General features: G+C 50.2%; 43 protein-coding genes and 1 tRNA gene (2 of these 44 only partly in view). 14 read left to right on the forward strand and 30 right to left on the reverse strand.

What is annotated here, in order from left to right; all coding sequences use genetic code 11:
* From ABFZ84_RS11975 to ABFZ84_RS11990, 4 genes are all read right to left on the reverse strand, one after another.
* Positions 1 to 2184: the 5' portion of a CHASE2 domain-containing protein gene (locus ABFZ84_RS11975; RefSeq protein WP_369314250.1), read on the reverse strand. The gene continues 57 nt to the left of window position 1, outside the view; the window shows 2184 of its 2241 coding nt (coding positions 1–2184); it begins with the start codon at positions 2182 to 2184; its stop codon lies off the left edge, out of view.
* 2 nt (positions 2185 to 2186) lie between these two features.
* Positions 2187 to 4616, reverse strand: coding sequence for a FecR domain-containing protein (locus ABFZ84_RS11980; RefSeq protein WP_369314251.1), 2430 nt, complete (start codon positions 4614 to 4616; stop codon positions 2187 to 2189).
* An 8-nt stretch (positions 4617 to 4624) separates the two neighbouring features.
* Positions 4625 to 6022 (reverse strand): surface lipoprotein assembly modifier, encoded by a 1398-nt coding sequence (locus ABFZ84_RS11985; RefSeq protein ID WP_369314252.1) that lies wholly within the window; start codon positions 6020 to 6022, stop codon positions 4625 to 4627.
* 253 nt (positions 6023 to 6275) lie between these two features.
* On the reverse strand, positions 6276 to 6668 hold the full coding sequence (locus ABFZ84_RS11990) for a DUF3307 domain-containing protein (RefSeq protein WP_369314253.1): 393 nt from the start codon (positions 6666 to 6668) through the stop codon (positions 6276 to 6278).
* A gap of 360 nt (positions 6669 to 7028) precedes the next feature.
* Between ABFZ84_RS11990 and ABFZ84_RS11995 the strand changes: the two genes are divergently transcribed.
* The 8 genes from ABFZ84_RS11995 (at position 7029) to ABFZ84_RS12030 (ending at position 22852) form a co-directional block, all read left to right on the forward strand.
* Complete coding sequence (locus ABFZ84_RS11995; RefSeq protein ID WP_369314581.1) at positions 7029 to 9494, forward strand: cyclic nucleotide-binding domain-containing protein; 2466 nt, start codon at positions 7029 to 7031, stop codon at positions 9492 to 9494.
* A 4-nt stretch (positions 9495 to 9498) separates the two neighbouring features.
* Positions 9499 to 10371 (forward strand): ATP synthase subunit B family protein, encoded by an 873-nt coding sequence (locus ABFZ84_RS12000; protein ID WP_369314254.1) that lies wholly within the window; start codon positions 9499 to 9501, stop codon positions 10369 to 10371.
* 6 nt (positions 10372 to 10377) lie between these two features.
* Complete coding sequence (locus ABFZ84_RS12005) at positions 10378 to 12216, forward strand: cytochrome c3 family protein (RefSeq protein ID WP_369314255.1); 1839 nt, start codon at positions 10378 to 10380, stop codon at positions 12214 to 12216.
* Positions 12213 to 13562: a multiheme c-type cytochrome gene (locus tag ABFZ84_RS12010; RefSeq protein WP_369314256.1), complete on the forward strand. Its 1350-nt coding sequence runs from the start codon at positions 12213 to 12215 to the stop codon at positions 13560 to 13562. Before ABFZ84_RS12005 ends, ABFZ84_RS12010 begins: the two co-directional genes overlap by 4 nt.
* Before the next feature lie 80 nt (positions 13563 to 13642).
* The gene (gene gdhA / locus ABFZ84_RS12015; protein WP_369314257.1) at positions 13643 to 15145 is read left to right on the forward strand and encodes an NADP-specific glutamate dehydrogenase; all 1503 of its coding nucleotides are present in this window, start codon (positions 13643 to 13645) and stop codon (positions 15143 to 15145) included.
* Between the two features lie 73 nt (positions 15146 to 15218).
* Positions 15219 to 17231 carry a heme-binding protein gene (locus ABFZ84_RS12020; protein WP_369314258.1) on the forward strand — a complete coding sequence of 671 codons (2013 nt, stop codon included), beginning with the start codon at positions 15219 to 15221 and terminating at the stop codon, positions 17229 to 17231.
* 3 nt (positions 17232 to 17234) lie between these two features.
* On the forward strand, positions 17235 to 18959 hold the full coding sequence (locus ABFZ84_RS12025) for a hypothetical protein (RefSeq protein ID WP_369314259.1): 1725 nt from the start codon (positions 17235 to 17237) through the stop codon (positions 18957 to 18959).
* Positions 18959 to 22852, forward strand: coding sequence for a hypothetical protein (locus ABFZ84_RS12030; protein WP_369314260.1), 3894 nt, complete (start codon positions 18959 to 18961; stop codon positions 22850 to 22852). The genes ABFZ84_RS12025 and ABFZ84_RS12030 overlap by 1 nt, the downstream gene beginning before the upstream one ends.
* Before the next feature lie 14 nt (positions 22853 to 22866).
* Here ABFZ84_RS12030 and ccmI read toward each other — a convergent pair whose 3' ends face one another.
* The 6 genes from ccmI to aspS form a co-directional block, all read right to left on the reverse strand.
* Positions 22867 to 24438, reverse strand: coding sequence for a c-type cytochrome biogenesis protein CcmI (gene ccmI, locus ABFZ84_RS12035; protein WP_369314261.1), 1572 nt, complete (start codon positions 24436 to 24438; stop codon positions 22867 to 22869).
* Positions 24438 to 24893 (reverse strand): cytochrome c-type biogenesis protein, encoded by a 456-nt coding sequence (locus ABFZ84_RS12040; RefSeq protein ID WP_407067091.1) that lies wholly within the window; start codon positions 24891 to 24893, stop codon positions 24438 to 24440. Before ABFZ84_RS12040 ends, ccmI begins: the two co-directional genes overlap by 1 nt.
* Positions 24890 to 25423, reverse strand: coding sequence for a DsbE family thiol:disulfide interchange protein (locus ABFZ84_RS12045; RefSeq protein ID WP_369314262.1), 534 nt, complete (start codon positions 25421 to 25423; stop codon positions 24890 to 24892). Before ABFZ84_RS12045 ends, ABFZ84_RS12040 begins: the two co-directional genes overlap by 4 nt.
* Positions 25420 to 27411: a heme lyase CcmF/NrfE family subunit gene (locus ABFZ84_RS12050; protein WP_369314263.1), complete on the reverse strand. Its 1992-nt coding sequence runs from the start codon at positions 27409 to 27411 to the stop codon at positions 25420 to 25422. The genes ABFZ84_RS12045 and ABFZ84_RS12050 overlap by 4 nt, the downstream gene beginning before the upstream one ends.
* A 111-nt stretch (positions 27412 to 27522) precedes the next feature.
* Positions 27523 to 28644 (reverse strand): M14 family metallopeptidase, encoded by a 1122-nt coding sequence (locus ABFZ84_RS12055; protein WP_369314264.1) that lies wholly within the window; start codon positions 28642 to 28644, stop codon positions 27523 to 27525.
* A gap of 14 nt (positions 28645 to 28658) precedes the next feature.
* A complete protein-coding gene (aspS, locus tag ABFZ84_RS12060; protein ID WP_369314265.1) occupies positions 28659 to 30458 on the reverse strand; it encodes an aspartate--tRNA ligase in 1800 nt (599 codons plus the stop codon).
* 265 nt (positions 30459 to 30723) lie between these two features.
* Between aspS and rnd the strand changes: the two genes are divergently transcribed.
* Together rnd and ABFZ84_RS12070 are read left to right on the forward strand one after the other, a co-directional pair.
* Positions 30724 to 31869, forward strand: a complete 1146-nt coding sequence (gene rnd, locus ABFZ84_RS12065; RefSeq protein WP_369314266.1) for a ribonuclease D — start codon at positions 30724 to 30726, stop codon at positions 31867 to 31869.
* A gap of 170 nt (positions 31870 to 32039) precedes the next feature.
* Positions 32040 to 32116 (forward strand) — tRNA-Met (locus tag ABFZ84_RS12070).
* Between the two features lie 689 nt (positions 32117 to 32805).
* Here the strand turns inward: ABFZ84_RS12070 and ABFZ84_RS12075 are convergent.
* The 13 genes from ABFZ84_RS12075 to pspA all read right to left on the reverse strand — a co-directional run bounded on the left by ABFZ84_RS12075 (position 32806) and on the right by pspA (position 44401).
* Positions 32806 to 33375, reverse strand: coding sequence for a hypothetical protein (locus ABFZ84_RS12075; RefSeq protein ID WP_369314267.1), 570 nt, complete (start codon positions 33373 to 33375; stop codon positions 32806 to 32808).
* A gap of 340 nt (positions 33376 to 33715) precedes the next feature.
* Complete coding sequence (locus ABFZ84_RS12080; RefSeq protein WP_369314268.1) at positions 33716 to 34183, reverse strand: transcriptional repressor; 468 nt, start codon at positions 34181 to 34183, stop codon at positions 33716 to 33718.
* 39 nt (positions 34184 to 34222) lie between these two features.
* Positions 34223 to 34540 carry a hypothetical protein gene (locus ABFZ84_RS12085; RefSeq protein WP_369314269.1) on the reverse strand — a complete coding sequence of 106 codons (318 nt, stop codon included), beginning with the start codon at positions 34538 to 34540 and terminating at the stop codon, positions 34223 to 34225.
* 200 nt (positions 34541 to 34740) lie between these two features.
* The gene (locus tag ABFZ84_RS12090; protein ID WP_369314270.1) at positions 34741 to 36162 is read right to left on the reverse strand and encodes a DUF3526 domain-containing protein; all 1422 of its coding nucleotides are present in this window, start codon (positions 36160 to 36162) and stop codon (positions 34741 to 34743) included.
* Positions 36159 to 37577: a DUF3526 domain-containing protein gene (locus tag ABFZ84_RS12095; RefSeq protein ID WP_369314271.1), complete on the reverse strand. Its 1419-nt coding sequence runs from the start codon at positions 37575 to 37577 to the stop codon at positions 36159 to 36161. The genes ABFZ84_RS12090 and ABFZ84_RS12095 overlap by 4 nt, the downstream gene beginning before the upstream one ends.
* The gene (locus ABFZ84_RS12100; RefSeq protein ID WP_369314272.1) at positions 37574 to 38311 is read right to left on the reverse strand and encodes an ABC transporter ATP-binding protein; all 738 of its coding nucleotides are present in this window, start codon (positions 38309 to 38311) and stop codon (positions 37574 to 37576) included. The genes ABFZ84_RS12095 and ABFZ84_RS12100 overlap by 4 nt, the downstream gene beginning before the upstream one ends.
* Positions 38312 to 38357: 46 nt before the next feature.
* Positions 38358 to 38792 carry a MerC domain-containing protein gene (locus ABFZ84_RS12105; RefSeq protein WP_369314273.1) on the reverse strand — a complete coding sequence of 145 codons (435 nt, stop codon included), beginning with the start codon at positions 38790 to 38792 and terminating at the stop codon, positions 38358 to 38360.
* A 1-nt stretch (position 38793) separates the two neighbouring features.
* Positions 38794 to 40989 (reverse strand): TonB-dependent receptor, encoded by a 2196-nt coding sequence (locus tag ABFZ84_RS12110; protein WP_369314274.1) that lies wholly within the window; start codon positions 40987 to 40989, stop codon positions 38794 to 38796.
* Positions 40990 to 41526: 537 nt separating this feature from the next.
* A complete protein-coding gene (locus tag ABFZ84_RS12115; RefSeq protein ID WP_369314275.1) occupies positions 41527 to 42657 on the reverse strand; it encodes a Ppx/GppA phosphatase family protein in 1131 nt (376 codons plus the stop codon).
* 81 nt (positions 42658 to 42738) lie between these two features.
* The gene (locus tag ABFZ84_RS12120) at positions 42739 to 42903 is read right to left on the reverse strand and encodes a hypothetical protein (protein ID WP_369314276.1); all 165 of its coding nucleotides are present in this window, start codon (positions 42901 to 42903) and stop codon (positions 42739 to 42741) included.
* Positions 42904 to 42990: 87 nt separating this feature from the next.
* Positions 42991 to 43461 (reverse strand): PspC domain-containing protein, encoded by a 471-nt coding sequence (locus ABFZ84_RS12125; RefSeq protein ID WP_369314277.1) that lies wholly within the window; start codon positions 43459 to 43461, stop codon positions 42991 to 42993.
* Complete coding sequence (gene pspB / locus ABFZ84_RS12130; protein WP_369314278.1) at positions 43454 to 43702, reverse strand: envelope stress response membrane protein PspB; 249 nt, start codon at positions 43700 to 43702, stop codon at positions 43454 to 43456. Before pspB ends, ABFZ84_RS12125 begins: the two co-directional genes overlap by 8 nt.
* A 15-nt stretch (positions 43703 to 43717) precedes the next feature.
* Positions 43718 to 44401: a phage shock protein PspA gene (pspA, locus tag ABFZ84_RS12135; protein ID WP_369314279.1), complete on the reverse strand. Its 684-nt coding sequence runs from the start codon at positions 44399 to 44401 to the stop codon at positions 43718 to 43720.
* A gap of 336 nt (positions 44402 to 44737) precedes the next feature.
* On the opposite strand from pspA, the gene pspF reads away from it, so the two are divergent.
* Positions 44738 to 45754: a phage shock protein operon transcriptional activator gene (gene pspF, locus ABFZ84_RS12140; RefSeq protein ID WP_369314280.1), complete on the forward strand. Its 1017-nt coding sequence runs from the start codon at positions 44738 to 44740 to the stop codon at positions 45752 to 45754.
* Here the strand turns inward: pspF and phhA are convergent.
* Positions 45751 to 46629, reverse strand: coding sequence for a phenylalanine 4-monooxygenase (gene phhA, locus ABFZ84_RS12145; protein WP_369314281.1), 879 nt, complete (start codon positions 46627 to 46629; stop codon positions 45751 to 45753). The two genes, pspF and phhA, sit on opposite strands and share 4 nt — an antisense overlap.
* 107 nt (positions 46630 to 46736) lie before the next feature.
* On the opposite strand from phhA, the gene ABFZ84_RS12150 reads away from it, so the two are divergent.
* Entirely contained in the window at positions 46737 to 47198 is a 462-nt protein-coding gene (locus ABFZ84_RS12150; protein ID WP_369314282.1) for an Lrp/AsnC family transcriptional regulator, read from the forward strand.
* A gap of 23 nt (positions 47199 to 47221) precedes the next feature.
* Here ABFZ84_RS12150 and ABFZ84_RS12155 read toward each other — a convergent pair whose 3' ends face one another.
* The 6 genes from ABFZ84_RS12155 to ABFZ84_RS12180 form a co-directional block, all read right to left on the reverse strand.
* Positions 47222 to 47758: a CREC-EF hand family protein gene (locus ABFZ84_RS12155; protein WP_369314283.1), complete on the reverse strand. Its 537-nt coding sequence runs from the start codon at positions 47756 to 47758 to the stop codon at positions 47222 to 47224.
* Between the two features lie 167 nt (positions 47759 to 47925).
* Positions 47926 to 48861: a sterol desaturase family protein gene (locus tag ABFZ84_RS12160; protein ID WP_369314284.1), complete on the reverse strand. Its 936-nt coding sequence runs from the start codon at positions 48859 to 48861 to the stop codon at positions 47926 to 47928.
* A gap of 7 nt (positions 48862 to 48868) precedes the next feature.
* Positions 48869 to 49276, reverse strand: coding sequence for a hypothetical protein (locus ABFZ84_RS12165; RefSeq protein ID WP_369314285.1), 408 nt, complete (start codon positions 49274 to 49276; stop codon positions 48869 to 48871).
* A 90-nt stretch (positions 49277 to 49366) separates the two neighbouring features.
* The gene (gene ndk / locus ABFZ84_RS12170) at positions 49367 to 49789 is read right to left on the reverse strand and encodes a nucleoside-diphosphate kinase (RefSeq protein ID WP_369314286.1); all 423 of its coding nucleotides are present in this window, start codon (positions 49787 to 49789) and stop codon (positions 49367 to 49369) included.
* Positions 49790 to 49950: 161 nt separating this feature from the next.
* Positions 49951 to 52161, reverse strand: coding sequence for a 3-hydroxyacyl-CoA dehydrogenase NAD-binding domain-containing protein (locus tag ABFZ84_RS12175; protein ID WP_369314287.1), 2211 nt, complete (start codon positions 52159 to 52161; stop codon positions 49951 to 49953).
* A 28-nt stretch (positions 52162 to 52189) separates the two neighbouring features.
* Positions 52190 to 53398, reverse strand: coding sequence for an acetyl-CoA C-acetyltransferase (locus ABFZ84_RS12180; RefSeq protein WP_369314288.1), 1209 nt, complete (start codon positions 53396 to 53398; stop codon positions 52190 to 52192).
* A 249-nt stretch (positions 53399 to 53647) separates the two neighbouring features.
* Between ABFZ84_RS12180 and putA the strand changes: the two genes are divergently transcribed.
* Positions 53648 to 57304 (forward strand): bifunctional proline dehydrogenase/L-glutamate gamma-semialdehyde dehydrogenase PutA, encoded by a 3657-nt coding sequence (gene putA, locus ABFZ84_RS12185; RefSeq protein WP_369314289.1) that lies wholly within the window; start codon positions 53648 to 53650, stop codon positions 57302 to 57304.
* A 105-nt stretch (positions 57305 to 57409) separates the two neighbouring features.
* A protein-coding gene (locus ABFZ84_RS12190) for a sensor histidine kinase (protein WP_369314290.1) crosses the window boundary here: on the forward strand, positions 57410 to 57671 show its start. Its footprint extends 956 nt past the window's final position; only the first 262 of its 1218 coding nucleotides appear in the window; the start codon lies at positions 57410 to 57412; its stop codon lies off the right edge, out of view.

A 57671-nucleotide genomic window follows, 5' to 3' on the forward strand; every position in this document is an offset into this window, starting at 1 on the left:
AATGCCAAATGTCTCACCAGACCGACAATCCGCAAATTGCTCTAGCGCCAAGGAAAGTTCACCTTCGTCTAGGGCAATCACTGCCGTTTCAAACGATTGCTTGAAAGCATGAAAACTCGGCTTATCCGCCACAGCTTCATCACCAACCAACGCAAAGATTACTGTTGGGTCTGATCGGCCTTTAACGGTAAATGTGCCTAGTGGAACCGATGCAAATTCGGGAATTCGGTTTTTAGTCTCTTCAGACATAATAATCGGCACGCCATATTCTTTTGTGAGGGCTTCGAGCCGTGATGTCAGATTGACCATGTCACCGAGCATTGAATATTCGAGATGATCTTCAGATCCAAAATTACCCACTCTGGCTTCCGCCGTGTGCAAACCAATTCCAATCTTAATTTCGGGCAACGGTAAATCTTTGTCCTTGCGCCAGCCAGCGTTCAAATTCTCTAGCGACTTTAACATTTGAAGCGCAGCACGCGCGGCTTGGGCCGGGTGGTCATCCACATCAATGGGCGCATTCCACATTGCCGCTAACCCATCACCCATATATTTATCGACCAGCCCTCTATGCTCCACCACAATTCGCGTCATCGGTGTGAAATATTGGTTGAGCATAGCGGTCACTTGTGGCGGGGTCAGTGACTCCGAAATCGTCGTGAAGCCGCGAATATCCGAGAAGAATGCCGTTATCTCGCGCTGCTCGCCTTCCAATTTCAAAAGAGTCGGATCTCGCTCTAATCGCTCAAGAATGAGGGGCGACAAAAACTTACCAAATGCACCACGGATAAATTTCCGCGCGATTTGTTCTTGTTGGAACATAACAACAAAGGCCGCAAGAAATGAGGTTCCCAAAACGAGGCCCGGCGTAACCGGATCAATCAAGAGCCCCGACGCAGAAAATGCGAGATACGCACCGCCAAAAATTCCGACGCTCAGAACCAGCCAAATAACAAAACCAGTCGCCGCCGGAATACGCGGTAAAAACGCCAACAAAAGAAAAGACACGAATACGGCCAGAATAATTTCAAGAGGCCGCATTAGCCCCCATGCACGGAATAAAGTTTCCCCGGCAAGCGCCTGTTCGATAACTTCGGCGTGAATATGCACACCGGGCCTGTCATCACCCAATGGCGTCACGAGAACATCTCGTAAACCCTCTGCCGATGCGCCGATCATAACGATGCGCCCTTTGACCGCATCAGCAATTTCATCTGGCGAGCCATCAATAATATCAACCACCGAAAGCCGCCGCTTCAACAAACTATCAACCGGCGAATAATGGATCCATAGCTGACCATCATCCGTAGTCGGAAAGCGTAAGCGACAGAGGATAACTTCAGAGACAGACTCTTGTGCGACGCCGGTTACATGAATCCGGCATGGTCCCTTTTCTGCGGCTTTAACAAAAGCACTTGGCGCGAATTTAGGATCGAGACGCGGTGCCGCCACACGTAATGCCTCTAATGCTAAACTGGGAAAAACCTCGGCACCGTCACAAGCGAGCGCAATCAACGGAACCGAGCGTACAATGGCATCATCTGCTAGTGCCGCACGCGCAAACCCCTCACCGCTCGCGGCTTCGCGGAAAATGGGTAATGGCGGCACAACATTGCGAAAGCTTGGTGCGACTCGCGCTAGGTCATTTGCTGACATCCCTTGCACTTTCGCAAGTGCTGGTGGGCAGTCAGCGTCAGACGCGCCTGAACGTGCCGTGAGATGAAGCACTGTTGGTGCTGCCTCCAGCGCCGCCGCAAAACGTCGATCATGATCAACCTGAGAAAGATTAGTTGCACCCAGTTCACTAACGATAGGTGATAATTCCGGCGCGTTTAGCCAACTCGTCGCAACATTACTGGGGCTCGTCCGGTCAGGTTCAGCAAAGATGACATCAAAAACAATTGCCGCTGCACCGGCCTCATTGAGCTTATCAACGATTGTTGCGAACCGGTGGCGCGGCCAAGGCCATTGGCCGTAACGCTCCAATGCAGCGTCATCAATCTCCACCACACGCACAGGGCTTTGATTATAGTCCCGTGGCGAAAACCTCTGGAACTGATCAAAAACACGATCACGCGCAACATTTATCAAGGTCGGCTGTTGAAGTATCAAGCCGAGCGCTAACAAGGCACCAATAAATCCGGCGAGCCGTGGACCAAGTATTTTTTTCTGCCAGTCTGCCATATTTAACCAGCCGGCGTTTCGCCCGGCTGAATCGGAACATTCTCCATTGCTCCTTCACCGCTGCCACCTGCGCCATCTGAAAAGTCGATATAGATATCTGCATTTTCACCCGCACCAACCGATTGACCATCGTGGAGCAAGAGCAACATTGAATTTATATCACTGCCGGTGAAATCATCCGTATCTAAACCGAAAACGCCAACGCTGTCGGTCGCATCATCAAAACTAATCGTGTTTACACCCTCGCTGATCGTCAGGGAATAATTGGCGAATGAATCTTGAATATCGACATAAACATACGAACCGCCGCCACCAATGGTACGGTTTGCAAAGTTGATATCGATTGATGCTTCGGCCGATCCAAAATAATCGACGCCGCCCACAGTCGTGACAAATGCTGAACCAGCACTGTTATTGAATTGGCTGGCTTCGTAACGGAAGGATGAACCCGGCGCGACATTGAAAAAGGTTTCTATCGTACCCGACTGCGCATCTAGACCCGCAATCGTCGACACCGCATTGTCACCAAATATTCCAAAATCCTCGTATAGCTCTAGTTCCCGATAAAAGTGATTTCCATTCCCATCACTCAGGATCGCTGCAAGATCAGCAACTAATCCATCGCCTGCGCCAATCAGCACTTGGCCCTGAAGAACGTCAGGGTCGCTAGAAAATCCACCCAGTGCAAAAAATGCTAAATTAAACAAACCAGTATCGTATGATACGGCTTGATCGAGTGCGATGTAATTGGTGGAAATACCAGAACCGCCCGCCGGAGTAGTCATGGCAATATAAGATGCACCCCCACCGACAGTACGATTCCCAAAATCTAATTCTATCTGACCCGCCATAATGCCATCAACAATAGTTGGCACACCGACAGTTGACATCAAATTGGCGACACTGCCGCGTAAAATTGCGGAGCTGCCACGTTGCCCGCCCAATGCGTCGAGTTCTGCAATCGTTTGCACCGAAGAAAGTGGAAAATCAAAATAGGCGAGATCGCCGGTGCCCGGCATGATTTCAAGGTCACCTATTGTTGCAACAGCATTATATACAACCGACTGTTGATCTGTTGCACTTCCGTCAATAGCCACGTCCACCGTCGCGGTGTCATTAGCACCCTGGCGAATGGTGAAGGTAAAAAATTGCCCCGGATACACGGCGACATCGTTTTCGCCGATCTCAAACGGTATGTTCCCGCTTGCAAGCATTGCATCAAGGAAAGCATTCTCGATCTCTTGCGGCACAAAAGTATCATCATCCCGCGTCAATGACGTCGGATCGGTGACAGAAAAATCCAACCGAATAAACGACGCAATCGCCTCCGGCGCGATCGTCCGCGACGCCCAGTCGATTGTAAGTTGAATTAGGGCAACACCCTCGTCCTCCAATACAGAACCCGCACCGCTATCGACAAACAACTCAGCGCTCGCGATCGCGAAAACATGGCCGTCGATGCCTGTTTGCGCCGCCGCAAAGTCTTCGAGCGCGTCAAGCGGCAATATATCGCCGACTTCAATCACCACCGGCGGCGGATCGGTTGGCCCCTCAGATTCACCCGGTGTTTCCGTCGGGTATTGATCAGTGCCGTCATCCTCAATGTTGGCTAGATCTTGCGAGGTATTGCTGGTCGGCTCGCCCTCTTGCGCCCCTTGCCCTGATTGATCGACTGGGTTGCCCGCATATTCTGTTGCAAATCCATCACCCTCTGGGACAGCCGGGACAAAAGCCTGATAAATTCGGCGGAGCAATTCAACATCCGCACGGAACGGCGCAGAAACACCATTCTCGTCGATACGAACCGCGAAACCTGGCCGTTTCAACGATGCCGAAATTGCGGCTTGATTATCGCCAGTCCAGAAATCAACGAGACCACGTGGGCTAAGCCCGCTATTGTCACGTACTGGCCCTTCGAGCAGTGCATAAATCGCACCATCGAGTTCGACCAAAATTACATTTGTTCCGCGCACGCCCATCGTGACGCCGGTGTCTTGAATTTCTACTTCGGTAGAGCCTGGTTCCGTATCGCGACCCGACGCAAATCGGAATCCGCCCCGTAAAAAGTTCACTGCGCGACGGCGACCTGCACCACTCCCGTCATAAAACTCGCTGATTGTCGATTCCGAGTCTGGCGAGAACGTATAGGTACTCCAATCGCAAAGTTTTAGTTGGAGGTGCGAGTCAGAACCAGTCCGCACATGATCGCCAGAGAACAAATCATCGCCATTTTCTGGACGGCTAAAATCGCTTGCACTTTCGCTTCGCACATCAACGGCTGGCCCGACGACCGCCGTTGCGTTCCCCGCTTTTGGGTCATTGGTGTTTTTATCGAAACACTCAGCCGCATGAACTGACATCGGTGCAATCAAAAGCGCAGCAACCGAACTCGCTGTAAGAAAAGCGGATCTTGAAATAATTTTCTTCATCATCACGCCCCTTAAAATGCAAAACGTTTGGACAGCAAGACCGAAACTTTATGGGTCTTGTAGTCGTAATTCGCGATATTTGAATCGACATTCTCATATTCGTACTGCGCTATCAGATTGATATCCTTCACGCCTTCTGGCGCGCCCGGAAGGAAAAACGACAGCGGCGCACCGACCGTTGCACGGCCGCGATAGAGCCATTCCTCCCTGACATTCGCCGATACAAATGGATCATTAGCGTCATAATTTGAACGCTCCGCCCACGCACCGATTTGGGAAAACGCGCCACGTCCCAATAGCCAGCTATGTTGTGCGTTTACGCCGTATCGGTCATACGCCTCATAGTCGCGCATCGCATCTTTATTGCTGTATAATCCGCCAACCGTAACTGTCTGGGTTGGACTAAGCCGCCATGAAAGACCGCCTCTGGCCGTCCATCGCGTGCCCGAGCGTTCAACCGCTGATGTAAAGCCCGGCGTCGCACGGAAATCTTCGTCTTCAACCCGAACCGATGTGAAAGATTTTAACCGCGGATTAAACCGATAGGCGACTTCGACCTCGCCACCGAACGTGCGCAAATAGTCATCGCCATCAAGCCAGAACAACCCAGCACGTACGCGCGGGGTAACAGACCATTTCCCTGAATACCAAGTCCCGCCAAGAGCAACTGAAAGTGCATCAAGATCGAGGCTATCAAATTCAAACTTGTCGGAGCGATAATATCCGGCGTCTGCGTGGAGTGTATGACCTTCTTGCGAACCGAGATCATGAGCAAGCCTGCCTTGCACGGATAAAACATGCGCTGCGTCACTTACGCGTGGGCTAGCTGGGAACGGTATGTCTTGAAAAAGGATGATGCCGCTCGACGGTGACTGATTGCGGTTTTGATCCCATTCAATCCCGGTAGTCACCGTAATCGCGCCACGTGTGGTGCGTTGTTCATATTTAATACGGTTGAGATAGGTTTCCGCCTCAGCGCGCAATGTCGCCGGTAATTTTCCGCTGGCAATTGCTAACTCAAGTTCATAGCGCGCCCGATCAAAAAGACCGAGGCGATAAAGAACAAAACCATAGAGCACCCGAACATCATGGAGCTGTGGCTCCATAAGCAAAATCCGCTCTAGCGTTGCGCCGCCTTCTTTTAGGTCGCCTGCCGCGATCTGTTCGCGTGCATAAGCAATGTTCAACCGAATATCATGCGGTGCCGCGAGGATTTGTTCGAATGAAATTGTCCCCTCACGATAATTCTGCCTGGCGTCTTCTCGCTCACGCGTTTCAGTAAGGTTTCTATCGGCGGCTTCGCGCGCGGACTCTTCAGGTTCCTGCGCATACGCAGAAATTGGCGCTATCAATGCCGTTCCCGTGAACATTAATAGAAATGCGGATACATTAACGCGTAATGCTGACATTCTTGGTATTCCCCCTACCCGATTTTGGTGGCCGCTCAACCGCTAATCATTTGAATAATCAGCAGGAACACCCGACCGCTATATGTGCGTATAAAGGTTAATGCTTTCTGCACGCCCGCATTAACATTCAGGATACTGCACCGCAACAATTCGTCGTGAATCTCTAATTAACTATGCGCCGACGTCCCTTGTGTCGCAACTCTTTTCTAATTGCCGCTGCGTGCCACACGAATTTGCGGGAATGCTGAGCTAGCTATCGGCTCATCACCAAATTCCAGATGATAAAATAGTGCGTCAGATGGTGAACCATCTGATCTACGCCGAATGGTACCCAAAAGGACTGTTTGTTTACATCCGTATACCGCCCGAAAAACCTAGGGCTGGCTTTAATGCGGTCCATCGAAAAATGGACAAGAAAATCAAATATCGCAAGAAACCATAACGTTGGCGTAAAAACGACCAGAATAGCCAGCGTCATCACCGCATGAACGCTAACGTGAACACTTAAAGGAAAGATAAAACCAAGACCTGACTCTGATTTTCCACGAACCATCCATCCAGTTTGTAAAATATAGTCGCCAATTAGCTGTTTGATCTGAAAGATCACCAACAACACAAAAACGAACTGAATGTCGCTCATTTCCATGGGTTTATCGCTCCCCCGCGATTCTTATCAACCATTTATCAGCCTGTATTATTTATGCCGCAACGCAAAACGCCTGAAGAATTGCGCGCTGAAGAAGTTTAATCGAACGCCGATCACAACAGTAAACTGGATCGTAAATCAATACACGAGAAACAAATCAAAAGGTTACGCCCATCATCGCGGCAAATGCAAGAAGCCATTAACGATACTTGGTTACGCTGTGTTGCAACGCATCCGAATGAGGTTAGACAGCAGAAGCTTAATCATATTGAACGCACCGCCAAACGGGTTTCTCGCGGTCGCCGGTGCTGGATCGCACACTGAAATATAGTATGGTTAATCAAGGGTTGAGTGGGGAAACTGTTGGAAAAGGTCAAAATAGCCATTGTCGGCTCGGGCCCCGCAGGCTTGAGCGCGGCTGGGCGCGCTGCGGCGCGCGGGCTTTCGCATGTGCTGCTAGAAAAAACATCACACCTCTCTGACACGATATTCAAATATCAGCGCGGCAAATATATTATGTCGACGCCGGATCAATTACCCTTGCGGTCTGATATTGCTTTCGAAGCAGGATCACGTGAAAGCATCATCGATCGATGGGATGTTGATGCCGCTGACTTGAAAACCAATGTAAAGCTAAATTCAGACGTCATCGCAATCGAAGGTCACGAAGGTGAGTTTACCCTAACGTTGGCATCGGGCGAGATAATCGCTGCCGAATATGTGATCCTTGCCGTCGGCGTTCAGGGAAATCCGAATAAGTTAAAAAATCCCGGTACAGACCAACCATGGGTCCAATATCAGCTCGATGATCCCAAAGAATATTACGACGAGAATGTAATTGTTATTGGCGGCGGCGACGCCGGCATCGAAAATGCACTTGGACTTGCCAATCCCGAACAAGGCAACGTCGTTACATTGCTACAGAGATCTGATGGGTTTCCGCGCTCTAAAGAAGCCAACGTACAAGCGCTTTATGCGGCGCGCGATGCCGGACAACTCGATTTCATCACCGAAGCCTCGCTTATTAGAATTGAGCAAGGCGGATCTGGTGAAAGTCTTTGGGTTGCGGTCGTTGACACGAAAGACGGCGAAGCTCGGCTCCCTTGTGATCGCATCATCGCGCGTCTGGGTGCTGCACCACCTCGCAAATTTGTCGAGGCCGCAGGCGTGGAATTTACCGGCCCTGACCGAGAAGCATTTCCGGTGCTAACACCGCGCTACGAAAGTACTGTGCCCGGCCTATATATTATTGGTGCGCTCGCAGGCTTCCCTTTGATTAAGCACTGCATGAACCAAGGTCATGATGTGGTCGAGTTTATTTCCGGCAATACTGACCTACAACCGCCCGATACGCCGCTACTCGAAGAGCTGTTTAAAGCTGCACCGCAGAAACGCAGCGTCGAAGAATGGCTGGAACATATTCGCTCGCGCGTCGATGTACTGACCGATGTTTCGCCGCTTCAAATGCGTGAATTTCTATTGGCGTCAACAATCCACTACAAAAAATCAGGCGATTTGGTCGTTAAACGTAATGATATCGGCTCATCCGTTTTTGCAATTGTCGATGGCAGCGTCGCAGTCGAAGTTGACGCAAAAGACAAACGTAAAACGGTGCCAATCGCGGGCGGCAATATTTTCGGCGAGCTTGGTCTGATTTCCGGACGCCGCCGTACAGCAACGGTCCGCGCGGCTGAACCGACAATGCTACTTGAAATTCCGCGCAATGCGACGCTGAAATTGATGGCATCTGTGCCCGGCGTTAAACGGCGCATGGAACGGATTTCGACTGAACGCCAAGTTGGACAAATTTTTGGCCAACTTTTGCCGCGAAAAGCCATTGATGAAATTCTTGACGGTGCGGAACTGTTGCATTTCAAAGCTGGCGAAGCGCTCATCAACGAAGGCGAACGCTCAACCGATATATATATCATTCGATCGGGAAGTGTTGTGGTCGAAAAACACATCGGTGGCAAAGACGTGTTTTTATCCTACGTGCTCGCCGGTAATTATGTCGGCGAGATGGCACTCTTTTATGAGGGTCTAAGGACGGCTACCGTCCGTGCCGCGATTAAATCAGATGTGGTCCGTCTGCCCGGTGCAATATTCGAACGACTGCTATCGGAAAATCCTGACCTATATAAATCTGTTGAGGGGTTGGTTGCAGACCGGCGTAAGCTGAACGATTACATCGAAGCAAAGCGAGAGGGCTTTTCTTCTGTTGTGGACATGCACACATCTGTGGCGCGTTTCCTATTGGAAGAACAGGGTCTATCAGAAGCAACCGACGCGCTCGTGATTGATGAAACGCTTTGTGTGGGTTGTGATAATTGTGAAAAGGCCTGTGCCGATGTGCATGAAGGAATCTCTCGGCTTGATCGCGAAGCCGGAAATTCCTACGCGTTTATTCACGTGCCCACATCATGCCGCCATTGCGAACACCCACATTGCATGACCGACTGTCCGCCCGATGCCATCCATCGTGGTCCAGATGGCGAAGTGTTTATTGACGACAAATGCATCGGTTGCGGAAACTGTCAGCGTTATTGCCCCTATGGCGTTATCCAGATGGAAGCCGTCCCGCCCAAAAAACCGAGCCTCCTATCTTGGCTAGCATTCGGTATTGGCCCCGGCCCCGGCCAACCAGATAAAGACTGGATCGATGATCACAGAAAAGGCAACGAGAAACCGCCCAAACAAGCTGTGAAATGTGACATGTGTTCCGGCATTAAGGGCGGCCCAGCCTGTGTCCGGGCGTGCCCAACCGGTGCCGCCATGCGAATATCGCCGGATGATTACCTTTCTCTCGCTGGCGAGGGGTCGGAATAACGCCATGTCAAAATCATCTCAACGGCGCGGATCAGACATGCCCATCTCCCACGAAGGGTTTTTGGGACACAAAGGATATCGCTATCTGAAACTTGCTATTGGCCTGAGCATATTTGCAATCATTGTTTATGCCCTTGCCGACGTAAATTCGCGGCCAAATGGTGGAACGTGGCTCGGCTATACGCTTGGTACAATCTCGGCGTTGTTGATTGTTTGGTTGATGATGCTTGGCATGCGCAAGCGCGCGATTACGGCGGGGAATTGGAGCCTTAAAGGTTGGACCTCGGCTCATGTGTATCTCGGGTCGTCGCTGTTGGTCCTCGCAACACTACACACAGGATTTCAATTTGGACTGAATGTTCACACGCTCGCCTATGGGTTGATGGTGTTTGTCATTCTTTCGGGCTTTGTCGGCATTTATTACTATGCGACCGTCCCCCGAAAAATGAGCGACAACCGCGCACATCGTACGCAAAGCGATATGTTGGAGGCTATTCGCGCATTAAATCGTGAACTGAACGAAGCCGCTCAACCGCTCGACCAAAAATATCTTGGCGATGTAAAAACGGCGATCAGAAAAACAAAAATTAAGCCAGGCCTTTTCACGTCAATTCATGATATTCAAAAACGATGCGCAACAACACGGGCATCAAAACGTTTACGAAAAGCCATCGCAAATGCAGATGACGGTATGCGCCAACCGCTAGAACACGTGGTATCTATTCTTGAACGAAAAGCCGCGCTATTAATGCGGACACGAAAACATATTCGCAATAAAACACTTTTACAGCTCTGGTTGTACTTTCACGTTCCCATGTCTTTTGCTCTGCTGGCTGCGCTTATGGCGCATATCGTCAGCGTATTTTTCTATTGGTGATTTGAAATGACCATTAGAATTGAATTTATAAAACGACGACCCGGTGGCCGTATCACGGTACGCCCAACAATCTATGACAAACGAGAAATTTCGCTCGGCCGCGCAACTGATTGCGACGTTCATTTGGCCGATCTACGTGTCGGACTACACCATGCGAACTTGACCCAAGTCTCTCCGACGAAAGCGCGGATCGAGGCGAATGATGACCACCGAGTGCGTGTTGATGGTTCACAAATTCGCCGGCGCGATATCACCCTGAACGAACAATCCGTCATTCGCATCGGACCTTATCAGCTAACGCTCGCGGCGACAGAAAAGGCCGGCGAACTATTAATCACTATTGAACTGGTCGAGCCGCCCACCCCAGTCGGCGATAACAGAGACGAAAAAACTGTGTTCGGGATGCGCGGTTATGCACCGAGCAAACGCGCAACGGCGTGGCTTTTGATGGCAACCATCCTCGCTGTCTTTCTCGCGCTACCGATCAGTTTGCATTTCAGGGCGAAAATGCCGGAAAGCGTCAATAGCCAGAAAAACGCACCTCATTCCGTGCCGGAAAAACTAGCGCTCGCGACAAATCAACATTGGATGGCTGGGGCCATGTCTTCGTCCCATGCAAACCTCACCAATGATTGCCGGTCTTGTCATGTAAAGCCGTTTACCCGAGTGATGGATGAGACTTGCCTGTCTTGTCACGAAGAATTGGGCGACCACGCGCATCAGGATAAAATGACATTAGCCACGACCGGTCATGGCGAAGGCGATCAATGGTTAGGAACGCTGCGTGCCGGGTTAGATATCCCTGAGGGGCGTTGCGGATCATGTCATTTCGAACATAACGGACCAGAGGGTGTCATACCCAAAGAAACGAGCTTCTGCGTTGATTGCCATACTGATCTTGACCAACGGATAGAAGACACAAAACTTGTGAATGTATCTAATTTTTCCAAGCGACACCCAGAGTTTAGCCCAACATTGGTGCGCAATCCGCAATCCACACCAGTAAAATTTGAACGCATTTCGCTCGTTAAGCACCCCAAAGAAAATAACGGCCTAAAATTTCCCCATGATTTCCACCTTAAAGATGAGGAAGTCATCCGTAAGATTGCAACGTTGCCGACACCTATTCGGAAAAAATATGGCGACGTGATGGAATGCGCCAATTGTCATGAACCCGATGCGGCCGGTGCATTGATAAAACCTATCGAAATGGAAACCCATTGCGCGGATTGTCATTCCCTCGCCTTTGCCACCGGCGAAACATCAGTGCGCAACCTGCCACATGGTCAACCTGCGGAGGTGCGTCGGGTTTTGGCTGATTTCTATCTTGCGCAGGCAACAACATTATTGCTCGGCGATTCCAGCACCGGCATCCTGGGTCAACAGCTAAGCGCAGAGGCCCGGGCCAGACGCGCACGACTGCGCGAACAAGCTTTAGAGAACGCACGCAGAAACACTGAAGACAAAATCGAGCGTGTCTTTTCAGAGGACGGTGTTTGTCAAAAGTGCCATACCAACCAAGATCCCGGCAGTAACAGTTTGCCGGAAATTCGCCCGGTACATCTTTCCACAAACTATTTTCCGATGGCAAAGTTCAGTCATAAATCGCACGAAACGGGTGATTTAGAGTGCACAACTTGTCATCAAGCAGAAACGTCAAGCGCAGCAGAAGATATTCTGATGCCATCCATTACGGCATGCCGGGATTGCCACGACGATAGCACAACACGCCCAACCATCGCGTCAGATTGTTTAACATGTCACGGCTTCCATAATGACAACAAAGATGCACCACCAATGCAACCTCGTAAAACGCGCGCAGCTATGACCCGGTGGCCACGATGAAACTTGTTCGTACAGATATTGTTCTATTGATCTCAATGTTGGTCGCGGTGTCATTCGCGACCATAGCCACGGCACAACCACACCCAATCCCATTAATGGATGGACTTGCCCACACAGGCGTCCCCAGTTGTGCGACCGCCGGGTGTCACGGCGATCAAGTCACTGGCGATGGTGCCGGACCCATTGTGGGTCAAAACGAATATTTTCAGTGGCGCTCCCCAACGGAAAAGGGCGCACATTCCAGAGCTTATGAAGTTCTTTTAACGCCACACGCCAAGCGCATAGCCAATAACTTAGGTATTGGTGCCGCTCAGAAAGCCGCCGAATGTCTCGATTGCCATGCCGACAATGTTACGCCCGAACAACGTTCTCAGCGTTTTCAGATCAGTGACGGTGTTGGGTGTGAAGCTTGTCATGGTGGCGCACAAAACTGGCTGGCTTTTCACCGCATTGGTGCCGGTCATGAGAAAAATATAGAAGCCGGGCTTTATCCCACTGAAGATCCAGTTGCTCGTGCGCGCTTATGTTTTGGCTGTCATTTAGGATCGAGTTTTGAAAACCAGTTTGTCAATCACCGCATTATGGGCGCTGGCCACCCGAGATTAAAATTTGAGCTTGATCTTTATACGACGGTTCAACAACATCACCGTGTCGATGATGATTACCGCCAACGCAAAACCGTCGCTCCGGGAGCACAGGTTTGGGCCGTTGGTCAGGCATTGGGGTTAGAGCGAACATTAGAGCTATTGCTCGATGATGAAACCGGGCGTTCCGGCGTATTCCCGGAGCTAGTATTCTTCGATTGTCACTCCTGCCATCAACCAATTTCAAATGGCGTTGCGGATCTCGATTGGCGACCAAACCCCGGTCGTTCTATTGGCCCCGGAATGCCAATCCTAAACGATGCCAATTTGATCATGTTACAAGCCGCGATGCGCGTTATTGATCCGGGGTTAGCGGAACGCCTTGAAAGCGAAGGTCGGTCCTTGCATATGGCGTCACTACATGGCGGTTCGCAATTTCGTACATCGGCGGAGACACTTCGTTCTATCGCGACCGATGCCGCCAATAGCATAATGACAGCAGATCTTGCAGATGCCGCGGTTATCCGCGCTCTTCTTCTTGAAATTGTCAGCACTGAACAGTCCAGTCGGTACACGAACTATGCTGCTGCTGAGCAGGCCCTTTTTGCTGTGCAGCGCCTAAGTGCCGCTTTACAACTCCAAGGCCCTCGCCTTACAAATTCCATAGAAAAGGCCAGCCGTGCCGCTCAAAGCCCTTATGCCTATAATCAAAATGCATTCAAAGCGGCGCTTAACGATATTTCCAGGCAAATCGGTCGATAAATTCAAATCCGGCAATAGGAATGTTGCCAACGATATAATAGACTTAAGGTCCAAATTTTGGGGGCCGAGGGGGAACGAAAATGTTTTGGCGTAAAAAACCTGATGTGTCTGCGGCGACTTCACCAACAGTGCCTACCGAAAAAGCACAACAAAATATGGCATCAAGCCTATCCACTTCGCCGCTGTCGCCCGGTAGCAATCTGAGTTTCGCGGTCGGTGGCGGTAGCGGCCCAAATGTTGTTCGTGAGATTGATAATTTCATGGATGGCTTGATCCGACGCAATCCACATGAACCGGAATTTCATCAAGCGGTTTTCGAGTTTGCTGAAACGGTCATGCCGTTTTACATGGACCATCAAAAATATCGTTCCGCACGTATCTTGGAGCGCATGACAGAACCCGACCGGATCGTCAGCTTTCGCATCGTCTGGGAAGATGACCAAGGTGTGCCCCATGCGAACAGAGGTTATCGAGTTCAATTTAACTCATCGATGGGCCCCTATAAGGGCGGATTGCGGTTTGACCCTAGCGTCAATGCCAGCATCTTAAAGTTTCTTGGTTTTGAACAGACCTTTAAAAACGCACTGACGCGCCTTCCAATGGGCGGCGGTAAAGGCGGTGCGAACTTTAACCCCAAAGGTCGTTCCGACGCAGAGATAATGCGGTTTTGCCATGCGATGATGAGCGAGCTGTTCCGGCATATTGGCGAAAGTGTTGATGTCCCCGCCGGTGACATTGGTGTTGGCGCACGGGAAATCGGTTTTCTGTTCGGCAAGTATAAACAGCTTGCCAATCACTACACTGGCGGCGTTCTAACCGGCAAAGGGCTTTCCTTCGGCGGCAGTGAAATCCGCAAAGAGGCAACAGGCTATGGCGTCGTCGTATTCGCCGAAGACATGCTCAACAAGCACGGTAAATCGATGAAGGGCAAAACTGTTGCCATTTCTGGATCGGGCAATGTCGCGATCTATGCGGTGCAACGCGCGATGCGAATGGGCGCAAAGGTCGTCACAGTTTCTGACAGCCGGGGCTTTGCGCATATTCCTGATGGTATCAATGACGACTCGTTTGCAATTCTTCAAGACGTCAAAGAAAACCGGCGCGCGTCGCTTTCAGAATTTGCCAAGGAAGCCCGCGGCGTTACCTATCACGCGGGGAAAAGCCCATGGAGTGTACCTTGCGTTGTCGGCTTGCCCTGCGCCACCCAGAACGAAGTCGATGAGACCATGGCTTCTTTAATGGTCAAAAACGGTATCGAATGTCTCGCGGAAGGTGCAAATATGCCGCTTACCGCACAAGCCATTCATGTATTGAAAGATGCAGGGGTTATTTTCGGCCCTGCCAAAGCCGCAAATGCCGGTGGGGTTGGGTGTTCCGGCCTAGAGCAAGCGCAAAACGCTCAACGCTTGATTTGGAATCGCGAACAGGTCGAACAGGAACTCGAACGGATTATGCGCTCTATTCACGAACAATGCGTTTCTTATGCGCCCGTGAAAAATGGCGTTGTGGACTATCAAGCTGGGGCGAACATTGCCAGTTTCGCACGTGTGGCTGATTCGATGGTTGGTTACGGCTATTTGTAAGCCGACTCGTATTTAGCTGGTTGGGCTTTAGGGGAACGCGCCGCGTGGGGTGGTGCGTTCAGAGGGAGAGAGAATGATCGGCGGGCAGTCGTGCTGGCGACACTTTTTTATCGTGGGCATTTCCACGCTCGCGCTGACCGCGTGTGGCGGCGGCGAAGACACATCCGTCCTGCCCCCTCCGACATCACCGCCCCCACCTGCACCAACGGTCTCGCCATTGTTCAAACCCGAGACTCGCAGCCTTTCGGCCGCTAACGTCGAAACGATCATCGCGCAAGCCGTCGAAGAAGCGCGAATGCGTTCGGTGCCCGCCACCATTGCTGTGGTGGATCGGTTGGGAAATGTTCTCGCCGTTTTTGAAATGACCGGCGCTCGCAGCACCACAAAAGTGCGCGCTTCCACGGGGGGGACCAACACCTCCCTACAAGGCGTCGATGTGCCGGCCAGTCTCGCGGCAATTTCAAAAGCAATTACCGGTGCCTATCTTTCATCGGGCGGCAATGCGTTTTCGACCCGAACTGCGAGCCAGATCGTACAGGAACATTTTCCGCCCGCACCCTCCACAGTTGGCCTCGAAAGTGGACCTTTGTTTGGAGTACAGTTCAGCCAGCTTCCTTGCTCCGATCTTAATACGCGCGCGTTGCCCGGCGGCCCAACCATTGGGCCACATCGCGCCCCATTAGGTCTGGCGGCTGATCCTGGTGGCTTTCCTCTCTATAAGGATGGTTTCGTTGTTGGTGGTGTCGGCATTATAGCTGACGATGATTACGGATTCGATCAAAATACTCTCGACATCGACAGTAGCGACGAAGAAGCAATCGCATGGGCAGCGTCATTTGGCTTCGAAGCGCCCACGGACATTCGTGCAAATCGAATTGCGGTTGATGGCACATTTCTACGTTTCACTGACACCACGGACACGGTTAGCGCTCCGACTAGCGCGCCCAGCTTTGCCGCCATCAATGGCGTTCAAGGCGCTCTAATTGACGTGACGGCTTATTTCGATGGTGCAACTGGCGGCGGTGTTTATGCCGGAGCCGCCTATGGCACAGAGGTCTCCGGCATTCGCGCGGCTTCAACGTCCGAATATACCAATAATGATATTTTCGTTTTGAGCGATGGCACCGGCACAAACCGCTACCCCCCACGCGCGGGAACAGATGCGGCCAGTGTCGCCATGCCGCTTGCGGCAACCGAGGTGACCGCAATTTTGGAAGAGGCCTTCACCATTATGACGGCTGCGCGCGCGCAGATTCGACAACCGCTTAATAGCCGCGCCCAAGTTTCAATCTCCGTTGTTGATACAAACGGACAAGTGTTAGGGATTGTGCGTGGTCCCGACGCGCCAATTTTTGGTACAGACGTTTCGTTGCAAAAAGCACGAACCGCCGCGTTCTTTTCCAACGCTATCGCAAGCTCTGATTTAACATCAACCACCCCGCCCGTCATTCCCGGCTTCAACACCACAAAATCGGTTGCATCCTATGTTCCCGATATAAGGTCGTTCATCCCAGACCCCAGTGCGCTGACCGGCGAATTTGCGTTCTCTGATCGGGCGGGCGGGAACTTGTCTCGACCTTATTTTCCCGATGGCGAAATAGGCACGGCGAATGGCCCGTTTTCTCTTCCCATCTCTCAGTGGAGTGTTTTTGCAACCGGGTTGCAATCATCGTTGATCGTAGAGAACATTCTAGAGCATGTGGTGCATGTTTTAGGCGGCGGCCCAGACACCGCGACGGGGTGCACATTCCTTCCCGACATACCGAGCCTTGCTGGTGTTCAAAACCGTTTACAAAACGGTATGCAAATATTCCCCGGAAGCGTGCCCATTTATCGCGGATCTACACTCGTCGGCGGTATCGGCGTTTCGGGCGATGGCATCGACCAAGACGATATGATTTCTTTTCTGGCCATTGATCGCGCTGGCGCTCGGCTTAACGGTGCAATTGCCAATGCACCCGAGGCAATCCGCGCGGATCAAATCACAATTAGCGTTAACGGCGCGCCAGTCCGTCTTCGATATGTAAATTGTCCGTTTGCGCCCTTTGTCGATTCCGACGAGCAAAATGTCTGTCAGGGGAAATAGGAAATGCCCCTTAGATATACACCGATGCTCTGGCTAGCGATGACCGTAATGGTCAACGCCCAAGAAGAGCCGCTTAACCCGGGTGCTGTCGCGCCGCCGCGCATCGACCAATATGCTGATTGTCGCGATCAAGGGCGAGAATTTGTCGAATGCGCACCAGCCGTCCCCGACCGCTGGCGGCTCGCAGAAAATTTAGGCATATTAAAAACGCGTTGGTGGGACCCATACAACCAGAACACCATCAAGGGTGATCGGCCAGTATTTGGTAAGGATTGGTTTTTCGTTGCTTCAATCGTTTCAGACACCATCGCTGAACCTCGATCTTTTCCAATACCCGTTGGTGTACAGACGACTACCGACCCCGGAGATCTGGATGTATTCGGCGATAGCGATAGTTTTGCCTTTAATCAAAATCTGATCACTAGCTTTTCGCTAATCAAAGGATCGACCGCGTTTAAACCACAAGACCTTGAGTTCAGGCTTACCCCCGTTTTCAACTATAATTACGCGCGGGTCGCCGAAAAACGAATTCTTTATGTAGAACCCAGTGAAGACCTAGACCGTCATGATGGGTTTATTGGCTTACAGGAAGCCTTCGTTGATTATCACCTTCGTAATGTCTCCGAACGATATGACTTCGACTCGGTCCGCGTGGGTATTCAACCATTTTCAAGCGACTTTCGCGGCTTCTTGTTTCAAGATAACCAACTCGGCGTTCGCTTTTTTGGCAACCGCGATAATAACCGCTTTCAATATAACCTCGCGGCCTTCATGCGCCTCGAAAAAGATACGAATTCTGGCCTCAATGATGTTTCTGTTGCGCCACGTGAAGACTACGTCTTTTTTGCCAACCTGTACCGACAGGACCTTCCGTTCCCCGGCATGACCAGTCAGGTCACTTTGGTTTATAATATGAACCGTGAGCGGAACGATATTGAAGTTGATAAAAACGGCTTCCCCGTGCGCCCTGCGCTTCTCGGCAACCTTCGTGGACGCAATTATGATGTCGCTTATCTTGGTTACAACGCCGATGGCCGGATTGGACGCATCAACCTGACGGCGTCGGCCTATTATGCACTGGGCAAGGATCGAAACTCAATTTTCACAGATCAAAGTGCGACCATCAACTCCTACTTTGCCGCGATTGAACCTTCCTATGATCGCGATTGGGCGCGCTTCCGACTTTCGGGACTCATCGCAAGCGGAGATGGTGATCCCTATGACGATACAGAACATGGCTTCGATGCTATCTTTGAAAACCCACAATTCGCCGGTGCTGATACCAGCTATTGGATCAGACAAGGTATCCCGTTTATTGGGGGTGGCCGGGTTATTGGGGTCAATGGGCGCAATGGATTGTTACCGGACCTTCGCTCAACGAAGGAACAAGGCCAATCAAACTTCAACAACCCTGGTTTAATACTCGCAGGTGCGGGGGCTGATTTTGATATCCTTCCTGAACTTCGGCTTTCTTTTAATGCCAACAGGCTTTGGTTCCAAAAAACTGACACGCTAGAAGCCCTCAGAATGCAAGATGATATCGACAATTCGATTGGATGGGATATCTCTAGCGCGGCAATTTATCGACCGACATTCGTTCAAAATGTTGTCCTGCGGCTTTCCGGTGCTGCTCTAAAACCCGGTGATGGATTCAAAGCGCTTTATGATAACAACGAGAACCGAGACCTCTATTATTCGGTTCTCTTTAATGTGGTGCTTAGTTACTGATGCGCGGTTTACTGAGCATATTTTTCGCCTTAGCCGTAATCTGCGGTTTCGCAAACGCTGCCGAAGGCGAAAAACCCGTCAAGCGCGATTATACCCACGTCACAGCCGCACCAGCCCCAGTTTATCAGGACCAATCCGACGCGGATGCTAAGAGCGCCGGTTGCCTGACGTGCCACACTGCCACCGATGCACCCACCATGCATAACCCGATCGCCGACATCCGCCTCGGATGCGCCGATTGCCATGGAGGCGACACCAGTATCAATGCGACAGGCCTCGTAGTAGACAGTGCTGCCTATATCGCGGCTCGCGATAAGGCCCATGTCCTACCTACATATCCAGATAGCTGGCATTACCCCAGCTCGGCCAACCCAAAACACAGCTATTCACTTCTGAACCGGGAATCGCCCGAATTCATCCGCTTCATAAACCCATCCGATTATCGCGTTGCACGCGAGTCATGTGGCTCATGTCATATGCGCGAAATTCTTGCGGCTGAACGCTCGATGATGGCAACAGGGGCAATGTTGTTAGGCGGCGCTGCCTACAATAATGGCATTCTACCGTTCAAAAACTATATCCTGGGCGAGGCTTACACCCGCGACGGCGAAGCCGCCGCTGTATGTTCGCCAGGCGACCCCATTGCGGACGGTGAAGAAAACCCGCTGGGCTGTCCTACAAAACCGTCCGCCGCAGCCATCGCGCGTGGGGCGCTCCCATTTCTCGCGCCCCTTCCGACGTGGCATGTGGTGCCGCCTGCGGATGTCTTCCGGGTTTTTGAACGTGGAGGGCGCAATATTCTGACCCAGTTTGCCGAAATTGGCTTGCCCAATGCAACTGGCCAAATTCAACGCCTGGAAGAACCGGGTCGGCCTGACATTCGCCAATCCAACCGTGGGCCCGGTACGGGTTTGCGTGTCGCAATTCCTGTTCTGAATATTCATAAAACCCGGCTTAATGATCCGTTCACGTGGTTTCTGGGCACCAACGACCAACCGGGTGATTATCGCTCGTCAGGTTGTGCCGCGTGTCATGTTGTATACGCCAATGACCGCGAGCCGCGACATGCCCTCACCTACACTCAATTTGGGCGCGACGGTGCGACGACAACGATCGACCCGACAATAAACAAGAATGAACCGGGTCACCCCTTAAAACATGCCTTTACGCGCGCGATTCCAACATCTCAATGCATGAGCTGTCACATGCATCAACCAAATATGTTTATGAACACATATCTTGGATACACCATGTGGGACTATGAATCTGATGCGCCATCTATGTGGCCCAAGCAACAAAAATATCCCACTATCGAAGAGCAACGTGAGGTTCTAGAACGCAACCCAGAGGCTGCGTCAGTGCGCGGTAATTGGGCCGATCTCGATTTTCTGCGGGACGTCTATGACCTTAACCCGGAGCTGAAAGACACTCAGTTTGCCGACTACCATGGACATGGCTGGAACTTTCGCGCGGTATTGAAACGTGACCGCAAGGGCAATTTGCTTGATGCGGACGGGAATATTATCGACCCTGATGATCCCGAAAAGTGGCGCAAAGACGACGAAGGAAAATTTGTCGAGATTGGAAAAAACCCCGGTAAAACAGTTCACATGATGTCGATCCATGCCGAAGTCGGTATGCAATGCGCTGATTGCCATTATGCCCAAGACAGCCACGGAAATGGTTATATTCATGGCGAGGTCGCTAGCGCCGTAGAAATCGGCTGTAAAGATTGCCACGGTACCGCGAACAACTATCCGAACTTGAAAACGACTGGCCCTGCAGCGGGACCAAATGGCCGTGATCTAAGTGTTTTACGAAACCCCGATGGGCGTTATCGCTTTGAATGGATGACACGCGAGGGGCGAAAAACACTCGTTCAACGGTCCATCATTGACCCAGAACTTGAGTGGGAAGTTTCGCTCGTAAAGGACTCCGTCAATCCGATCTCTCCCGATTACAATGCGAAATCAGCGCGTGCAAAAACCGTATCGCTTGATGACGCTGGTGAAATGCGTTGGGGGAAGGATGCCAACAAATCCGACCTTGCCCACAAAGACGACGAGATGGAATGTTATACATGCCACTTATCATGGACAACGTCATGCGGCGGATGCCATCTGCCAATCGAAGCAAACTGGAAAACCTCGGTAAACCACTTTGAGGGAGAAACCACCCGCAACTTTGCTACCTACAATCCACAAGTCGCCCGCGATCAAATGTTCCAACTTGGCAAGCACCAAGACACCAAAAACAACACTATCGCGCCGGTTCGCTCATCCTCGGCCTTGGTTTTATCATCGACAAACGTAAATCGCGAACGGATTTATGTCCAACAGCCGCCTATCTCTGCAATCGGCTTTTCAAGCCAAGCCTTTGCACCGCACTTCCCGCACACTGTCCGCAAAACTGAAACAAAGATGTGTACGGACTGTCATCTCTCATCCGACAATGATAACAACGCGATCATGTCTCAGCTCATGTTGTTGGGTACGAACTTCGTCAACTTCGTCGGACTACACGCTTGGACCGGTCTAGACGGCGGTATTGAAGCCGTGAGAGTAACCGAGTGGGACGAACCACAAGCGGTATTTGGATCATACCTACAAAAATATGCCTATCCGGACTATTTCAAAGCACATGTCGAGCGTAATAACCGCGAGCTTGTGAATTGGACTCGCGGTAAAACATTTGGTGACGGTATTACGGGTGAGACTGGCGCGCTAGAAGAAATTGCCAACGTGACCCAAGACGCAAGTGGTGCTGTTCGATGTCTTCAACTGCGGGGTGAATACCTGTTCACGGCCGAGGGTAAAGGCGGCTTCCGCGCCTATGACGTCGCGAACATTGCAAACAAATCATTCTCTGAACGGATCGTAAAGGCACCATTTTCACCCCTTGGCCATGACACCCACATCAAGTCTAAGAATGCGACCTGTATGGCGCTCGCGACCAATCAACCAATTGATCCCGCCCGAAACACCGAAGAAATGCGGAAATTAAACCGCGAACAGGCATTCCATCCCATCTATAACTACGCGGTGATTACTGATGCTGAAGAAGGGTTGATCCTTGTTGACGTAAACACCCTTGCAGATGGCGAACCCCGCAACAACTTCTTTGAACGTGCGATCACTTGGAATGGCGAAGGTGTTTTGACGGGTGCCCGCCACGTAACATTGGCGGGACATTACGCCTATATCGCTGCCGATGCCGGGTTGGTTGTTGTTGACCTTGACGATCCTCTCAATCCTCGAACAACGTCTGTAACACCAATGAATAATATGCGGGCAAGCGCGTTACAGTTCCGCTATCTATTTGCCACAGATGCAGATGGTCTCAAGGTGTTTGACACCACAAATCTCAACAAACCAAAGCTCGTCCACGATGCAACGATCGCCATAAAAGATGCGCAAAAATTATATCTTGCTCGGACATATGCTTACGTAGCAGCAAAGACCGAAGGGCTTGTCATCGTAGATATTGAGAATCCAACAGCTCCAAAGGTCTACCAGAAATTCACAGCGAATGGTGCTCTCAACGATGCCGAAGATGTTATCGTTGCGACAACCAATGCCTCGCTTTTCGCCTATGTTGCCGACGGTCGGAACGGGCTAAAGGTTCTACAGCTCACCAGCCCAGAGTCACAGCGCAATTTCTATGGCTTCTCGCCTGAACCAAAACCGGAACTAATTGCTTGGCGTAAAACCTCCAAGCCTGCGCTCGGCCTTTCTAAGGGAATAGATCGAGACAGAGCCGTTGACGAAACGGGCCACCAAATGGCCGTATTCGGAAGACTTGGTTCACGCCCCTTTACCCGCGAAGAGATGGAACGGCTATTCCTCGACAAAAATGGCAAGCCATATTTCGTATCGAATGACGCGGAGCCTTGAGCCGGGATGATTGATCAAAGCTCGTCGATCATCTGTCGAACGCTCTCCGCCTCTGGCGTTCCCTCAGGCATCGAAGCTAACAATCTCTCCCAATAGGACCGCGCCCGTGCGGCATCTCCGGTTTGGCTAGCGGCTAACCCCTGAAAATAGAGCGCAAACGGATGTTCTGGGTTTAACTTAGAAACAGAATCAATCGCCGCTTTGGTTTCGATATCAATCGGTTTCCCCTCGCTACGCAAAACCGTTAGCAACGCCTCTGCTCTGCCTAAATGCAAAGGAAATTCATCGGGGGCAAGCTCGATCGCTTGGGAGTACGCATTCGCGCTTTTTTGGAATTCACCCAAAACTGAATAAGAACGCGCAAGCATAGTCCAACCTTCAATATCATCAGGTTCCGTTTCAAGCCGCGCCGCAAGCCCCTCAACCATGCCTTCGATCATCGCATTGCGATCTTCTGGCGACAGATTTTGCGCGGCCTTCATTTCTTCTACGGAAGGCCCGCGCGGCGTGTCGGGTTGCTCTAGTTGCGCTTCGATCTGCGCCAGCTGTTGCATGACGAATGGCGCTTGCGCATACCGCCCCCGGGCGCTTTCCAGAACTCGTTTTGCGCCAGCGATATCCCCCTTCTTGGCCTGGGCCTCAATCGCAGCAACCCAATCTTCAAATGGCGCATCTTCCGATGGAGTTTCTGACTGTGCCGTTGATAAAGTTGGCACGCGAAGACCAAGGCCATCTAACGGTTTCCCTAATTCGCCCGCTATTATTTCGATCTGTGAACGAACAACCGTGAGCCATGGCGCGGATGGTGGTGCTTCGTTTGCCAGTGTAACCAAACGATTGAGTGCATCATCCGGATCACCCTGTTGATAGGCACTCAACGCCTTATAAAATCGCGCACGCGGTTCAACGGGGTCAATTTCAAGCGCCCTATCAAATGCTTCATCAGCTACAGGCGTTACATTCCCGCCCGCTGCCATAGCAATGGCTTCACCCTCCGCAGCATGGAGGAAGGCACGTTCCGGCGCGAGTTCCCGTGCTTTACCAAATGCCCTTGCGGCGGCATCAAAGCGATCCATCCCCGCATAGGATTCCGCGAGCAAAATCCAATCATCTAAATTGTCAGGGGATGCAGCTACTTTTTCCTCTAGGGCTGTGATCGATTCAGCAAGTGGTTTCGCATTTTGCGTTGACGGTGGGTTTTGACTGCGCGATGCAATCAACGTTGCTTCGTCCGTCGTTTCTTTGCCGGGGTTGCCCAATGCTAAATATATCGCAACCGCCGCAATCGGGGCTGCCGATATAACCATGGTGCTAATTTGGCGAAAACCGCTGTTTGCACCCTTGGTAATTTCTTTCGTTCCCGCCCTCGCTGCCGCCAGCAAGCGCCGCCGCGCATCATTGCTGGCGAAATCTGCTTCTTCTGCGCTGATTAATCCGGCTTCCCGATCCCGTGCTATGTCGTCAATCTGTGCCGCCAGATAATCCTGTTCATCCAGGTTATTCGGCGATTTCGACTTTCGAAAAAATGGTTCAACCAAAAACCCAAGCACAAGAGTGCATAAAACGACGATAAAAACCCAAACCATCAGCCGCGCTCACTTATAATACGTTCAAGTTCGGCTTCGTCTTCGTCGGACAATGACGCAGTCGTTACCGGTGTTATTCCACGCAGATAAAAAACTGTTCCGATTGCACCCAATACCAATGCCAATGCCGGAAACACCCAAAGAAAAATCGTATTTCCCTGCACGGGCGGTTTTAACAAAACATAGTTTCCATACCGCTCGACAATATAGTCGATGACAGCTTCATCACTCTCGCCGATAGAAATTCGCTCACGCACCAAAATACGCAAATCTTTGGCCAGAGGTGCATTTGATTCCGCGATAGATTGGCTTTGACAAACTACACAACGCAGTTGCGCGTCGATGCTTTTCGCACGCTCTTCTAAAACAGGATCGTCAAGAATTTCGTCGGGTTCTGCTGCAATGCTTCCCGTCGCAAACATCAAAAAACAAACGAAACCGAGCAATACTTTCATGATCGTCTCAGATCTTCGATCATCGGGGCCAACACGTCCGTCCAATATTGGTCTGTAATCGGACCGGCAACACGAAACCGCACACGTCCTTGTTTATCAATAACAAACGTTTCTGGTGCGCCCGTCACACCTAAATCAATCGCAACACGACCATTTTGATCATCACCAATCAACGTGTAGGGATTGCCCAGCCGGTTCAGCCACGCGATTCCATCGCCGGGTTTTTCTTTCCAGTTCAATCCATAAATTGGAATTTCATTCCGCGCCGCAAGCGCCATTAGTGTTGGGTGCTCAATATGGCAGCTAACGCACCAAGAGGCGAATACGTTAAGAAGCGCAACCTGACCTTTAATGTCATCACTCGAAAGGCCGACTTCCATTCCCTCAATCGCCGATAGGTCGAATTCGGGTAACGGACGGTCAATGAGTTGTGACGGCATATTCGACGGATCTCGCGTAAGTCCATTGGCTAGAAACGCACCGACAACTACAAATAGTGCCAACGGCACAAGTAGGAATAATCGTTTCATGCGGTTGCTACCTCTATCGGTTTGGCGGCAGGATTCTTTTTACGAAGTTTCGCGGGCTTTCGTCCACGGTCTGCAAAAGCCACAAAGCCGCCGAGCGCCGTTACCGCAGCGCCCCACCACAAAAACGCGACGAACGGATTAAAGAACAACCGCACAGGCCAACCGCGTCCAGACGTATTTTCCCCGAAAGAAATATAGAGGTCGCTCAGCCCTTGGGCGCGAATGGCCGCCTCGCTTGTTTCCATCCCTCGGATCGGATAATACCGACGCTCACCAGATAACGAGAATTTCTCACCTTTTTTCTGTGCACTGAAGGTTGCACGCTCGGCTTCGTAATTAGGGCCGCGCAAACGTTCAACAGATGTTAGCGTCACTGAATAGCCTGCAACTTCTGCGACATCGCCCTCTGTCATCAAGGCTACCGTTTCGGTTTTCCAGAGACTGATCCCGATCGCACCTAACGCAAAAATAGCAAGACCAAAATGCGACAGCGCCGCCCCCCAAGCCGCACCGGGCAATCCCTTGGCCCGTTTTACGCTATCGCTAACCGGTGCACGAAAAAGCTTTATGCGAAATGCGATTTCGCTGATTGCCCCTACGGCCAACCATGCAACAAGCGCAATACCAATCGCACCAGTTACCCGTTCGCGATCAGCGATCACCAAGACAATAACACCAGTGACAACCGCCGCTAACGCTGCGGGCGCAAGTCTGCGGATCGTGGCCGAAAGGTTGGCCCGTTTCCACGCGAGCAACGTTCCCGCACCGGCAAGCGCAAGCGTGATGCCTGCAATTTTTGTGAATACGAGATTGAAATATGGCGCACCAACCGAAATTTTCTCACCCGAAAGGACATCAATGAAGAGCGGGTAGAATGTCCCGACGAATACGGTCGTACACGCCGTCAACACCAGCGCATTATTAACGACAAGCGCCCCTTCGCGGCTGACGGGAGCAAACGCACCTGTCGGTGTTAGTGAATTTGCACGGGCCGCAAAAACCGTAAGCGCCCCACCAACTGCCGCGACAAGAATCGCAAGAATGAACACGCCGCGCGCCGGATCGACAGCGAACGCGTGTACCGAAGTAATAACGCCTGAACGAACAAGAAATGTACCGACAAGGCTTAAAGAGAACGCGGTAATTGCCAAGAGAACCGCCCAGCCTTTCATCGCATCACGCCGTTCAACAACTCTGATTGAATGGATCAACGCGGTTCCAGCGAGCCAAGGCATGAACGATGCATTTTCAACGGGGTCCCATGCCCACCAACCGCCCCAACCCAATTCGTAATACGCCCACCACGAACCAAGCATGATACCGATCGTAAGGAACGTCCAAGCGATGAGTGCCCAAGGGCGCATCAACCGTGCCCATACAGTATCGGCTTTGCCGCGGATGAGTGCCGCAACGGCAAAAGAAAACGGTACAGAAAAGCCAACATAGCCGAGATAAAGAAACGGCGGATGAATAGCGAGCCCCGGGTCTTGCAAAAGCGGGTTTAACCCCGTGCCGTCGGTAGGCGTCGGGAAAAGGCGTTCAAACGGATTAGACGTAAACAGAATAAATGCGATGAACGCAACAATGATAAGAGACTGAATACCCAACGTCAGATTCAATAGTTCGCGCGGTGCCGCGCGCCCCTGCGCCGCCAAAACGCCACTGAATAATGTAAGGATCAATACCCATAACAGCATAGATCCTTCGTGATTGCCCCACGTACCCGTGAGTTTGTATATGAATGGCTTCGCAGAATGCGAATTTTCATAAACGTTGATCACCGAGAAATCGGAATGCCCAAATGCGTTCATCAACGACAAGAATGAAACCAGCGTGAGGCCAAATACAATTAGCGATGCCCGGCGTCCAAACGATGTGAACCGTTCATCAGCGTTGCCCGTCACAGCACCACCCAATAGCGCTAGCGACTGTGCGATTGCGATGGCAAAAGCCAGAATTAGAGCGAAATGTCCGATTTCCGGGGTCATTCAAACCTGCACTTTGTCAGAAGAAATACTCAAATGACAAATATAGCTGATTTGATCAAATCTCGACCCCTCTTTCCGCGATATATCGGCGCTAGGCAGCGAAGAACCTGACTATCGAAGGATATCTGCGATTTCGGCCATGACCGCCATGTGTTCCTGCGCAAATGTACGGCAGCGTGCGGGCGACCACCCATAAACCGGATCGGGGTTCACATTGGCATCTTTGAACGGCATTTCTAACGTCATGGACAGGCAATTCCACGTTTCAGCCACATAAGAATTGGCGACATCAAGATTGGCCTTGCCGGGTGCCGCTGTGGGGTATCCGTCTTTGGTTTGGAAATCACTACTCTTTTCGAGCAGCAGAGATGAAAAACGATCAAATCGTGTCTCGTGCTGGTCATCCCACGAAGGGATACCCTTGGCGCTATCAAGGAAGTTATTCGGAATAGCTTCGTCGCCATGAACGTCCAAAAAGAAATCGACACCCGTTTCGCGCATTCGTTCGCGCACTAGATAAACCTCGGGGCTTTCCTCCATCGTCGCATTCTGCCACGCGCGGTTCAGATCTTTTCCGGCCGCATTAGTGCGTAAATGCCCGCGACGCGATCCATCAAGGTTCATGCATGGCACGATATGAAGCGTCACTTTCTCTAAAAGATCACGCGATACAGCATCATTTTCATCAGTTAGCTTGTCGAGGAAACCTTCCATCCACCAGGACCCCATGGTCTCGCCGGGGTGTTGTCTCGCAATAACCCACATCTGACGTGGTCCGTTGCCCGCGCGGAAATAGGCGATGTCTTGACCGTCTAGCGTTTGACCTAACGTCTGATGTGTCAGAACAGGAGAAGATTTTTTTGCCGCAACGTAATCGTGATACCGCGATGTCGGATAAGGCGCAAAATATGCGTAATATACGACATCCTGTTCTGGCTGATGTTTAATGTTCAATTCGCGGCCATCAAAAGACGTTTCCACTCGAAACCAAGTGTCGCCATCATAAGACGCAACAGCGCGATAGTCTTTCCAGCCGCCTACATACGATGCGTCATGCGCATTCAAAAGTCGCATTACGAGTGGACGGTGCGCTGCACCATCCACTTTATAATAGAACCACTGAAAGAATTTGGCCTTACTGTCCGATTTGATTTCGAGTTGAATGTTCGATGGGTCACCGGCATCAACCACTTGAATGTTTCCGCCATCGAAATCACTTGAAATCGTAATCATAGTTGGTCCTTCAATCAGTCTTTTTTCTCTGTGATCGGCATCGCAACGCGAATATGAACATCTTTTAGTTGCGCGTCAGAGGCATCAGCCGGTGCATCAAGCAACAAATCCTCAGCCTGTTGGTTCATTGGGAACATCGTGACTTCACGGATGTTTTCTTCATCGCAAAGCAGCATCACAATACGCTCAATACCCATGGCACACCCCCCGTGCGGCGGGGCACCAAATTTGAATGCATTCAGCATACCGCCGAATTTGTCTTCGACAACCTGCTTACCATACCCAGCAATATCGAAAGCTTTGTACATAACATCTGGCCGATGGTTACGAATTGCGCCGGAACCAAGCTCGTATCCATTACATACCAAATCATATTGATAGGCTTTGATCGCGAGTTTATCTTCGTCCGTCGAAGCCGCTTCGAGCGCTTCAAGGCCTCCTTGCGGCATTGAGAACGGGTTATGGCCGAACTCAACTTTTTTGTTTTCCTCGTCCCACTCATACATTGGAAAATCGACGATCCAAGCCATGCGGAAACTGTCAGCATCGCTAAGTTCTAACTCGTTGCCAATAACAACACGGGCTTTAGCTGCGACAGCCAAAAAGTCTTCTGGTTTACCAGCAAGGAAAAACGCCGCATCACCCGCTTTAAGGCCGAGTTGCGCGCGAACTGCCTCAGAGCGTTCAGGACCAATATTCTTTGCGAGCGGGCCTTTGATTTCGTTTTCGTCAAAAATCATGTAGCCCATGCCCGGCAGACCTTCGCGTTGCGCAAAGGAATTCATCCGATCACAGAATGCACGACTGCCCCCACCCGGCGCTGGAATTGCGCGAATTTCGGTTTTGGGATCAGCGTCAAGAATTTGTGCGAAGATTTTAAAACCAGAACCACGGAAGTGATCTGATACGATTTGCATCTCAATCGGACACCGAAGGTCAGGCTTGTCAGAGCCGTATTTTAGCATCGCCTCGTCATACGGAATTAACGGGAAAGGATAGTTCGTCACTTCGCGTTCGCCCGCGAATTTTTTAAACGTATTTGCGATCACCGGTCCGACAGCGTCAAATACATCCTGACGCTCGACAAAGCTCATTTCTAAATCGAGCTGATAGAACTCACCCGCTGAACGATCCGCCCGCGCATCTTCATCACGGAAGCATGGCGCGATCTGGTAATAGCGATCAAAGCCGGAAACCATGATAAGCTGTTTGAAAACTTGTGGTGCTTGCGGCAACGCGTAAAACTTGCCGGGGTGCAAACGCGATGGCACCAAAAAGTCTCGTGCGCCTTCTGGGCTAGACGCCGTCAGAATTGGTGTCTGGAAATCTGTAAAACCAGACTCTTCCATCCCGTTGCGAATTTCGCGAATAACCTTGGCACGGGTCATGATATTTTTGTGCAAGGTTTCCCGCCGAAGATCGAGATAACGGTGCTTCATCCGAATATCTTCCGGGTAATCTGGCTCACCAAAAACCGGCAATGGCAATTCATCCGCAGCGGACAAAAGCTCGAAATCGTCAATCCGGATCTCAATCTCGCCGGTCGGCAGGTTAGGATTAACAACCTCGTCCGCACGGGCAACGACCCGGCCCTCGACTCGGATTACGCTTTCTTGGCGTACCCGTTCGATTTCCGAGAAAAACGGCGCTTCTGGCTCAACAACCAACTGGGTCAGACCATAGTGATCGCGCAAATCGATAAAGAGGAGACCCCCGTGATCACGCTTGCGATGCACCCAACCTGATAGGCGAACAGTTTCGCCAACCTCTGTTTTGCGTAGTTTTTCACAATGATGCGTCCGATAGGCGTGCATGCAATTCCCCTGTAATTCCTGTTCGAGCCGGAGTGGCAATGCCGCAATGCAAAGTCAAGGCCGCATTGTGTAGCCTTTGATCCGGTTTACGCTGCTATTTCTACTGTGGCGTTTAGGATGTCTAGTCCGGCAGCCTTCAATCGGGTTTTTCAAACAAAAAAACCCGCATAAACCCTCGCATTTTCGCAATATCCAGCGCGGCAATTCATTTGCGGCTCCGAAACCGCCTTGTGCGCGGCTCAATGCGCCGATAGAAGCGCCCGTCATGCAAGTCATTACCACCACCGACGAACTGTCCCGATTCTCGAAAGCGCTGCGCGAACAGCCCTATGTGGCTGTTGATACCGAATTCATGCGCGAGAAGACCTATTGGCCGATCCTTTGCCTCATTCAGGCCGCTGGCGAAGGCGAAGAAGCCGCGATTGACCCCCTCGCTGAAGGTATAGATCTTTCACCATTTCTGGAGCTTTTGACCGACAAAAAAGTCGTGAAGGTTTTCCACGCTGCCCGGCAGGACCTTGAAATCTTTCACAAACTTATCGGTGATGTGCCGGCCCCGCTTTTTGACACCCAGATCGCTGCGATGGCCTGTGGTTTCGGCGACCAAATTGGCTATGAGCCGCTAATGCGAACGCTTCTAAAAGCCAAAATTGATAAAGGCTCCCGCTTCACGGATTGGTCCCGCCGCCCCCTAACCGACGCACAATTATCCTATGCGTTATCGGATGTAACCTATCTTCGTGAGGCATACCCTATTCTTCTCGATACCTTGGAAAAACAAGAGCGAAAGCATTGGGTCGAAGAGGAAATGGAGGCGCTCTATGATGGTGACCTCTATTATGTGCACCCCGAAAAAGCCTGGAAGCGCCTCAAGCTAAAAGGTGTCCGCCCGAAAGAAATGGGTGCCGTCATGAAACTTGCAGAATGGCGCGAGCAAGAAGCACAAGCTAAAGATACACCGCGCAATCGCATCCTGAAAGACGAAGCGATTTTCGAACTCGCACGACTTCAGCCAAAAGACGGTGCCGCATTAGCGCGTGCACGGTCGATCCCTTCAGGTTTTGAGCGGTCGCGCACCGGTGCGGCGCTCGTTCAAGTGATCAAAGACGGTTTGTCGATTCCCAAAGAACAATTACCCGTTATCGACAAGCCTGACCGCGATAAAGCGCCGGCGGATGTGCTTGAACTATTAAAGGTTCTTCTAAAGCGTCAGTGCGAAACGCATCACGTTGCACCAAAACTGATTGCCTCAAGCGCCGACATCGAAGCGATTGCCCGCAATGATCAGGCCGATGTCCCTGCGCTATCCGGTTGGCGGCGTGAATTATTTGGCGAAACGGCCTTGCGCCTCAAACGCGGTGAAATCGCATTAAAACTTGACCATGGCCGCGTTGATATCATTGACGTTTAACCGATCAATAGGCTCATCATCTTTGCCAAAGTTAAGCTCGCTTACAGCATTTGTAATATAGGGAAAATAAACCCGTATAAGGCCTTGCGACTGCTCGCTGGCTTCGCTATACCCCGCTCTCCCATCGGCGGACGCGCCATTTGCGCACTCCATGAGATGGGTAAAGTTGGCGCGGGGTGGAGCAGCCCGGTAGCTCGTCAGGCTCATAACCTGAAGGTCAGAGGTTCAAATCCTCTCCCCGCACCCAATTTTTTCATCGTACTATAATGAGTTCTTCAGGTATTTTCTAAATTTTTCGATACCGAAGAAAATTTGGAGCATTAAAGAAGACCAAATAAATGAATCTGATCTATATTGATATGGAAATTGATTGCACCTTATACTCAAAGTCAATTTATTTATCAGGGGTGCGGTGCATGGCCCACGAATTAAATTGGTGCCGAACTAAGTAGGAAAGACGTACCTATGAAGCTAAACGCAAAAAGCTGGATCTTTAGTCGTCGGTTTGAGTCGGTGCCGACGTGTTTCTCTACACAATCACACTAGTCCATTATGAAATGAAGTAAGTTATTCGCATTGCCGAGAAACCAACTCAAGGACTTCACGCCGATCAATAAGTGACAACGACCCCGTGCTTCACTCAAAATTACTAAGCGTGCTAAATTACCAATACTCGCATTTTGAGTTTTGCAATCAACTCTGTGACGCCTCTATTAATCGAAGTCTGCTCCCAGTTCCCAACTTCAACATTGATTTTTATAGCTTCTGCCCGAATAGATGGTTTGATCAATCAGTTTATCTGTACAATGAATAAAGAATTCGGATAGATGAAAGAGAAAATCTATTCCGATGATTGGAAAAATTGACGTTCTGTGGATAGTTTTCTTGCCGCCGTTATTCTATTTACATGAGCACCTTATACATGTTCAATACCTACTAAAGACCAAGTTTGTTTTCAGCGTAGGAAACAAGAAGAAAAATAACTGCGCCTATAAAAATGGACAGAAAATGCAATAGATACAACGAAATTAACACGATGCCTCCCTTCAAAAGCGGCAATATCGGAAAATCATTTCCCTCCCTTTTTAAGGATTTCATCGTTTGAAAAATTAAAAACTTTATACCTTGCTTGTCCTGAAAAGTTCGCCAAACGGCAGCTATAGATAGTGAAAATAGAATAACTACATCACCATAATACGCGCGCCATTCGATCCACGGTAGAGGAGCCGGCAAATCAAACCTGCTTCTAGAGAAATTGATTAACGCCGCGAGCCCAGTTGCGATACCACTAATAATAATATCTCGTAAAATACGATAAACCTCGATCGTACCAATAACCAGACCATCGAACTGAGAAGAAATGGAGTTACCAAGCGCACCGTGAATAAGTGAAACTAACCCTACTACACTCGTTATAAACCCGAGAAATCTAAAACATTGCCTCACGAGACTTCCCTCAACATGCTGAATAAAACTGTTGGTGCGTTCTGTCAGCTTAACACTCATTTCTGTAAAAAGTACCTATCAATATTAATGCTATAACTGAATGACAAAGGTGAGCCAGGGGACAGAAAACAAGTACAGATTTCTCACTTTAATCAATTTTTGTGCTTTGCACATAACCTGAAGGTCAGAGGTTCAAATCCTCTCCCCGCACCCAATTTTTTCAATAACTTGCAATCGATTTCGCAACAAATGCCAATTATCAAATTCGACTGGAAGCAAATGACCTTGTAGATTCTTTTGCGTTTCTGCAGCCTATTGCGAACACTTCCTCACTTCAGCCGCACATTCCCTTTGGTACGGCGAGTAATACCGCACCAAAGATACATAATCACATAATACTTTATCCATCCAATTTTGGATCTCGACATACCTGATGACATTCAGCATACACCTCAATAGTGAGGTTATCCGATGTTATTTCCAATGGAGAAAACAACTCCGATAGTCGTGCCGCATCAAGAATAACCTCTTTTACATGCTTACATTTTTGGCAAATCAAAAATGCCCGAGCTTCGGAAGCACGCTCAGGCGCAATAGCCACGTATGCATTCAAACTAGAAATTTTCTTTACGCATCCTTTATCGATTAGCACGGCCAATGCCCGGTAAATCGTCATGGGTGCACGTAACCCTTTGTCATGCAACTCTTCCAAAAGTTCATAGGCTTTCAGAGGTGTATCTGACCGACGCAAAGCGTCATATACAAAATGTTCATTTGGTTTGAGCGTTCCGCCGATGAAATCATCATACGACGAAACGTGACTCGTTTGCCCTGCGGCCGCAGCCGGGGCTTCAACTCGGACACCCATTTCACTCTCCAATTCATTCGTGCCCGACGGGCACATGTCTTAATTTGAATGAATGAGTAAGAGCGGCGGTCCCCGCGCATATCGTGACGCTGAATTAAAGCCGCCAACAACGAATTCGTTTTCGTCCCATCGAATCCCATTGAACAGCGTTTCAGGTTCACTGATTGACGGCTCTATTGGTAACGCTTTAACGACATTAATCGCTGTAGCAGTGCAGATTATGCATTCGCCATCTAGATCAGGACGTTGATCATGATCATGGGCCGCGGCATGCGCCGCCCCAGCCAGCATTAACAGAGTTGCACACAACAAAACTGTACGAACCAGTCGGGCAAAAATGCCGGATTGTTTCAACACAGTTATGTAAGACCCTGCCATGCGCGTATGATATCACATCCGACCAATCAGGAAAGCAAAATCCAACTAAAGATCGGTACCGAACCTGAGCGAACAAATATTATAGCAGAAATCCGTCACCCGAACGTCCAGCAACTCATTCATCTAACTTCGCGCATCTATGAGTCATGCGCGCAGCACAGAGAAAAACGACACTGTTTCTATAGCAATTTATCAAGTGGCGATCGCAATCGTCTCATCGCTATAACAATAAGAAAAATGGAAACGATGATCATAAATCCGAAGACAGCTAAATAATCACCAAGTACGTCCATACTTGTCCGATCAGAGAAGGAAAACTCAGGGATTGAGTCAAATTCTTCGATTGAGATGCGTTGTTTTGCAACGACGGCGGGACTGATACGGGTGTAAAGGTTACTCAAACTTTCACGCGCCTGTGCTTGGTACTCCATATTCCGATTAACGTCCCCGCCTGCAACCGTCACGAGGGCATTATTGGCAATAAGTGCAGGAGAAAGAAACTGCATTCGTCCTACTAGGTTTTTGCGTTTGTGCCGTGTTTCTGTGAAGGCTTCAAGAACTGGTGTTGTCCGCTCGTTCGCCTCTCGGTTCGAAAGGAATGCGCCCCGAAAATACCCAGGCACATCTTCCACACTCGGAACCATTTCCGGATGCTCAGCGAGCAATGCGTTCGTTAGATTTTCAGCATCCCTTACCCCTTCAACTTCACCTTCACGCATTTCCGAAAGAAAAACTAGCCGAGAGGGCGGCGGATATGCCGCCTCGGCGACCGCACCGCCTATTGCTGGAACCGCAAACACGAACACTGCCCATATAGAAAACAATGCCGCTGCTACCGCTTCACTTCGTTTCAAAACAGAAACTGCAAGGCTAATGACGGAAAACCAAAATAGACCGTATACCCATGAGACTCCAATCCAAACACCAAAACTCAGGATGCGCGCAGAAGATATTTGTGCAAACGGTGTGATGAGTGCCGCAAATAGAGCGATCAGAGAAAAAACAAGCCACAGGACTGTATTTCGCAATACTAACCGTTTCCAAATCGACGAGTGTATATGTCCGGCCTGCATTGCGGTAATTCGCGACCGCCCACGCTCACGATCAGCCGAAAAAATATCGAATGAAGCAGCAATCATGACAAGCGGCATTAGGACAACGACAAGAAAAGTTAGATCGAAACGGCCAGAACCAAGAATTGTGGGGTTTGCAAACTCATACTCGATAAACAAATCCGCAGGATTAGCCCAACCCGTGAGTTTTGTCGTCGTCGGAAACAATCCGCCAGCACCGGTCGCAAAGTCTGCAAGTGGCGCAGGATTTAAAACGGCAGGTAGACGCAGATTCATAGGACGAGCAGAATAAGGCGACTGCGATACTCCTGACGCTTCGATTTCAACAAGCTCTTCGCGCCATTCATCAACTGCCTGATTGGCTTCAGTTAAAAATGCCTGTTGTCCAACAAGTTCCCGCTCAACATATGATTTTCCACTGATTGCTGCGTATGCACCCAACAGCGTTAAGCAGCTAAATATCAATATTCCGGGCAAGGCAAAAATAAAAATCCGGCGTTCCAAAATGAAGGTCGTAGAATTTATCATTTGGCGATCCTTTTCTGTGCACGTCTAACTGCCCACATCGCAAAGAATATTCCAAAGACTGCGTATGCGAAGAGAACGATGATACCGAATGCATAACTGCTAAACAGAGAGAGAAATGTTGGTGGGATATAGGAAAAGTCTTCGATAGTTTTCCAGAATGCTTCGCCTGCTGCATAACCGTAGCCAGCCTCACCAGCGTTATACATATAGTCTTCATTGAGCTGTTTAACTATTTTTCGTCGATGAACTTCGGCCCCCTCGACAAACTTTTGATGATGAACCCGATCAGAGCCAGCAAGCCCAGCCGATAATGCGTTGAGCGCTATAGTCGGTGAAATAAGAGACGCCGCACGCAAAACACCTTCTTGCTTTTTATGAACGGCGTTTAGGTTAGCATAGATTTTTTCGAAAAGTGGGTGCGCGTGCTCTTCGGATTTTTGAAGAGAATACGCTCCGTATTCAATGGGCAATTCATCTTTCGATTCAACGCCATATTCTTTAAGAATGACCCTGTCTATTTCAGCGCGATATTCACTATCCTGATAAAATGCATTTGATGCACCATCTAATGCGCGTGAGATCGTCGCGGAATCCGGCCCCGCATACACAGTCGATGCGATATCTGCGGTAATTCTTGGGGTAACGACAAAACTTCCTGCCCAAAGTGCAACAAGGGCAATCAGCGCAGCTCGCTTTTCAGCCATAAGCGCAGACACACCAATCGCAATCGCACTAACGCTTACGAAGTACAATACATAAGAGAGAACCAAACCAATTAGCCGAATTGATTTATCGGGTAGAATATCATCTCCGCCAGTGTGCCCAGCAAAAAAGAGAACAAACACGAGGGCCGGTATAATAATTGCGCCAAGACCAACACCCGCGCCAAGTAGTTTTCCCGAAAATAATGTCCGTGCAGTAACGCCCATCGCAGATAATTGCCGCAACGTACCGCTTTCCCGCTCCCCGGCTAAAGCGCCAAACAACACAAGAAATACAAACAATGGTGCGATTACCTGCAATACCCAGGCAGGTGACAAATTAGCGATATGTCCCGCATCCCCTAGATCTTCCGCCCGCCGAAATACGGCGGGATTCTGATAATGCGCTTCCATCCATAACGCGATCCCGGCGTAATCAGTTATACCTGGATCGAAAGCAACAAATTTTGGAATGGGCTTAAACGCATATCGGGCAAAGTGTGCCGCCGAATGCGGGTTTCTTTCACCTTGGGAATCCCAAACATATCGGTCAACCTGTTCCGCGGCAGTTCGTTCACGCTCAAACGTTTTAACACGTTCAACCGAAAGAAATGCCGCCGCTGTTAGTAACACCACAAAGGCGGCAGCAATCGAAACGAAAACGCTACTTCGTAGAAATGATACAATTTCTCGTTGAGCGATGGCACCGATCATGCCGCCGCTCCACTTCTTATATCCGTGACATTGCTATCATGCATATGCGCAAGGTAGATTTGCTCGATCTCACGCGCATCCAGCAATGATGCATCGAGATCGTCAACAAGCTTTCCAGCCTTCATAATTCCAATACGTGTACCAATTTCTTTGGCCCTGAACACATCATGCGTCGCCATCAAGATCGCGTGGCCATCATCTCTGAGTTGAAGTAAAGATTTACACAAAGTGTTCGCGGCGGATGGGTCTAGACCAGAAAGTGGTTCGTCGAGCAACAAAGCTTTCGCATTTTTCGCCAATGCGATTGCAATCCCAATTTTTTGACGCATTCCTTTTGAATATGATGATGCACGACGAGTAGCGCTTGTTTCATCAAGGCCCGCCTCTATCAGTACGGCGATAAGGTCAGAACGTGATTTTCGAATACCAGCGAGACGCAGAAAATAATTCAAATTTTCAATGCCTGACAGTTGCGGGTAAAGCGCGACTTGTTCCGGGATATAAGCAAGGTATTTTTTCGTTTCTAATGCTGCATTACGAACATTAAGACCATTGACGAAGGCATTTCCCGCGGTTGGTTCTAGAAAACCAAGAAAGAGATTGATTGTCGTAGTCTTTCCGGCACCGTTAGCGCCGAGAAGACATATAATTTCTCCGGCTTCCACTCTTAAATCTAAGCGATCAAGCGCCGTTACGTTGTCAAATGTCTTCGTTAGTTGTTTAGCTTCCAGCATACTTGCCTCATATGTATATTTTGCTCGCGCAGCTTGAGCATAGATTTCAAGTTAAGCTTCGATGATGCCGCCACCACCAAACGAAATGGGTAGCGGAGAGCATAAATGCGCCCATACTTGTCAATGGTTGTTCAATGAAATGCAGGCTCTCTACGAACGCACCGCCGATCAAGCAAATGACGCTCAGGATAACAATCATAACTAAACCTAAGTCTCGTATTCGGTTGCTATTTGTTAGGATTGCAAAACCTGAAATTGGTATTGCAATTAAAACGAGTGCTTTATGAATCCATTCCACATCACTCAGGCTTCCGACAATAGGCAACGCAGAACCAATCAACGGAAGTGCAAGGCAATGCATCACGCAAAGGCAAGACACACCAACGGCAGCGTAATCGAATGAGGCCGTATTTAGTCCGCCCATTGATCGTTTCGAAAATACCCTCTCCGCCAGGGTGGTATATTGGTGTTGAGCAGACATTTTAGAATGTCTTTTTCAAGGTTGCTCTGAACTGGCGAGGAGCACCGGGCGTGACGTTCGTAGCGGAATCACGAAGACCGCCAAAGAAATAGTAATATTCATTGTCAAATAGATTTAGAACTGACACCGACAGCGAAAAATCATCCCTCCCCGGAAGCCGCGCAGTGGCCGATAGGTTTACCAAATCATAAGCCCCGGCCTTTTGAACATTATTTTCCTGCGTAATTTGATAGTCACTATAATATTCATAGGTCGCAGTTGCGGATAACCAATCGGTTATTTCCTGATTGATTTCGGCATAAACAATATGATCAGCAACGCCAGTCGGGTCAGTTCCTGTTAGGTCAATGTCTCCACCAAAGGATGATAGAATCAACTCGTCCCACTCGGGGTCAAGATAAGTGTAATTCAATGTGACCTTGGTTCGATCTGTCGGATACGCACGAAATGAAGCCTCTAATCCACGGCTTGAAAACTTTTGCCCCGTTGTTGCCAAGGTAGATGGGCCCATTGGGTCTGGATTTGACACAAACAAACGCCGATTTCGCTGCGTAAGATAAAAGACCGCCGTTTCCCATTCTATTTGACCATCAAGCGCAGCACCTTTCCAACCAAGTTCAAAACTATCTATGGTCGTAGGGCGTTCGACACGTGCATATTGGGATGTATCCCACTGGAAGATTGGCCCGAAATTGGAATTGAAGCCACGTCCGTACGAAGCATAGAAAATGCCCGGGCCATAATCATAGGCAAGTGACGCCTTTGGAGCAAAGGCACCTTCGTCGCCCTCAGCCGTTTCATCCGTCGGAATTGCTCCGAGTACGTTAAAATCCACATTCCGCCGGAAAGCGTCATAACGCGCCCCCACGGTTAATGTGAGGTTTGATGTCAACGAAATTTCGTCTTGAACAAACGCGCTCCAGAATGTGTTTGTTGTTTCTGCGTTGGTACGAAGTTGATCATTGACGAAACAGGCGTTGTTTTGGTTTAGTAACGCGCCTGTGGCGTAGTCAATTTCAACGAGATAAAACGCAAACCCGCAGTCAAACGTAAATCCAAATTGCCCAGACCAGCGATCAACTTCATCCAGGGTCGCTCTTTCCGCCGATAAGCCAGCTACGATATTATGGCGACCAGTATTCCAATTCACCAATGCTTCACCAACAAAAACAGTAGATTCAGTCTGCGATGCAAAACCATTGATTGCCATCACATTTCGTGATGGATCAAATCCGTAGGCATCATAAAAATTAAGACGTACATCACTGTCGAAATGACGTGCGTGACCGGTTAATTGAACACTAAGTTGATCATTGAATTCATGATTCAAACGTAGCGCACCGATAAACCCTTCAACATCATTATTTGTAGGGGGCATTCCTAGAAATGATTCTCGACCACCAATAACATCTACAATAGTACCGTCAGCCAAAGTGGGAATAGTACTCGGAACCTCAGCTTCTCGATTAATGTAGCTAAGATATCCCGTCACCGCAGTTTGATCAGTAGGAGCCCAAACGCCTTTGAGGAACAGGTTTAACGTTTCACGCGCACTATTCTCCCGCCACCCTTCATAGTTTTCATAGGCGGCATCAGCCAGAATAGAGACATCGCCAAAAACACCTTCGACTCCTCCGGCCACACGATAATAATCATCACTTCCACCGGTGAATTCGAGGCGCGCGCCATTTTTCGATGGGGTACGGGTTAAATAGTTTACGGCCCCCGCAATCGCTCCTCGACCATAAAGTGCTGAGACTGGACCACGAACAATTTCTACGTTCTCCACAGATCCATAAGGAACCTCTGTCAATAGGACTTCTTCATCAGGGCCAACAAAAGGGATACCATCAATCAGTGCGAGGAATGTATCATTCCCATGGTTACCCGTGACTCCCCGAATTGTAATAAATGGAAATTCATCTCCGTCGCCTTCCCCGCGTCGAAAAAAGACGCCCGGAACACCACGAAACTCATCTGTTCCATAGGTAAATCCACGCTCACGGAGTAATTCCATATTTTGAACGCTGACCGACGCCGGCGTCTCCAACAGAAGCTTTTCCGTACGTGTCGCGGTTACAACAATAGTGTCTTCGTCAGTAGAATTTTCTGTAATTTCGGCCTGTGCAGGGAATGCCACCAGCAAGCCAGCAAAAGCCAACGCGTGCGCTGCGCCCAGTGATTCTTTTATTCGCATGAACTTTGTTCCAAAGATTATCGACTGATCTCGTCATTGCGATGTTTCCACGCAATTTCTAACGAGTACAAAAGCTATAAATTTGCAGAAGATCAGCGTCGTGGAGGGCCACGCACTTTAAAACTTGAATAGGTTTTTTGAATACAAACCCAAAGTTCAGGAACAAAAACAACTCGATCAAACAATCTGAAATTTCGGATTACATGAAAGGTTGGCGGTGTAACGAGATCATCGTCTAAAGATGCATGGGAGCATATCGCACAATGTTCTGATGAGGATTGTGCGTCGTGACCACTTTCCGCATGGGCCACAGAAATAACCTGAGCCAAAGCATAAACAATTATGGCACATATATGCGCCATATGTCGTCTTACCCTTGAACCTTCCGAAACTGTCATACGTCCCCGAGCGGGGCCAAACCATCGCAACGGCTAATGGTTCAATTTCTTTGCCCGCGACGGACACTGAAACAAAAAGCCTATTGTTATACTATCACAAAATGATCTGCATTAACCAAAAAAAGCCGGTAGCTTCTTCTTAACTTGCCTTCGTCCTTGATCGTTTTTTTCGCGAGCGCTGATTTTCGCGGCGCGCCTGCTGCGTAAGATCCGCAAGGATACCCTCTCGCAGACCGCGATCAGCCACACGAATACGGCTAGCGGGCCACTCGCGTTGCAAAGCATCAAGAATTGCGCAACCACACACGACAAGGTCCGCCCGATCAGGGCCAATGCAAGGTTCATTTGCCCGGTCATCAAGCGACATGGCGCGCAAACGTTCCGTTACCTCGCGAGCATCATTTGCCGTAAGCCAAACGCCATCAATCTCATCACGACGATAACGTTTAAGCCCAAGATGAACCCCCGCAATAGACGTAACGGTACCTGATGTGCCTAGAAGATGCGCGTCATCACTATCAAACAACGCTTTCACCCCGGCTGGATCGCCAACCGCTGATAGTTGCGCACGAATATCGTCAATCATGGCAGCATATTTTTCAGTAGTTATTTCTCGCCCGTCCCACTTTTCCGCGAGGCTAACAACGCCAAACGGCAGTGATGTCCAAGCCACAACATCTACCGTGGGCGGATTACTGCTTCCTTGTTTTGTTATCTTCACCCAAGATAATTCAGTTGATCCGCCGCCAATATCAAAAATCAAACCCGCGGCGGTATTTTCGTCAAGAAGTTCGGCACACCCTACAACCGCAAGTCGAGCCTCTTCTTCTGTTGGAATGATTTCAAACTTGAGCCCTGTTTCCTCTGCAACCCGAGTAAGAAAGGCTTCACCATTGTCTGCCCCTCTACATGCCTGGGTGGCGATACAACGGATATGGGTGACACCACGTTTTTCGATTTTTTGCGCACAAATTTTAAGCGCAGAAATTGTCCGCTCCATTGCACCATCGGACAGAACACCTGTCTTCCCCAATCCCTCGCCTAAACGAACGATCCGAGAAAACGCATCAACAATTCTGAAGTTACGCCCACGCGGGGCGGCGATCAGCAACCGACAATTATTGGTACCAAGATCGATGGCCGCAAATCGGAGATGTCTTCTGTCTCGACTGCCGGAGCGCGGGCCATTTTTTGTCGATTTTTTTGAAGCTTTTGCATTTTTAGGGGCATTACCGCCGCCTGCACTGGTGGTGCGCTTGGTCCCTGTCATCACTTGCGTCCTCGCTGGGGCCGCCAAGCGGCCCGGATGTGATGTTTAGCTTAGGCGGGAGCGGGTCCGCCCGCAAGCGTCTCAAAGAATAGTAAATAGACAGCTTGGTACTGGCTGGGCGGTGCAAAGCGCCGCCTCTCGCGCAGCCGCGGGCTCATATCCCATGACCATCATCAGTGCAGAAAAGGCCATTAACGCAAAAACTGCCAGCAAAATGGCCTTTACTGCCGCTATAATTATACTCATTTTCTCTCTCCTCGCCTGCGCTAAGACACAGATTCCCCGTCTCCACCCTCGAAAAGGGCTTCCAAACAACTCAAATAATTCAGACAATCAGTTTCCGCGTTCGAGATCGCGAAAAGCTTTTCTTAGTCCGTACTCGTCTGAAGTCACCGCATATTCCAAGTCAGATATACGCGTATCAAGCGCACGGAATCGGTGTTTTAATTCCGAGAATGTCGCCTTTGGACGAGTGTTAAATGTCCGCCAAAACCGCTCCGCCTCCGGATCATGAAAACGGGCACTCTCTGCTGATCGCGGTTGATCGTCAGTTTTGATCATGACGGCCATTGCCAGATAGATAATCGCTGGTAGCGGGAAGAAGAATAGCGTTAAAAGGACCGTGCAAATCCGCACCCATTTCAGACTCCAGCCGAAATAATCCGAAATCCCTGCGCACACTCCAGCCACTTTTCCGCGATGCATATTCCGTCGGAAGTGGTGGTAGTTCGGTCCTGGTCCCGGCTGACCAGCACGATAAGCATAACTATCGCGATCGCGCCATTGGTGGTGATGATCACGCATGAGGACGCTCCGGATAATCACGGCGCCATTCCGGCGCTTCCTTATCAAGAATTGTCTCTAGTGCATCCACACGTCGCTCGAGACGTTGTGCTGTTTTCCATAAGTCATCAACCAGCCGTTCATCATCTGCCGAGATCGTTTTTGTCTTCCGCAGCTCAGTTCGGTAGTGCAAAAACACCGCCGGACAGGCCACAAAAATCAACGCAACGATTGCGACTGCCATTTGCGCTTCGCCCATCATTTAGCCCCTTTTTTACTAGCTTTGCCCAGCACCAGAAGTGCGGTTGGCGACACGCCTTTTCAAGTCTTCCAGCTCAGCATTGACTGCATCTTCAGACTCGAGATCCTTGAACTCGTCTTCGAGCGTCCGTGGACGGCCCATCGACCAAGTTTCCGCCTCGGCTTCCAATTCATCAATGCGACGCTCGTAACGGTCAAACCGCGCTAAGGCTTCTTCGATGCGGCCATCATTTACCTGGCGGCTAACGCGCACGCTGTCTGAAGCTGCATTACGGCGAATTTCCAAAGAGCGCTGTTTTGTGCGCGCTTCTTTTAACTTCACCTGTAACCGTTCTAGGTCACCATTGGTTTTATCGACCGTTTCATCAATCGCCCCTAGCTCTTTATCCAGAAGGCCAATCATTTCTTCGGCTTTTCGTTTTGCCGCAACGGCACCGCGAGCAAGATCTTCACGACCTTTTGCAATCGCAAGCTCCGCTTTGGATTCCCACTCGTTTGCGCGAATTCCAAACTCTGCTTTTTTGCGGTTTACTTCCTTACGGTCCGCTAGCGCTCGCGCAGCATTTGTCCGTACCTCTACTAGCGTGTCCTCCATTTCCTGAATGATCAGGCGGACAACCTTTTCAGGATCTTCTGCTTTATCCAGCATGGAATTGAGGTTGGAATTCACAATGTCGCTTAGTCGCGAAAACATTCCCATCTTTAGTACTCCTAAAATATAATGCCGCCGAGGATGAAACCGAGGAAAAACGCGCCCCAGGCAAAGCCGGCGCGGCCACGAAAGGCGCTGTGCATTCGGCTATCCCAGTCTCTGTCGTAATCGTATCGGCTCATCTGAATTCTCCTTGGTCACTTGGGTTGGTTAACCCCGTCGGTTCCTTCCATTGCCAGAACCGTGCCAAGTTTGAACAATTCCGATAAATATCTGTTATTATTGAACATTTTAAAATTCTTGGAAAATTCTGCATCACATTAATTGGTATTTTTCACCAATATTATCGTATTATTTACCGATACCACATGGTATTTATTACCTATGATCAACACCCCCTCTCCACCAGACTTAATTGGCCAATCACAAGCCTTCCTTGATGCGTTGGATCATGCATCAAGAGTTGCGGCCATTGATCGGCCCGTTTTGGTAATGGGCGAACGCGGGTCAGGTAAGGAACTCATTGCAGCGCGCATTCACTTTCTTTCAACCCGTTGGGATGGTCCGCTGATCAAGGTCAATTGCGCCGCGATGAACGAGGCGCTGTTGGAAAGCGAGCTATTCGGCCACGAAGCCGGTGCGTTTACGGGCGCATCCAAGCGGCACCAAGGCCGATTTGAACGGGCCGAGGGTGGCACGCTGTTTCTGGATGAAATCGCCTCAGCCTCTTTACGTGTTCAGGAAAAGCTACTGCGTGTTATCGAATATGGCGAGTACGAACGAATAGGCGGTGAAGAAACTCGACATGCCGATGTGAGAATAATCGCTGCCGCAAATTTGGATTTACGTGTACAGGCACGAGATGGGAATTTCCGCGCGGACCTTCTCGATAGGCTCGCCTTTGATGTCGTTGCGACCCCACCCCTGCGCGAGCGCCCCGAAGATATCCCCTTACTTTCTGCTCATTTTGGCGCGAGCGCGGCAACAGAATTAGGTGTTACATTTCCCGGCTTCGCCCCCGAAGCGATGGCAAAGCTGAAATCTCATGACTGGCCAGGCAACGTCCGCGAGTTAAAAAACGCAGCGGAGCGAGCCGTCTTCCATTGGGCCGCAGCCGAACTTGATGGTCCAGTTTCAGAAATAGAACTAGATCCTTTTGAAAAAGCGTTCGGCCCTATTTCCGGCAAAATAAAACAGGCATCGACCACAAATATAACGCCGCTTGCCACGAACGACGAAACACAAAGTGATTTGCGCGCGCACCTAAATGAAGTGGAGAAGTCGCTCGTCGAACGAGCACTCAGACAACACGGCGGAAATCAAAAACGCGCAGGAATAGCGTTATCGCTTTCGTATGATCAAATCCGTGGATTAGTAAAAAAGCACAATTTGTCGGGTTAAAACTCGCCTTTGTTGATCACTCGATCTGTCGGTAATACCCGATCTGGGCTGATGGGGGGACTTCCCGCACCACGCTTATAGAATTCCGTAAAGTCACAGTCACTAATTTCAAAAAGGCTTTCGAAGCTATCTACGACGAAATATGTTTTCTGAAAATCATCCACCATATACGCAGTATTCAGTACACGTTCTAGGTCAAATCCTATACGATTTGGTTTTGGACTTTCAACGGAATAGATCGTTTCGTTCTTGGATGACAACATCCCGGCGCCGAAAGCCCGCAGACCATCCTTTGTGTAAATCAGACCAAACTCGACAATGTACCAATAAAGCCGCGCCAACATTTTTTGTGCGCCGAATTCTATCGCCTTTGGTCCACCCTTTCCGTATTTGCGCATATATTCTGCAAACACAGGATTAGACAAAAGCGGCACATGACCAAAAAAATCATGGAAGTAATCTGGCTCCACGAGGTAATCCAACTCGTGTTCACCGCGTATCCACCAACTCACGGGAAAGCGACAATTCGCAAGGTGATCAAAAAACACATCATCCGGAATTAGCCCCGGAACAGCCACAAGCTGCCACCCGGTAGCGTCGCCCAAAACCTTATTGGCGTCTTCAACACGCGGTATAGCCTCGCCAGCGTTGAGCGCCTCTAAGCCGTCAATATACTCCTGAGCGGCATATCCCTCGAGTAGTTTTTTTTGACGGTCATACAAAAATCGCCAACGCGCCTGTTCTGCGTCCGTATAACGGTCATAAGGCTGCTCGACCGTATAATCCTCACGCATGTGCTCATAGTCACCACGTAATGCGTGGTTTGTGTTCGCTTCAAACGGATTTTTCGGTGTCGTGATCTGTTCTTGGTCCATACCTCAAATATAGCAAAAAATGGTGGGACATTTTGCCAATTTTAGCGGTGTGTTGACATTTTTTCGAATATTTTCCAGATTTTACCATTTGAATGGGATTTTTTCGCATGATCGATAAGGCTGACAGTCAAATTCTTGACCTTCTTCAGGCCGATGGACGACTCACCAATGCCGAAATTGCCGAAAAAGTTGGGCTATCCCAATCGGCCTGCCACCGTCGGGTCAAACAGCTGGAACAAGCTGGCGTGATTGAGGGATATTCCGCACGGATAAATCGCTCCGCGATCGGTCTTAATTTACATGCATATGTATTTGTAAAACTCGATTTCCACACAGAGGATAACATCACCGCATTCGAGAATGGCGTGAATCTTATTGAAGAGGTCGTTTCATGTTCGGCGATTTCCGGTGGGGGTGATTATATTTTGCAAGTCGTCGCCAAAGATATGAATGGCTTTGCGGAAGTCGCACTAAAAAAACTCGCACGACTTCCGGGCGTCAAAGACTCCTCATCAAACTTTGTACTGTCTACGATGAAGCAGTCGGCGGGATGGCCAATGTCAATTTAGCCGATAATTCTGTCCGCACAGCATCATGCCTCGGGGCGTAGAAAGGCCTGACGCTGCGCGAACAATGCAAGCTCGGCGCGGGTTAAAGCGCCATTAGCATTCAGGTCTGAAGACAAAAAGATTGCCTCTTGCAGACCCTTATACTCCCCCTGCTGCATTTTTCCGTCCTCGCCAGCAAAGGCGTAGAACGTATGGCGTGAAACAGCATCAATACGCGCATGCTCAGATGCTGAGAGTGCGGATGCCGTACGATTTGGTAGTGCGATGGTTTCAATCGCACCTAGCTTTTCGACAGAGATAAAACCATTTAAATTGGCGAGTTCAGCCGTCACAATGTTTAGGGCCGCGAATTCGTCGACGTTGAGCGCACTGTCACCGTCTCGATCAGCTCGCAAGAAAACTTGATCTGCATGCACAGAGGCTTCTGTGCGCGAGAGACGGGTCAACTCATCACTATCATATGCAGGGCCAGTATTTACACCAACCAACGACGTAATAGCGACACTAGCAGCAGCGACCGCACCTACGACTGAGTTCATAAATAATGTTGTTGTGGGCATAAAAACGCTCCTTCTCTCTCAAGCTCTAGGTAAACGCCTGAGCGAGGCCGAAGTTCGGGTTAATCATGATTTAATGGGGGCGGAAGCGGCAAAACTGGGGCGATTGGGGCGAAAATTGGCCGTTTTCAACTGTAACGTGCAGTTTGTGGAGATGGCTCGCCAATCCACTATTCAGCGGGCTGCTGTGCCAATTTTCGAGCGTCCGCTTCCTTGCGGTCAGGGCCATTTATACGCTGCCAGCGCTCTTTGATCATCACCGATGTCTGCCGCGAACCATCGGGTGACCATCCCGGCGGACCAAAAGTATAACCCAGAACGTCACGAAACGATTTTGCGGACCTTACGTCCTTTAGAATACCAACCCATTCATGAAATGAGATGATTATCGGATTGAACGTTCCCAAATTTTTGATGATGCCATAGCGCGGTTTCTCCGATTCATCTTCACGAACAAAAGTGCCAAATAATCGATCCCAAACAATCAGTGTACCGGCGTAGTTTGCATCTAAATATTTTGGGTTCGTGGCGTGATGAACTCGATGATGGCTCGGGGTGTTAAACACCCATTCTATCGGGCCTAGCCGTCCTATAATTTCTGTATGGATCCAGAATTGATAAAGAAGATTGAGCGCGCCAACAAAAACCACCATTGCCGGATGAAACCCGATAAGCACCAAAGGCGCGCGAAACAATATCTGCGTTAGGATCTGCCCGGTCCATGTCTGCCGCAAGGCCGTAGTAAGATTATAATGCTGAGACGAATGATGTACCACATGGCTAGCCCAGAACCAGCGACGCTCATGACTAATACGATGCCACCAATAATATCGCAGATCATCGATTACAAAACAAAGCGCAACCGCCCACAAGGTATTCGGAATATCAAAGAACCGAAGTTCATATGCGCCCGCAAAGGCCGCAACCACAATCGCACCGCCACCCAATAACGGCGCAAGCTCGCTGCCGAAGCCCATCAAGAGGCTTGCCGCCGAGTCACGCGCTTCATAGCGGCCCCGTTTCATGATCCGTACCGCGACTATCTCTGTGATAACGAGTATCAAGAAAACAGGAACCGCGAGAGCAATGATATCCGGGAATTCCATAAAAACCCTACTTATCGCTGATTGGTGCTAACTTGCTGGCCCATTGCGCGGCGTCAGGCCCACAAAGGCGCACGGATCTTGTGGTAATGTCCGTGGCAAAAACTGTAAGCCCGTCACCGTCTAGATGGGTTTTCAGCGCGATTCCCGGCGGAAACCGCCGCGTCACCAAATCAACGCCAAGGCGCGACACCAATGCGTACTCTCCGCCCGCGCCCTCCACCAAAGCAGATCGCCCATCGCAATCAATAAACCAGTTTAAAGGCTGAAAATCTGGCTCATCAAATGCCAGCCGCCCCGCAGCCTCTTTCATGGTGATCGGCGGCACGGGGCCGCGAAACATCAGCCACGCCAAAAGGACCATCGAACCGATGGCTAGAAGTGATATCGATGAATCTATAAAAAGATTGCCCGTCATGGGCCCGCTTTCACTCTAATTTCAGAGCGCAATTAAAGCGGATTTGCCCTGCTCCGCCAATAGCGACGAGCAGGGCAGAAATTCTGGCGTTTATCCGACGAGTTCGTCTTTTGAGAAGAAGAATTCGATTTCTTGTGCCGCAGTATCAGGGCCATCTGAACCGTGAACTGAGTTCTCGCCGATAGATTCAGCATATTCAGCCCGGATCGTGCCAGCGTCAGCTTCGGCAGGGTTTGTAGCGCCCATGATTTCGCGGTTACGCGCAATCGCGTTTTCACCTTCAAGAACCTGAACAATGACAGGTTCTGACATCATGAATTCTACGAGCTCGCCAAAAAACGGACGCTCTTTGTGTACGCCATAAAAGCCTTCCGCCTGTTCGCGGCTCATGCGGATACGCTTAGAAGCAACAACCCGAAGGCCACCCTCTTCTAGTTTGTTAATCACTTTGCCAGTGATGTTGCGACGGGTCGCATCGGGTTTGATGATCGAAAAGGTGCGTTCAAGCGCCATGTCTGAAGTCCTTGAATTGTGGAAAATAATGATTCTGTAGCGCTTCCTATCAACGCTTTTGCACTGCGGCAAGACCCCAGCCCACCGGCCATATTCAACAAGCATAAAAAAGCCCGGCCGAGCGAACCGGTCGGGCTTTTTTTGTTTGTAAAAATCGTAGCTTAGGCCGCTTTACGTCCGTAAAGGGTCTCGCCCGATTTCGCCATCTCGCGGAATTTCTCTGGCGGGCTAAACCGCGCGCCATATTTCTGCGCGAGGCTTTCTGCCTTACGGACGAAATTTTCCAGCCCAATCGTGTCGATATGACTCATGGGACCGCCGGTCCATGGCGCAAAGCCCCAGCCAAAAATCGCGCCGAGATCGGCCGATTGCGGGTCAAAGACAATACCTTCAGCATAACACTGAGCCGCAGGGATAAGCTGAGCATAAAGAAGCCGCTCTTTGGTCTCCTCAAGGCTTGGCTGTTCGTCTGCAACCGGGAAGTGCTCTGACAGACCTTGCCAAAGATGTTTTTTGCCGCCTTCAGGATATTCGTAAAAGCCGCCACCAGATTTCCGACCGTGGCGTCCAAGGCCCACAACCATTTTTTCTAAAAGTTCTTCGTTGCCTGACGGTTTATAGTCTTTACCAAGCTCTTTTTTGGTCGAGGTCATCAGCATGTGACCAAGCGAAAGCGACGTTTCATCAGTCAACGCAAGCGGTCCAACCGGCATACCCAGTGTTTTAGCAGCGTTTTCAATAAGCGCCGGTTTAATACCCTCCTGCACCATGATCATCGCCTCACCGAGATATGGCGGAACAACACGGTTTGTATAGAAACCACGTGTATCCTTCACAACAATCGGTGTTTTCTTAATCATGCGAACATAATCAAGCGCCGTCGCAAGAGAGCGATCACCAGACTTGTCGCCAGGAATGATCTCAACCAATGGCATTTTATCAACTGGCGAGAAGAAGTGGATACCGATAAATTGGTCTGGACGTTCCGAATTTTTTGCTAAACCAGAAATTGGTAAGGTCGAAGTGTTGGATGCAAAGACAATATCTTTTCCAATAACAGCTTCTGTTTTTTTAATCACGTCGGCTTTGACTTCTGGATCTTCGAAAACGGCCTCGATGATTAGATCAACATCTTTCAAGTCATTATAATCGGTGGTTGGCGTAATCCGCGCCAATAGGGCTTCACCCTTATCTTTTGTGACCTTCCCGCGCGAAATGCCTTTCTCGACGATTTTCTCGGAATAGCCTTTGCCCTTTTTCGCATATTCAAGATCGCGATCAAGGAGGACTACATCCATACCGCCTTTCGCTGTCACATAAGCGATACCTGCGCCCATCATTCCGGCACCAAGAACACCCACTTTTTTAAGCGCGGACGGCGGCACATCTTTTGGCCGTTGCTCACCTTTTTCGGCGGCTTGCTTGTTAATAAACAGCGTACGAATCATGTTGCGCGATTGTGGACTAGACAAAAGCTTGACAAAATATTTCGTTTCGATCCGGATCGCTGTGTCCATAGGCACAATCGAGCCTTCGTAAAGGCACGAAAGAATATAGCGAACCGCAGGATAATTATGATTTGTCTCGCGCTGCGCCATAGCATTCGCGGCCATAAAGAATTGCGCCGCGCGTGGGTCCATTGCGCCGCCCCCACCGGGAAACTTAAATCCTTTTTTGTCCCATGGTTGAGCGACTTTTGGGTTAGCCTTTACCCATTCTTTTGCTTTTGCGACGACTTGATCGGCTGGCACCACCTCTTGGATAATGCCCTGGCCTTTGGCCGTATTTGGATCAATCGGCTTTCCTTGCGTGGCTAGCATCGCAGCGTTTTGTAGCCCCGCTAGGCGCGGCAGACGTTGCGTGCCACCTGCACCCGGAAGCAATCCAACCTGAACCTCAGGTACGCCGAGTTGAATTTTCGGATTATCGGCAACAACACGGTGATGACAGGCGAGAACCAATTCAAGACCGCCGCCAAGCGCAAGGCCGTTTACTGCCGCTGCTACAGGCTTTGCTGCCGCCTCGCCTTTGGTTAGCGCTTTCGCCGTATGACCGCCAGTTTCAAGTTTTCGCAGAACGCTATTGAGTGCGAATGCTGAGTTGAACTGATCCTCTTTGGTCGCCTTACCGCCCTTACCAACTGAACCGCTACCGAGCATATTGAGGTCAGCACCGGCCAAAAACCCAGAAGCCTTGCCTGATGTAATCACTGCGCCTTTGACGTTGTCATCAGCTACGAATTCATCAACCCATTTCGCGAACTCTTCCATCAAGTCTGCGTCCCAGACATTCATGGATTTTCCCGGTAGATCAATGGTCACAAGGGCAATACCATCGCCGTCAACTTCGATGTTTAATGTTTTATAGCTCATTGTTCTGTGTCCGTCCTAATTCTATGGATTAAACGCGTTCGATGATTGTGGCCGTACCCATGCCAGCACCAATACAAAGCGTTACAAGGGCCGTGGATTTTCCGGATCGCTCCAATTCATCGACCATAGTGCCCATAATCATCGCGCCCGTAGCACCAAGTGGATGACCCATGGCAATTGCGCCACCATTTACGTTTATGTCTGAGTGATCGATATCGAGCGCCTGCATAAAGCGCAGAACGACAGATGCAAATGCCTCGTTCAATTCCCACAGATCGATATCTTTTTTATCCATCCCTGCACGCTTCAGCGCTTTTTGCGCGGCAAATTCCGGACCGGTCAACATAATCGTTGGCTCCGACCCAATCGACGCCATTGAAACGATACGTGCACGCGCCTTAAGACCGAGCTTTTTGCCGGCTTCTTCATTACCAATCAAGACGCCCGCAGCACCATCAACAATACCCGAGGAATTACCCGCATGGTGCACGTGGTTGATTTTCTCAAGTTCTGCGTATTTTTGAAGCGCAACCGCATCAAAACCAAAATTCTCACCAAGCATCGCAAATGAAGGGTTCAACGCTCCAAGCGACTGCATGTTGGTTTCTGCACGTACAGTTTCATCATGATCAAGCAGCGTTCCGCCCATCACATCATGCACCGGCATAATTGATTTTTCGAAACGTTTCTCTTTCCAAGACTGTGACGCGCGTTTCTGACTTTCGACCGCGTATGCATCGACATCATCGCGCGAAAGACCATATTTAGTGGCGATCAAATCCGCCGAGATGCCTTGCGGTACGAAATAGGTTTTAAAGGCCGTTTCCGGATCGGTCGGCCAGGCACCGCCATCAGAACCCATAGGAACTCGGCTCATTGACTCAACACCACCACCAATCGTGACGTCGGCCTCTCCGGCTTTGACCTTTGCCGCCGCGATATTAATCGCCTCAAGCCCACTGGCGCAAAAGCGGTTGACCTGAATGCCCGATGTCGTCTCTGCATAGCCGGCGTTAAGAACCGCGGTACGGGTCACAACCGCACCCTGCTCGCCCACTGGGGAAACGCAACCCATGGCCACATCTTCAACCGCATCGGCAGACAAGCCATTTCTGTCCCGAATCGATTCGAGCACCTGCGTCGCTAATTGCACCGGTGTGACCTCGTGCAAAGAGCCATCCGATTTGCCTTTTCCGCGTGGTGTGCGCACGGCGTCATAAATATAGGCTTCTGTCATTATCGCGTCCTTTCGACCGAAATCAGTGTCGTCTTTGATAGATTCTTGCGGCGCATGGCGATTACCCAGCCACAACCTACTTTTACCTAATTAAGCGCCGGACCATGCCGTTGCAATGCTGCTATGCAGCGACCAAAAATGTGGAACTTTCGGCCCAATAAAAGTGGCGCAACCTGTGGGTTTCAGGCATGGAGCCAATATGAACCAATAGAAGTTCGCTCAAAATTGAATTCGTAGATTGGAAACGCAATGGAAGCATCATCGACCCTCAGCACAATCCGCCAACGGATCCGCGACCACTACCTATTGCCCGAGGAAACACTGACCCCGAGATTGATCGACGCAGTTGAACTTGACGATGCGACCAGAGACCTTGCTCAGACTCAAGCCGCTAAATTCGTCCATGCCGCTCGGGCTGGTGCTGTTCGTTCGGGTCTTATCGACAAGTTCCTTCAAGAATACGGACTCTCGACCGCCGAAGGCGTAACGCTGATGCGCCTCGCGGAAGCTTTATTGCGTACACCCGACGCTGCAACTGCCGACGCCCTTATCGAAGACAAAATTGAAGCGGGAAATTGGGCGGCCCATAAAGGGAAAAGCCCGTTCCCATTGGTCAATTTTTCAACCCGTGCGTTGATGCTAACTGCTGCATGGCTCGACGACATCGAAGCCAAAGACCCATTGCGAAAAATGGCTGCAGCCACGAAGGCCGCACTTGATCGTTTAGGCGAGCCGGTGATCCGCGCCTCCGTTGCTCAGGCAATGCGTATCATGGGTGAACATTTTGTTTTGGGTGAGACCATCGATAGCGCCATGAAGCGCGCAAAACGGTTCGCCGAAAAGGGCTATGTTTTTTCTTTCGATATGCTCGGCGAAGCGGCACATACAGCCAAAGACGCTGACAAATATTTTCGCGACTACGAAAACGCGATTGCGGCGATCGCAAAACATTCAACCCGCGAACGCGCCGCCGAAAATCCCGGTATTTCCGTCAAGCTCTCTGCACTGCATCCAAGGTATGAATACGTCAAAAAAGAGCGCGTCCTGAAAGAGTTGGGCGAACGTGTCCGCACGCTCGCGCTTCAGGCAAAAGCTGCAAATATGGGCTTTAATATTGACGCCGAAGAAGCAGACCGCCTCGACCTATCGCTCGATATCGTTGAGCTTTTAATGCGCGATCCGGAACTCGCGAATTGGACCGGGTTTGGCGTGGTTGTTCAGGCCTATCAACGACGCGCCACTGACGTCCTAGATTGGCTAGCGGCGCTCTCGCGCGAGACAGAGCGACGTATCATGGTGCGCCTCGTTAAGGGCGCGTACTGGGATTCAGAAATTAAACGCGCGCAAGTCATGGGCCTCGAAACATACCCAGTATTCACGCGTAAGGTATTGACAGACCTTAGTTATATTGCCTGTGCTCGAAAGCTATTTAACAATAGCGATGTGTTCTATCCGCAATTCGCGACCCACAATGCGCTCACGGCAACCATGGTTCAGGCGATGGCTGGCGACTTCAAAGATTTTGAGCTTCAACGCCTGCATGGCATGGGCGAGGCCCTCCATGACAGTCTCATTGAAAGCGGTGCACGTTCGCGTATTTATGCCCCTGTTGGCGGACACAAAGAATTGCTGCCCTATCTTGTTCGTCGGTTGCTTGAGAATGGTGCGAATTCATCATTCGTCAATCAGTTGATCGACCCGGACCTATCCGTTGATGATGTGGTCGCTGACCCTCTCGAAGAAGTTGCCGAGCTTACGCAATACGCAAACCCCAGCATCCCCGCGCCCCGCGATTGCCTCAATGGTGAGCGGCTTTCCGCGCGGGGGCATGATGAAACCCATCCGCCCACGGCTCAAGGTTTTTCGCCCGATGCGCGTAATGTAATCGGCGATCTGGTTGCAAAGCCGATCATCAATGGTGAACCACGAAACGGGAAAAGCAACAATGTCGTCAATCCCGCTGACCACAGCGATGTAATCGGATGCGTCGAGAATGCGTCAGAGACAGATGTTGCCGCTGCCTGTGTTGCTGCGTCTGACTTTGCACCGAACTGGGCAAACACACCAGTCGCCGACCGCGCCAATATCCTTCGTCATGCTGCGGATCTATTAGAAACCCGTGATTATAAGCTTATGGCGCTTGCTGTTTTCGAAGCAGGAAAAAGCTGGCCGGACGCAATCGCCGAAATACGTGAGGCCGTGGATTTCTTGCGTTACTATGCCGACGAGGCTGAAAAGCTAACCGGATCACCTCTTGGTGTCGTTGCCTGCATATCCCCTTGGAATTTCCCACTTGCGATTTTCCTCGGACAAGTCAGCGCGGCACTGGCGGCGGGGAACTGCGTTATTGCAAAGCCAGCTGAACAAACGCCCTTAATCGCATTTGAAGCCATCAAACTGTTGCACGAGGCGGGTGTACCCGGAGGTGCTCTTCATTATCTCCCCGGTGACGGCCCCAGTGTCGGCGGTCCACTTGTCGCTCATCAGGTGATCAACGGCGTTATTTTCACAGGTTCAACCGAAGTCGCCCAACTCATTAAGCGCAGCATGAACGCGGCGAAAAAACATGATGCCGCTCTTATTGCCGAAACCGGCGGGATCAACGCAATGATTGTTGATTCAACGGCACTTCTTGAACAGGCTGTACACGACACAGTGTCGTCAGCATTCCAAAGTGCGGGGCAACGTTGCTCTGCATGCCGCGTGGTTTGCGTTCAAGACGATATCGCCGAGCGTTTCATTGAAATGCTTGAAGGTTCAATGATTGAGCTACATCTCGGACTCCCAGCATCGTTATCAACTGATGTAGGGCCAGTCATTGACGAAGAAGCAAAAGCGAACATCGCCACGCATATTCAGCGGCTAGATCAAATCGGCAAGAAAGTCGCGGAAATCAGCAACCACACTGAAGGTGGAACATTTATTGGCCCCGTTGCATATGAGCTAAAGTCCATCAGTGATGTAACACAAGAGGTTTTTGGCCCAGTACTTCACGTGGTCCGTTACCGTGCTGACGAATTGGATAAACTCATCGACGATATCAACGGGCTTGGCTTTGGTTTAACAATGGGGATTCACACGCGTATCGACGAAACGATGGAAGAAATTTCTCGTCGTGCTCGTGTCGGTAATCTTTATGTCAACAGAAACCAGATTGGTGCGGTTGTTGGCGTTCAACCTTTTGGTGGCGAAGGTCTTTCCGGGACAGGACCAAAAGCTGGCGGACCACACTACCTTCCGGCGCTTGTCAAACGACCCCGCCCAGAAGGCACTGCCCGGGCACCGATCAGCGAAGGAGAGACGAACGCCCAAGAAGATATTGCTCTTACGGCTGCATCTCTTAGCTACCGCGCGTGGAATACTGCCGACCGAGCAAGTTTCGTAAAAGCAATCATTCACAAGCTAAAGGATCCTGAGGCAGCCTCTATCAGTAAAATGATTGATCAGCTTGAGTTGAATGTGGAACTTCCTGGACCGACCGGCGAGTCAAATACACTAAAAAATCGTGGCCGTGGCGTTGCGCTTTGTTTGGGTGGTGACAATCATCTGAAACAAATTCTAATGGCCCTCGCCTGTGGGAATACGGTCGTAACCGTCGATGGAGAAGCAGCACAAAAGGTCCGCAATGCCGCCGAACAAGCAGGTGTTCCCGCTGGCGTGATCTCGATTATCAAGGAAAGTGTTTCAAGCGGCATTCTTAAAGACGAACGTTTGCGCGTTATTGTTTTTGATGGTGGCGCGTCTGCGCGTGTTGAAGTCGAACACCGACTGGCCGACCGTAAAAGTTCGATCATACCTCTTGTTTCAACGCTCGACGCCCCTTGGCGTTTCATGACCGAACGCACGCTCACGATCAATACGACTGCCGCTGGCGGCGACGTTCGTTTGTTGTCCTTAGGCGAATAAGCTAAAATACAGCGCGAAACGGACGGCCACCTGCGACATTCATCGCATCGTAGGGGCCGTTCGCCGCAGCGCGCTTGCATTTCAACCCGGACAGGTTTGGTTTCAATGAGTAAACACAAGCAATTACAACCTTCTGAGTACATCCATATGAGTTCCGTCGATATTGCAGCCCAACAGGCCGGGCCATTCATTCCAACCCAGGGGCGATCCCGGGCATGGATGAATTGGTTCTTTGCCGATAAGGGCCGGATGTTTTGGATCCTTCAGATCGCCGGTTGGCTTGGGTTCTTCGCCCTTCACATTCTCAGTGTTTCAACATTCGTTGCAGGGCGATCACCAGACTCTCTTCTCTATTCCGTCGCGTCAT

The sequence above is a fragment of the Hyphococcus lacteus genome, from assembly GCF_041058985.1.
GTDB classification, from domain to species: Bacteria; Pseudomonadota; Alphaproteobacteria; order Caulobacterales; family Parvularculaceae; genus Hyphococcus; species Hyphococcus lacteus.

Excerpts from the sequence above, each read along its gene's own strand:
- ABFZ84_RS11980 (WP_369314251.1), bottom strand. The coding sequence starts at position 4,616 with ATGATGAAGAAAATTATTTCAAGATCCGCTTTTCTTACAGCGAGTTCG.
- ABFZ84_RS11985 (WP_369314252.1), bottom strand. The coding sequence starts at position 6,022 with ATGTCAGCATTACGCGTTAATGTATCCGCATTTCTATTAATGTTCACG.
- ABFZ84_RS11990 (WP_369314253.1), bottom strand. The coding sequence starts at position 6,668 with ATGGAAATGAGCGACATTCAGTTCGTTTTTGTGTTGTTGGTGATCTTT.
- ABFZ84_RS12000 (WP_369314254.1), top strand. The coding sequence starts at position 9,499 with ATGTCAAAATCATCTCAACGGCGCGGATCAGACATGCCCATCTCCCAC.
- ABFZ84_RS12005 (WP_369314255.1), top strand. The coding sequence starts at position 10,378 with ATGACCATTAGAATTGAATTTATAAAACGACGACCCGGTGGCCGTATC.
- ABFZ84_RS12010 (WP_369314256.1), top strand. The coding sequence starts at position 12,213 with ATGAAACTTGTTCGTACAGATATTGTTCTATTGATCTCAATGTTGGTC.
- gdhA (WP_369314257.1), top strand. The coding sequence starts at position 13,643 with ATGTTTTGGCGTAAAAAACCTGATGTGTCTGCGGCGACTTCACCAACA.
- ABFZ84_RS12020 (WP_369314258.1), top strand. The coding sequence starts at position 15,219 with ATGATCGGCGGGCAGTCGTGCTGGCGACACTTTTTTATCGTGGGCATT.
- ABFZ84_RS12025 (WP_369314259.1), top strand. The coding sequence starts at position 17,235 with ATGCCCCTTAGATATACACCGATGCTCTGGCTAGCGATGACCGTAATG.
- ABFZ84_RS12030 (WP_369314260.1), top strand. The coding sequence starts at position 18,959 with ATGCGCGGTTTACTGAGCATATTTTTCGCCTTAGCCGTAATCTGCGGT.
- ccmI (WP_369314261.1), bottom strand. The coding sequence starts at position 24,438 with ATGGTTTGGGTTTTTATCGTCGTTTTATGCACTCTTGTGCTTGGGTTT.
- ABFZ84_RS12040 (WP_407067091.1), bottom strand. The coding sequence starts at position 24,893 with ATGAAAGTATTGCTCGGTTTCGTTTGTTTTTTGATGTTTGCGACGGGA.
- ABFZ84_RS12045 (WP_369314262.1), bottom strand. The coding sequence starts at position 25,423 with ATGAAACGATTATTCCTACTTGTGCCGTTGGCACTATTTGTAGTTGTC.
- ABFZ84_RS12050 (WP_369314263.1), bottom strand. The coding sequence starts at position 27,411 with ATGACCCCGGAAATCGGACATTTCGCTCTAATTCTGGCTTTTGCCATC.
- ABFZ84_RS12055 (WP_369314264.1), bottom strand. The coding sequence starts at position 28,644 with ATGATTACGATTTCAAGTGATTTCGATGGCGGAAACATTCAAGTGGTT.
- aspS (WP_369314265.1), bottom strand. The coding sequence starts at position 30,458 with ATGCACGCCTATCGGACGCATCATTGTGAAAAACTACGCAAAACAGAG.
- rnd (WP_369314266.1), top strand. The coding sequence starts at position 30,724 with ATGCAAGTCATTACCACCACCGACGAACTGTCCCGATTCTCGAAAGCG.
- ABFZ84_RS12075 (WP_369314267.1), bottom strand. The coding sequence starts at position 33,375 with ATGAGTGTTAAGCTGACAGAACGCACCAACAGTTTTATTCAGCATGTT.
- ABFZ84_RS12080 (WP_369314268.1), bottom strand. The coding sequence starts at position 34,183 with ATGGGTGTCCGAGTTGAAGCCCCGGCTGCGGCCGCAGGGCAAACGAGT.
- ABFZ84_RS12090 (WP_369314270.1), bottom strand. The coding sequence starts at position 36,162 with ATGATAAATTCTACGACCTTCATTTTGGAACGCCGGATTTTTATTTTT.
- ABFZ84_RS12095 (WP_369314271.1), bottom strand. The coding sequence starts at position 37,577 with ATGATCGGTGCCATCGCTCAACGAGAAATTGTATCATTTCTACGAAGT.
- ABFZ84_RS12100 (WP_369314272.1), bottom strand. The coding sequence starts at position 38,311 with ATGCTGGAAGCTAAACAACTAACGAAGACATTTGACAACGTAACGGCG.
- ABFZ84_RS12105 (WP_369314273.1), bottom strand. The coding sequence starts at position 38,792 with ATGTCTGCTCAACACCAATATACCACCCTGGCGGAGAGGGTATTTTCG.
- ABFZ84_RS12110 (WP_369314274.1), bottom strand. The coding sequence starts at position 40,989 with ATGCGAATAAAAGAATCACTGGGCGCAGCGCACGCGTTGGCTTTTGCT.
- ABFZ84_RS12115 (WP_369314275.1), bottom strand. The coding sequence starts at position 42,657 with ATGACAGGGACCAAGCGCACCACCAGTGCAGGCGGCGGTAATGCCCCT.
- ABFZ84_RS12120 (WP_369314276.1), bottom strand. The coding sequence starts at position 42,903 with ATGAGTATAATTATAGCGGCAGTAAAGGCCATTTTGCTGGCAGTTTTT.
- ABFZ84_RS12125 (WP_369314277.1), bottom strand. The coding sequence starts at position 43,461 with ATGCGTGATCATCACCACCAATGGCGCGATCGCGATAGTTATGCTTAT.
- pspB (WP_369314278.1), bottom strand. The coding sequence starts at position 43,702 with ATGATGGGCGAAGCGCAAATGGCAGTCGCAATCGTTGCGTTGATTTTT.
- pspA (WP_369314279.1), bottom strand. The coding sequence starts at position 44,401 with ATGGGAATGTTTTCGCGACTAAGCGACATTGTGAATTCCAACCTCAAT.
- pspF (WP_369314280.1), top strand. The coding sequence starts at position 44,738 with ATGATCAACACCCCCTCTCCACCAGACTTAATTGGCCAATCACAAGCC.
- phhA (WP_369314281.1), bottom strand. The coding sequence starts at position 46,629 with ATGGACCAAGAACAGATCACGACACCGAAAAATCCGTTTGAAGCGAAC.
- ABFZ84_RS12150 (WP_369314282.1), top strand. The coding sequence starts at position 46,737 with ATGATCGATAAGGCTGACAGTCAAATTCTTGACCTTCTTCAGGCCGAT.
- ABFZ84_RS12155 (WP_369314283.1), bottom strand. The coding sequence starts at position 47,758 with ATGCCCACAACAACATTATTTATGAACTCAGTCGTAGGTGCGGTCGCT.
- ABFZ84_RS12160 (WP_369314284.1), bottom strand. The coding sequence starts at position 48,861 with ATGGAATTCCCGGATATCATTGCTCTCGCGGTTCCTGTTTTCTTGATA.
- ABFZ84_RS12165 (WP_369314285.1), bottom strand. The coding sequence starts at position 49,276 with ATGACGGGCAATCTTTTTATAGATTCATCGATATCACTTCTAGCCATC.
- ndk (WP_369314286.1), bottom strand. The coding sequence starts at position 49,789 with ATGGCGCTTGAACGCACCTTTTCGATCATCAAACCCGATGCGACCCGT.
- ABFZ84_RS12175 (WP_369314287.1), bottom strand. The coding sequence starts at position 52,161 with ATGAGCTATAAAACATTAAACATCGAAGTTGACGGCGATGGTATTGCC.
- ABFZ84_RS12180 (WP_369314288.1), bottom strand. The coding sequence starts at position 53,398 with ATGACAGAAGCCTATATTTATGACGCCGTGCGCACACCACGCGGAAAA.
- putA (WP_369314289.1), top strand. The coding sequence starts at position 53,648 with ATGGAAGCATCATCGACCCTCAGCACAATCCGCCAACGGATCCGCGAC.